Here is a 57,671-nt window from a genome sequence, read left to right as displayed (position 1 = left end):
CTACAAGCTATCTTCAAAACTACCCAACCAACCGGAACGTGTAGGATATGGGAAGTTATCCACAGTTTTGGTACACGATCAAGGTCGTTGGAAATTCAAAGTAGACTCAAATACCAATACAACAAAGGAAGAATTTGAAAATGCAGAAGTAGGGGCGATTCCCCAACCCAACTAATATGAACTTCCTAGCCCATATTTATCTCTCTTTTGATGATTCGGAAATAACCTTGGGTAATTTTTTTGCCGACCATGTCAAAGGAAACAAGTACAAGCACTTCCCTGAAAAAATTCAAAAAGGGATTTTGTTGCATAGAGAAATAGACACCTTTACGGATTCGCATCCCATCCCAAAACAGAGTAGTAAACGTCTTCATAAGAACTATAGCCACTATAGTAGGGTAATTGTGGATATTTTTTATGATCATTTCCTTGCAAAGAATTGGGCCGCCTATTCTCCGGTTCCACTAGATCAATATGTATCTGATTTTTATGATTTGCTTAAAGAAAACTTTGATATTCTACCGTTGGCGACGCAACGTTTGATGCCTTACATGATAGCGGATAATTGGTTGTACAACTATGCCAACCTAGATGGAATCTCCAGAGTATTGAACGGTATGAATCGAAGAACCCAGAATCGTTCAAAAATGAATTTTGCAATTGTAGACCTTCAAGAAAACTATGAGGACTTCGAAAAAGAATTCACTGATTTTTTTAAAGAATTAATTACCTTTTCCAGACTAAAACTAGATGACCTATGAAAAAAACCGTACTCCTTCTTTTTATTCTTTCCGTATGTTACCAATGCAAAAAACAACCTGCTTCCCCTACGGGGCTTGTCACCGAACAGGCCATGGTGGTATCCGCACGCGAAGAAGCTTCCCGTATTGGTTCAGAGATTATGCAAAAAGGAGGTAACGCTTTTGATGCTATGGTAGCGACCGAAATGGCATTGGCGGTAGCATATCCATTTGCGGGCAATCTAGGAGGTGGAGGTTTTATGGTGTATCGAAAAGAGAATGGTGAAATCGGAGGATTGGATTACAGGGAAAAAGCTCCCTTATCTGCACATAAAGACATGTATCTTGACTCTCTAGGTAACGTTGTACCCAAAATGAGTACTGTTGGAGCAACGGCCGTAGGTGTGCCAGGTACCGTGGCTGGAGTTATGGAAGTACATGAGAAGTACGGTTCATTACCTCTAAAGGATATTCTACAGCCTGTAATCAAGTTGGCTAAAAGAGGAGTTATAGTCACTGAAAAACAAGCCAAACGACTAGACAGCTATAAGGAACGTTTTATTGAAGTGAATGGGGATAGTACCAAATTCGCATTGGGTTTTAAGATGGGTGATACCATAAAATATCCAGAATTGGCAAACACCCTGGAGAGTATCCTGGAAAATGGAAAAGACGGATTTTACAAGGGAGAAGTTGCACAAAAACTTGCGACTTTTATTCAAGATAGAGGGGGTTTCGTAACAGAAGAAGATTTGGCTAAATACGAAGCCAAATGGAGACAACCTATTGTATTCAATTATAAGGATTTGAAGGTGATTTCAATGAGCCCTCCAAGTAGTGGCGGAGTAACGATTAATCAGATTCTTAAGATGATGGAACCTTATAACGTGTCTTCGTATGGGCACAATTCCTTAAAAACGGTCCAGCTTTTTACAGAGGCATCTAGGAGAGCCTATGCTGACCGAAACTATTTTTTGGGAGACCCTGATTTTGTTGATATACCGCTTGACGTGCTTCTAAGCGATTCGTACCTAACAAAAAGAATGGCCGATTTTTCATTTGAGAAGGCCACCTTATCCTCGGCGGTATCCCACGGCATGGTGGATATTGTAGAGAGTAGAGAGACCACGCATTACTCGATTGTTGATGCAGACGGAAATGCTATCTCCGCTACCACTACCCTTAATGGTGGCTATGGTTCCAAGCTTTACAGCGAAGAGCTTGGTTTCTTTTTGAACAACGAAATGGACGATTTCAGTGCAAAACCCGGTGTACCTAATATGTTCGGTTTAATTGGAGCGGAAGCCAACAGTATTGCTCCAGAAAAACGGATGTTGAGCAGTATGACCCCTACCATTGTTGAAAAAGATGGGAAATTGTACATGGTGGTCGGAACCCCTGGAGGCTCCACGATTATTACAGCCGTGGTCCAGACAATATTGAATGTTTATGAATTCAATTTGAGTATGCAGGATGCTGTAAACGCACCACGCTTCCATCACCAATGGCTACCTGATATGGTAACCTTCGAAGAAGAAGGGTTTTCGGTGGATTTGAAATCACAATTAGAATCAAAAGGTTATAAGATTTTGGAAGGAAGAACCCCAATCATTGGTAAGGTCGATGCTATTAGGGTGCTTTCGAATGGAAAATTGGAAGGTGGGGCAGACAAACGGGGTGATGATACCGCAATAGGTTTTTAGAAGGAAAGCATATGAAGTATGATGTAGTTATCCTTACAGATTCACGCTATCTCAATCCGGACATCGATAATATCTATGTGTCCAACGTCATCTTAGAAGATCAGTTGATAATCCAAGCGTTTCAAAAGGAAGGATTATCCGTCACTAGAAAAGCTTGGGATGACCGAGAATTTGATTGGAAATCCTCCAGAGTTGCTCTTTTTCGCGCTACTTGGGACTATTTTGATCGTTTCGATGAATTTTTTGATTGGTTTCAAAAAACCAAGGAAAAGACTCAGTTTATCAATAGTGCAACATTGATTCAATGGAATATTGATAAGCACTATTTCCAAAATCTTTCATCAAAGGGTGTCAATATTCCAAGAACACTTTTTATAGAAAAAGCATCGAACCTGACCTTAGAAGAAGCCATTAGACGGGCCAAGGAACAGTTTTCATTCAGTAGTAGCGAGTTTATCTTAAAACCATGCATCGCGGGAGGTGCCAGACACACGTATAGGTTTGAGGTAAAACAGGCCAATGAGCTTGAAAACACATTTCAAAAACTAATTGCCGAAGAGGCCATGATGCTTCAGGAATTTCAAAGAAACATAGTTTCCGAGGGAGAAATGTCACTTATGCTTTTTGATGGAGCGTATTCCCATGCTGTTTTGAAGATTGCGAAGCCAGGTGATTTTAGAGTACAGGATGACTATGGTGGAAGCGTTCATGATTATCAACCATCTTTCGAAGAAATTGAATTTGCCAAAAAGGTAGTTGAAGCGTGCCCAGAATTGCCTACCTACGCTAGGGTAGATATTTTTAGGGACAATGATGGAAACTGGGCGCTAGCGGAATTGGAAATCTTTGAACCTGAGCTATGGTTCAGAAACAGACCTGAAGCAGCAGAGTTGTTGGTCAAGATTATTAAATCAAAAATGGCTCATGAAGAGGTTTCTTAAGTTCTTTGGTGCTTTTTTCATATTTGGAATTCTGGTGATAGTCATTTTGGCATGGTTCGCCAGCGAAGAATTACCCAAAGGTGATACAGGTCCCGAAGCAGACAGTTTGGCTTATAAAATGCTTAATGCCCTAAACTATGAGGCCTACCAAAACACTCGTTTTTTAGAGTGGTCGTATCAAGGTGGGAAAAATCAATTTAAATGGGACAAATCTAATGGGTTAGTTACCGTAAAGTGGGATGATGATGTGAGGGTTGAATTGAACTTAAACAATCTCAAAAACAGCAAGGTGTTTCGAAACGGAGCACCAGAAGTAGCCAAGAAAAAGCAAAAGCTAATTGATAAAGCCTTGAAAAACTTCAACAACGATTCTTTCTGGCTGGTTGCTCCTTACAAGGTCTTTGATAAAGGAACCCAACGGTCAATTGTTACCCTGGAAGATGGAAATCATGGGCTTTTAGTTACTTACAGCTCGGGAGGCACTACACCCGGTGATAGCTATCTTTGGATTTTAAACGAAAACGGATTTCCCATAGCCTACAAAATGTGGGTTAGCATAATACCCATTGGTGGACTGGAAGCATCTTGGGATGAATGGCTGGTCACAAAAAGCGGGGCTTATCTACCAAAATCACACAAACTTGGGCCAGTAAACTTGAGTATGGGAGACGTAAAGGGCTATAATTAATTATCCTTTGGCCTGACCTACTTGACGTTTCAACTCCTCCATGGATTGTTGTAGTTGCCGCAATAATCCGGTTTCCGTTGTTGCATCCACATTAAAAGTTAGTTTGCTGCTGACTTCCCATATTTCCTGAATCTGGAAAGGCTTGATATCATAAGGAGGATAAGTTTCGTTTAGTGAAACCAGAGTTATATTGTTGGAATTGGGGCGTTTTTCAACTTTCTTCACCATTACCGAATCTTGAAGCACCACAACATACATTTTGTTTGCACTTACATGGTCAATATGCTCAATAGCCCTTGCCAACACCCATTCGCCAGGTCTTAAATTGGGCAGCATGCTATCTCCTTCAACCTGAAATCCCCGATACGTGGCATTCCTAAATTCTGGAATTGGTAAATCAAAAGCTGGTAATTGCTGATACCAACTTGTATCCTGTATGTTCTGTGGATAACCTGCTGCAGCCTTTGCATTCACCAAAACCATGTTATCTCTATCTGAGGTATCGACGGTCACCACTTTAGGGATAACACTTGTACGTGAGGTTTCCAAATACTTTTCTTCACTTTCGCCGAAAAGCCATAACGGATTTATTTTAAAGTGTTTCAGAAGCTCGGCCACTACCCTACCGGATAATTTGGTTCTTCCTCTTTCAATATCAGCTGTAGTGTTGGAAATCCCAAGCAATTTGGCAAATTCAGCCTGTGTATGACCCAATTCCCTTCGAATCTCTGTAAATCGTTTTAACGTGATTTCATTTTCCATGATATCCAAAGATAGGTAATTTGGATTATTTCCAAAAATTATTTGGAATATTTCCATTTTTAGGAATATTTCCATATTTTTGGATTAATTACATGTTGCGATGAACTTTGAGAGAATTAGAGAAAAGCTGAATATTCTTGCTGATGCCGCCAAATATGATGTTTCATGTGCCAGTAGCGGTAGTACTAGGAAAAATTCCAAAAACGGTTTGGGGAATTCTACCGGAATGGGAATTTGCCATAGCTACACCGAGGATGGAAGATGTGTTTCGCTTCTCAAGATTCTTTTAACCAACTATTGCATCTATGATTGCGCTTATTGTGTAACTCGTAAAAGCAATGATGTGAAGAGAGCGGCTTTCAAGATTCAAGAAGTGGTTGATTTGACCATCAACTTTTATCGCAGAAATTATATCGAAGGTTTGTTTTTAAGTTCCGGGATATTCAAAAATCCTGATTATACTATGGAGAGGTTGATAGCCGTGGCTAAAAAGCTTCGTGAAGAAGAAAATTTCAATGGATATATCCATCTCAAGTCCATTCCTGGGGCAAGTGATGAACTTATGTACCAAGCAGGCCTTTATGCCGATAGGCTTTCGGTGAACATTGAAGTACCTACGGTTTCAGGTCTTAAATTATTGGCTCCTGATAAAAAACATGAGGATTTCACTAAACCAATGCTTAAGGTCAAAAACGAGCTTCTTCGCTACAAAAATGAAAGAAAAATAATCAAAAGTACGCCCAAATATGCCCCTGCTGGGCAGAGTACCCAGATGATTGTAGGTGCTACCAATGAAACGGATAAGGATGTAATGTATTCAGCCACGTTTTACTACAAAAAATATCATATGAAGAGGGTATACTATTCGGGATATGTGCCCGTGGCCAAAGATGACCGCCTTCCGTCCATCGGTTCACAGGTTCCTATGTTGCGGGAAAATAGATTGTATCAAACAGATTGGCTGCTACGGTTTTATGGTTTTGCCGTCAATGAGATTTTGAATAATGACTACCCTAATTTGGATATGGATGTTGATCCCAAATTGTCATGGGCTCTTCGCAATCTTCACCACTTCCCTGTTGATATCAATAAAGCTGATAAACATATGTTGGCTCGCGTTCCAGGTTTGGGCATGTTGTCAGTGGGGAAGATTTTAAAAGCTAGACAGTTTAGAAAATTGAACTGGGACCATCTCAAAAAAATGGGTGTGGCCCTCAATCGTGCACAATATTTTTTGGTATGTGATTCCAAAAGTTGGGAACAAAGAGATTTGGAAGCCGAGCAAATAAAAGGAATGATTCTTCAAAATTCGAAAGGAAAGTTTAGGAAACAATATAGTCAACAATTGGCCTTATTCAATTGAAAAACGAAACACTATGGAAAAAGTAACAAGAAAGAAAAGGTACTTGGAACAAAAAAGAGAGGCAATCCTGGGTTTGGGTTACGAGTATATCAAATTCAGAAGCAATGCAAGAAAATCATTGACACGACTAAAACATATAATAAAAAACAACACCCATCATTTTGAAGAAGTCTGCGACCTATAGCTTTGGGTTCATCAGATACGTTTTGAATGGTCTTAAAAAAATACATTATGGAAAAGTCAACAACCTTAATTTACGATGGCAGTTTTAATGGATTTCTTACCGCAGTGTTTACCGCTTTTGAGGAAAGGCTAAATGTGGCAGATATTCAAACCAATAGCATGGGGCAAAGTGGTCTATTTTCAGAAAATGAAACCATTTTTACCAATGTAGAGAAGGCAAAGCGTGTTTGGAACGGAGTACGTAAGAAGAGTCATGCTGCCATTTCCAATATCTACTTTGCTTACTTAAGCGAGATGGAAGGCATTGAAATTTTATTGTTCCGATATATTCAAAAATTAATGGGAACAAAAAGTAGCAAGCATCTTGACTTTTCCGACGATACCATGTTACGTATTAGTCAATTGGCTCGTTCTGTGGGTAGAGAAAAGCATCGAATGGAGGCATTTGTGCGATTTCAGCTGACCAAAGATGGTATTTACTTCGCCAATATTGAGCCAGACTTTAATGTGCTCCCTTTGATTTCCAAACATTTCCGAAATCGGTATGCGGACCAACAATGGCTTATTTATGACGTAAAAAGGAAATACGGCCTTTTTTATGACTTAGAAGGTGTTGAATTGGTTTCGCTCAATCTAAATGAGATTCATTTCAATAAAATACATAAGAGCGATGCCTTTTTGAACGAAGAATACGATTACCAAACTCTTTGGAACGATTACTTTAAAAGCACGAATATCAAATCCCGAATCAATAAAAAGCTGCACACCCAACATGTGCCCAAGCGATATTGGAAGTATCTTTCCGAAAAGAAGGAAACCGCGTAATACAGTTATATATGGCTTATAAACAACTTAAACTTTGGTTTGATGAAGAGTTGGCTGAATTGTTGGCCAATAAGTTTTTGGAAAATGATGTGGCATTTGATAAAAGTGCATTTGTGGGTCATATATCGCAGGGTGTTGGGGAATTGGAGCTTAAAGATAGAGTGGAGTATATAGCCGATGCATTAAAATGGTATTTAAGTGGTGATTACGAACACGATATTTCTCAATTCATGAAAATTCTTGGTCCTGAGAATGAAAAAGAAACAGGTATGTTCAAAGAGTTTTATTGGATTATGCCTCTGGCCAAGTATGTTGAAAAATATGGTTTGGAATATTTTGATACTTCCATGCAAGCAATTTATGAGATTACAAAACGTAATACAGGTGAATATACCATTCGACCATTTCTGGAAAACTACCAAGACCGGACATTGACCACTCTTTTAAAATGGTCCAAGGATGCCAACAAGCATGTAAGGCGTTTAAGCAGCGAAGGTGTTAGACCTCGCTTACCATGGGCCAATAAACTGGATGCTTTTATTAAAGACCCCACACCCATCCTACCCCTTTTGGAAAATTTAAAGGACGATTCAAGCAAATACGTGCAAAAATCAGTTGCCAACTGTTTGAATGATATTCTCAAAGATAATCCCGAAATGGGAAAAAGTGTTCTAGAAACATGGTCGGTAGATGCGAGTAAAGAACGGAAATGGATTATTAAACATGCCCTGAGAAACTTAATCAAGAACAAGGATACTTGGGCTCTTGACTTAATCAGTTAGAAATCTTTTCAATAATTTTAAAACTACTGGAGAGACCTGGTTTTAGAAGCCTTTGATAATTTGTATTACAACTGATAATAGAGTTATGGAAAACACTCGGTTACTTCGAGCGTTCACCCACCATTTGATCACTTTTGTTCTTAAAAAGAACGTTAAATGAAGTCAGGCTTCCGTAGATTCTGGTAATATATTGTTGTAAATCCACTTTTTCCTGGTCATCCAAATTTTTACTACTATTTATCTTCTGTTCCATTACCCGAATACGGTCGCGTACCATAACAATTTTATGGAAGAACGTATCTATGGGCATTTCTTTGGGAGCCAAATCGCCACCTGGTTCCAAAATCAATTTACCCCCTTTCCATTTGTCTGCGATGGCTACTTTTTCATGGGTATCGCTCCATTTTTCCAGAATCTTTACTAGAGAGCGTTCCACATCAAAATAACTGACCGTATCGACTTCGTCCTCTACCCCTTCAATAACTTCAAAATCTTCATCCAAATCAATGGTTTCAAGGCCATTTTCTAAAAATGTTACCCAATAATGCTTAGATGATACATTTGTTACCACTCCCTTACCATAGTCCGCATGTTCAATTCGCGAACCAATACCTAATAATTTCATATGAATTTATCTGAATAAATGCTTAATTAATTTTTGCTGAAGCGTCTTTTAACCAAATGTAATTTACTCCTTAGAAAATGCCAATAGCGTTTTAAAAAAATCTTGATAGATTGCTTTGGCATCTATAGAATCATAAAAATTGATTTCACGGTTTCCACTATCTCGAGACGTTTTGACCTTTATAGTTCGGGCCAACTCAGGTTCAATAAAAGCACTTACTAAAGCTAAATCCCAAAGTATCCTAGATTTTCGTGAGCCGTCTAAATGATTGTCCCATCTTTCTAGAAGAAAACTGCCTAAATCCAAACTGCCGATGGCTTTCTCAAGATCATCATACATAATCTCCATATTCACAGCAATATTAATGGGCATAATGACCAGCTCAATATCCGAGTCAAGTAACATATCCAAAGCGAATGGGTCCATTAGAGGATTAAAGTCGTTACGTTTCAAAACACCTGTGTCAAAATCCATAGTAGTTCCCAACCAATACACAGTTATTTTTTTCGCTATTTCTGGTCTGATATAAACCGCTGAAGCCACATTGGTCAAAGCGCCCAAGGCCAAGATATTCAATTGTTCAGCTTTCTCGGCTTGGGAAATAATTTCATAGGCAGCCGCAGAATGCTGTGCCCTATCTCCCCAATCATACATTCTCGCATTTGCACCACGAACGGTTTTAACCTTGGCATCCATTTCTCCCAACAACTGCTGATTCAGACGATGGCTATTTTCCATAGTATTGGGAATGGCCCATAAACTGGTTTGCCAATGAGCAGCGTTCAAGGCCGTAATTTCAATGGATGGTTCCATAATGATTCTGGCCAAAGCAAATAAATCATCTACTTCGTTGCCCGTATCAGCATCAACTATAACCTTGATTTTTTCCTGACCATAAAGGCCATAACCTGAAAATGAAAAACAGGTAATAATGAGACCGATAATTAATTTTTGAGATTTCAACATGAGTTTCAGATAGGTTATTTAAAGCAATGCTATAATTTACAAAAACGAAACATAAGTCAACTTCCTTTTTAACTGCCAAATCCCTATTTTTGAAGCTTTGCTATGATTGAATATGAAGAACATATTGAGGTTAAAGGGGCAAGGGTCCATAACCTGAAAAATATAGATGTAACCATCCCCAGGGAAAAGCTGGTAGTGATTACTGGGCTATCTGGTAGCGGGAAATCTTCTCTTGCTTTTGATACTATTTATGCGGAGGGTCAGAGGCGTTATATTGAAACATTTTCCGCATACGCACGTCAATTTTTGGGAGGATTGGAACGACCGGATGTAGATAAAATTGATGGTCTTTCCCCTGTTATAGCCATTGAACAAAAAACCACTTCAAAATCACCTCGTTCCACAGTAGGTACCATTACAGAGGTTTATGATTTCTTGCGACTTCTCTTTGCGCGTGCTGGAGAGGCCTATAGTTACAATACGGGTGAAAAAATGGTAAGCTACAGCGATGAACAGATCAAGGATTTGATTATCGCTTCTTACGCAGATAAAAGAATCAATGTATTAGCTCCTGTTATCAAATCACGAAAAGGACACTATCGAGAGCTTTTTGAACAAATTGCCAAACAGGGTTTTGTTAAGGTAAGGGTTGATGGTGAGATTTTGGATATTGTAAAGGGCATGAAAGTGGACCGTTACAAGACCCACGACATCGAAATCGTAATCGACAGGCTTAAAGTAGGTGAAAGTGAAGATTTCCACAAACGTCTTTCCGAAACCATAAACACCGCCATGTATAGCGGCAATAATGTATTAATGGTTTTGGAAGAGGGAGAAACCGTGCCTAGATACTTCAGTAGAGACCTGATGTGTCCTTCTACTGGTATTTCTTACCCCACTCCTGAACCCAATACGTTTTCATTTAATTCACCAAAGGGTATGTGTCCAACCTGCAATGGATTGGGGCATATTTACGAAGTGAACGAAGAAAAAATATTCCCCAATAAAAAACTATCCATAAAAGCAGGTGGTATCGCCCCATTGGGTGAGTACAAAAAGTCATGGGCCTTTAAACAGTTGGAAACCATTGCACAACGTTACGGTTTTGACCTGACGGACCCAATTGAAAAAATCCCTTCAGAAGCTATGGAGGTTATTCTAAACGGTGGAAAAGACAGTTTTGAGGTAGATTCCAAGACACTTGGGGTAAAGCGGCAATATAAAATCGACTATGAAGGCATTTCCAACTTCATCAAAACCCAATTTGAGGAAGCGAACTCTACTTCCATTAAAAGATGGGCCAAGGAATACATGGATAAGGTGCCATGCCCAAGTTGCCAAGGAGCAAGACTTCGTAAAGAATCGCTGTATTTTAAGGTTGGTGGAAGGAATATTGCTGAACTGGCACAGTTGGACATCGCAGAATTAGCCGACTTCTTCAAACAGTTGGATGATTCCTTGGATGGTAACCAGAAAATAATTGCAGAGGAAATCATTAAGGAAATCAAAACTAGAATCCAATTTTTACTGGATGTTGGTTTGGATTATCTCTCTTTGAATCGAAGCTCCAAGTCCTTATCAGGAGGAGAAGCTCAACGCATACGTCTTGCTACCCAGATAGGTTCACAACTGGTAGGTGTACTATATATTTTGGATGAGCCCAGCATTGGTTTGCATCAGCGGGATAATGAGCGTTTGATAAATTCTCTGGAATCCCTACGTGATATCGGTAACTCCGTTATCGTAGTTGAGCATGACCGTGATATGATTGAACATGCGGACCATGTAATTGATATTGGGCCAAAAGCGGGCAAGCATGGTGGGGAAATCATTTCAGAAGGCAAACCTGAAAATCTCAAGGACCATGACACACTTACGGCCAAATACATTTCTGGCGAACTCGAAATCCCAGTACCCACCAACCGAAGAAAAGGGAACGGAAAAAAGATAGTCTTGTCCGGCTGCACAGGAAACAACTTAAAAAATGTTACGGCTGAGTTTCCACTCGGACGCCTTATTGGAGTAACAGGAGTTTCAGGGAGTGGAAAATCCACTCTAATCAATGAGACCCTCTACCCTATTATGAATGCACACTATTTCAATGGTGTCAAAAAACCAATGCCCTTTAAAAAGATAACGGGTCTTGAGCATATCGATAAGGTGATTGATATCAACCAGTCTCCCATCGGTAGAACTCCCAGGTCCAATCCAGCAACCTATACCGGTGTTTTTAGTGAGATTCGTTCTTTGTTTTCCAAGACCACGGAGGCTACAATTCGTGGTTACAAACCCGGTCGTTTTAGCTTCAATGTCGCCGGTGGACGCTGTGAAACTTGCCAAGGTGGTGGACTAAAAGTCATCGAAATGAATTTTTTGCCCGATGTTTACGTAGAATGTGAGACGTGTAACGGAAAACGCTTCAATCGAGAAACCCTTGAAATTCGTTACAAAGGCAAATCTATAGCCGACGTATTGGAAATGACCATCAATGAAGCCGTGGACTTTTTTGAAAACATCCCTAAAATCCACAGAAAACTCAAAACAATAAAAGATGTTGGTTTGGGTTATATATCTTTAGGACAGCAATCCACAACCCTATCCGGTGGTGAGGCGCAAAGAGTTAAGTTAGCTACTGAACTTTCCAAAAGGGATACCGGAAATACGTTTTACATCCTCGACGAACCCACTACTGGACTACACTTTGAAGATATTAGGGTTTTGATGGAAGTATTAAATCAACTGGTGGACAAGGGGAATACTGTATTGATTATAGAACATAATATGGATGTAATCAAAATGGTTGATCATATTATAGATATAGGTTACGAAGGAGGCCGTGGAGGTGGAATGATAGTCTCAAAAGGTACTCCTGAAGAAGTGGCAAAGGATAAAAAGAGCCATACGGCAAGATTCTTGAAAAAGGAATTGGAGACATCAAAACCTAAAATAGCCAAAGCGGTTTAAATTAGACATTATGCAGATGCGAAAAGAACAACATACCAAAGGTTGGAACGAGATAAAGACAAATGACTCCTGGGCACTTTTTAAAATCATGGGCGAGTTTGTAACCGGATTCGAAAAAATGAGTGCCATTGGTCCATGTGTTTCCATTTTTGGCTCTGCAAGGACCAGACCTGGTGACATGTACTACGAATTGGCAGTAAATGTGGCCAAAAAAGTTGCAGAAGCAGGTTACGGTATAATTACAGGCGGAGGACCTGGTATTATGGAAGCGGGAAACAAAGGAGCGAATCTAGCCGGAGGCACCTCGGTAGGCCTCAATATAGACCTTCCATTTGAGCAACACGACAATCCTTTTATTGATAGCGACAAAAGTCTTGATTTTGACTACTTCTTTGTACGAAAAGTAATGTTCGTCAAGTATTCGCAAGGATTTGTAGTAATGCCTGGAGGATTTGGTACTCTTGATGAATTGTTTGAGTCCATTACCCTTATCCAGACCAATAAGATTCACAAATTTCCTATAGTATTGGTAGGTTCCGACTTTTGGAGAGGATTACTGGAATGGATAAAAAACACCATGCTGGAAGAAGGAAATATCAGTCCCGGTGATTTAGATTTAATCAAGCTTGTAGATTCAGCTGAAGAGGTCGTAGAAGTAATTGATGACTTTTACAAAGGACATACACTTAGTCCCAATTTTTAATATTCCTTGAGTCATTGCAGTTAACTAGATACCCACATAATAGGTTTGGCATCATATTTCTATTTATGTGGTCTTGTGTTTCTGTTTTAGGACAGCATACCAATGATGTGAAAGCGGAGTTGGACGCCGAAACCAATATTATTAAAATCAAGCAAAACTTCACCTACGTAAATGAATCCGATAAGGGGTTGAACATGCTTTTTTTTAACGATTGGAACCACTCTTATTCCAACAAAAAAACTGCACTGGCCAAACGTTTTGGTGATGAGTTTAAAAGAAGTTTACACCTTGCTAAGGACAAAAACCGTGGGTTTACGCGAATAAGCACCATTGTGGATGATTCATATTCTGGTTTGGAATGGGAACGCACAAAGGATATTGATATCATCAAAATCGAATTGAACGAAACTCTTGAGCCAGGAGAGTCAATGGAGATTTTTTTTACTTACGAGGTTGATCTTCCCAATAGTCGCTATACCGGTTACGGTCATGGCTATAAAGGAGGATATTATTTGATGGATTGGTATTTAAGCCCGGCTGTTTTCGATGGCAAGTGGCATCTATATCCCAATAAAGACCTTAAAGACTTGCAAACTGATGCCACCAATACAAAAATTGTTTTCACATATCCCAGGGGACTATACATTGCCACTAACTATAATGTAGATTCTGATATTGATTTTTCAATTGGAAAGCAAGCGTTACTTAGCGGAAAGAATAGGAAAAACTGTGAAATTGTGCTTACCCCTGTAAGGGATTTTACAACCCATAAAACCCGCTTCCTAACGGTAACCACGGATATAGAGACATCAAAGTATGATGATATTTCGCAAGGAATCTCCATACATAAGATTGCTGAGTTCATCGACAAAAATCTAGGTAAATACCCCCACAAAAACTTGCTAGTTAGTGAACTGGAATACAACCGTAACCCACTTTACGGAATTAACCAGTTACCCAATTTTATTAGACCCTATCGAGAACAATTCCAGTTTGAGATGAAGTTCCTCAAGACAGCTCTCAACAGCTTGGTCAGAGAAACCTTGTATTTAGATGAGCGAAAGGAACGATGGGTAAATGATGCAATAGTAAATTATCTGCTCATAAAGTATGTGGATGAGTACTATCCAAACCAAAAGTTTACAGGTAAACTATCCCGTTTATGGGGATTTCGTTCTTATAATTTAGCCAAATTGGATTTTAATGATCAGTACTATTTACTACAAATGCTTTCCGTAAGGCGAAATGATCATCAATCATTATCAACCCCAAACGATTCTTTAATAAAGTTTAACCAAAAAATCACCAACAGATATAAAGCAGGGCTTGGAATGGCTTTTTTGGGCGAATACATCGGGTATGATTTAGTAGATAGCACCATATCCAATTTTTATCAGGAGTTCAAACTTAAGCCTCGTGTTTACGCCAAGGATTTTGAAAATCTATTGAAAAAGAAATCCCCGAAGGAAATTGATTGGTTTTTTGACGAGTATGTTTCCTCTAGGAATAATATAGATTTTAAAATCAAGAAAGTTTCCAAAACAGAGGATTCTGTCACTTTTACCATAAAAAACAAAAGCGGAACCAATGTTCCCATTTCCCTATTTGGATTGCAAAAAGATTCAGTAGTCTCTAAGTATTGGTTTTCTGATATTGATACCTCCAAGACTTTCACAATACCAAGAAGCGGTGAAGATAGGCTAGTGTTAAATTACGACAAGAAAATTCCGGAAGAGAACCAACGGGATAACTGGAAAAGTCTAAAAGGATTTTTTTCAAGTAATAAAAAACTACAATTCAGATTTCTTAGGGATGTTGAAAATCCTTACTACAATCAGCTCTTTTATTTTCCAGAATTTAAGTTCAATGTTAATGACGGTTTTAGGACGGGAATAACAGTGGACAACAGAACCTTCCCCAATCGGGATTTCTTTTTTAGCTTAAAGCCGCAATATTCTAGTAGGGAACAGGCTCTGGTAGGTACAGCTTCGTTTACAAAACGACAATTTTTTAATGATGGAAAACTAAATTCCATAAGCTATTCTCTGGGTTTTGGGAGTTCCTTTTTTGATGTAGGATCTCGATTTACAACAATAACCCCATTAACAACATTCCTTTGGAGACCGGAAGGTTTTATTTCCAACAGAAGGCAGTTTTTACTTTTAAGACTCCGAAGTGTTTTTAGAAACATTGATCCAAGCCTAGTAGATGAAATAGATACGGAACCAGATTTTTCGGTTCTCAACGCCCGCTTTGGAGATGTGGACAACAACATTCTCCGATTTAGATCTTGGGTAGTTGATGGCCAGTTAGCCAATGATTTTTCCAAAGTTTCCTTCGAGTGGGAATATCGAACGTTATTTGAAAATAACCGACAGTTAAATCTTAGGGTGTATGCCGGAAAGTTTATCACCAATGACACGGATTCAGACTTCTTCAGCTTTGCCTTGGATAGGCCAACTGATTACCTCTTTGACCTAAATTATCTTAATCGTTCCCAAAATGCAACCGGATTGACCAGTCAGCAATTCATTTTGGCTGAAGGTGGGTTTAAATCCATTTTTGATGATCGGTTCGGAAACGACTGGATACTCACCGGGAATCTCAGTTTCAATATTTGGCAGTGGATTGAGGTCTACGGTGATATCGGTGCCATTAGGAATCGTGGTGAAGACGCACGTTTTGTCTATGATTCGGGAATACGATTGAATTTGGTTACAGATTTCTTTGAATTGTATTTTCCAGTCTATTCCAACAATGGATACGAAATCGCTCAACCAAATTATGGAGAAAGAATACGATTTGTTGTGACGCTCAGTCCTAGAACGCTTACCGGACTCTTCACAAGAAAATGGTTTTAATTTTTGAGTATTTGGCAATAAATTGACTTAATAAAAGTTCATTTTTGATAAAAATGTTTTAAAATATACTTTTTGTTGATTTTTTCTTAGTTTATTAACAACACTTCCTCTTGCCTTTCTCCTCCCTATTTCATACTTTTGTAAAAATTTTCGACCCTTCATGAAGCCCAATCCAAGTACCAGTAGTGACATTTCATTTGATGATTTTCAATCGCAAATTCTTAGTGATTACAAGGTTGCTGTTACCAGTAGGGAATGTAGCTTACTAGGTAGACGGGAAGTATTAACCGGAAAGGCTAAGTTTGGGATTTTTGGTGATGGAAAAGAACTACCTCAATTGGCTATGGCCAGATCGTTTCAAGATGGCGATTTCCGAAGCGGCTATTACCGAGACCAAACTTTTATGATGGCTTTGGGCCTTTTGAGCCCTAAACAATTTTTTCATGGTCTCTACGCCACTACAGATATAGAAAAAGACCCGATGAGTGCCGGAAGGCAAATGGGGGGGCATTTTACCACACATAGCTTAAACCAAGACGGTACTTGGAAAGATTTGACCAAACAAAAAAACAGTAGTGCGGATATTTCTTGCACTGCAGGTCAAATGCCCAGATTACTTGGTTTGGCACAAGCTTCCAAAATATATAGAAATGTTGATGGAATTGATTCCAGCTTATTTTCGAACAATGGTAATGAGGTTGCATGGGGAACTATAGGCAACGCAAGTACCAGTGAAGGACATTTTTTTGAGACATTTAACTCCGCTGGGGTAATGCAGGTCCCAATGGTCATCTGTGTATGGGATGATGAATATGGTATTTCAGTACCTGCCGAATTCCATACCACAAAAGGTGATATCTCTGAAGTTTTAAGTGGATTCCAAAGAGACGAAGACAATAAGGGATATGAAATCTTGAAAGTAAATGGCTGGGATTATACCGCCTTGATTCACACTTTTGAGAATGCCTCGGATATAGCCAGGGAAAATCATGTTCCCGTTCTCATACATGTTAAAGAGCTAACACAACCTCAAGGGCACTCCACCTCCGGTTCTCACGAGAGATACAAATCCGCAGAGCGTTTGGAATGGGAAAAGGAAAATGACTGTAACAAAAGATTCCGTGAATGGATTTTACAAAATAAAATCGCTACAGAGGAGGAATTGAAGAATCTGGAAAAAAGCATCAAACAAAATGTGCGTAATGCTAAAAAAGAGGCATGGGCAGAGTTTTTGAAACCACAACTTGATGCCAAAAAACAATTGGTTCAGCATTTGGGGGCAATTACCAACAAAAGTTCCAATCGGGCCTTTATTGGTAAGCTCAAAAATGACTTGATTGCCATTGAGGAACCCCTTAAGAAGGATTTGGCCTCTATCTCCAGAAAAGGATTGCGATATGTAATCAACGAGGATTCCACTGAGAAATCGGCATTGATTCAGTGGGTTAATTCCTATTTGAATTCGGAACAACCTAAATACAGCTCGTACCTTTACAGTGAATTACCCAACAAGGCTACTCTAGTAGAAGGTGTATCACCAAGTTTTGGTGAAAATAACGAGATGGTAGACGGACGTGTGATTCTAAGGGACAATTTTGATGCCATTTTCGCCAAGTACCCAAACACCCTGATTTTTGGGGAGGATACCGGTAATATTGGAGATGTAAATCAAGGACTTGAAGGGCTTCAAAAGAAATATGGGGTACATCGCGTAGCTGATACTGGCATTCGGGAAACTACTATAATAGGTCAGGGTATTGGTATGGCAATGAGAGGTCTTCGTCCCATAGCCGAAATCCAATATTTAGACTATATCCTTTATGGAATCCAGACATTAAGTGATGATTTGGCTTCTCTGTTGTATAGAACATTCGGCAAGCAAAAAGCACCCTTGATTATTAGAACAAGGGGACATCGTTTGGAAGGTATTTGGCATTCTGGTTCCCCAATGGGCGGACTTATACACCTTTTGCGAGGAATGCATATTCTGGTTCCAAGGAACATGACTCAAGCTGCAGGTTTTTACAATACATTGTTGAAAAGCGATGAACCAGCTTTGGTGATTGAAAGCCTCAATGGTTACAGACTCAAAGAACCAAAACCAAATAACCTAGGTGAATTCTGTACCCCTATCGGTGTAGTTGAAACTTTGCGTGAAGGAACGGACATTACACTATTGTCATACGGTTCTACATTACGAATTGTTCAAAAAGTAGCAGAAGAATTACTCGAGGTTGGGATTGATGCGGAAGTAATCGATGCACAGTCTTTACTTCCTTTCGATTTGAACCACGATGTTGTAAAGAGTATCAAGAAGACCAACAGATTACTAGTTATTGATGAAGATGTTCCGGGAGGATGTTCGGCATATTTGGTACAAAAGATAGTTGAGGAACAAGATGCGTACCGTTATTTGGACAGCGCCCCTCAAACTTTGACAGCCAAACCACACAGACCGGCCTATGCTTCGGATGGAGATTATTTTTCAAAACCCAATGCCGAGGATATTTTTGAAAAGGTATATGAAATCATGCATGAGGCAAGCCCAAAATCCTATCCCAAACTGCGTTAAGTAGTCTTTTGTTTTTTCATCTTCAGTAGTAAACTTAAATTCATCAATAAGTATTCGACACTTTTTGTATTTTGAAGACATAACCAGTATCTAAAGAATATGTTCCTTGCTTTTCCCGCATTTGGAAAGTACAGCACGCCTCTTTTGTTTCTCTCCGTACAAGGTTTGATTTTTGCTTTTCTACTATTGCGCAGGTATCTCAAGGATAAGAATTTATCAGACGCATTCCTTTTTGGAATTCTCATTTTTGCCTGTTACGGTCAGACCTGCTATACTGTTGGGTTTTTGGGATGGTATGACACATATCAAAATACTAAGATAAACTACGCGCTGTTCAGTGTTGGCATTGTTATAGCACCACTTATATATTTATATATAAAGTCCATTACAACTTCTAAATTTAGGCTAAAGTCAAGGGATTTTTTTCATTTCTTGCCTTTAATCCTTTTTGCGCTCTATAGAGGGTCCATTTATGTGCTTGATGCCATGCAGCCTGGCTTTCACGATGTTCAAAATGGTGCGCTTAAACTCAGTTTGGATGAACCGTATGTACAGCCATTGATGACCGCTTTTGGATTTGCCCAAATGCTACTGTATTTAGCATTTACCCTTCAACTGTTCTATCACTACAGACGAAAGATAAATGCTTTCTTCTCAAACACCTATAAGTTGGAATTAAATTGGATACGAAACTTTCTGTTAGTATATACTTTTCTTTTCCTTTACGATGTGGTGCAGACCATAATCTCATCATTCTTTGTTGAATTGGGATATACACAACAGTGGTGGTTGGTCTTCTTCTCGGGAATAGCCATCACCTATGTTGGAATAAAAGGATTCTTCACCGACACTACCAAGCTAAAGAAACTGAATTTCAGTTTTAGTCCCAACAAAATATCGGTCCCGGAATTACAAAATCACCCCAAAAAGGAGATTTCAGAAGATACTATTCAGCAGATAAAAAGGCTTATGGAAAGTGAGAAGCCCTATTTAGACCCAGAACTGAATCTAATCGACCTTGCCAAGCGTGCCAATATGAGCCGCTCTCAACTTTCGGAAACCATCAACCTGGGCTTCAACAAAAACTTCAATGACTTTGTAAACCTGTACCGTATTGACGCCTTCAAAAAAATGATTGAAGCGGAAAAACATGAACAGCTTTCACTTCTCGGCATCGCTTTTGAGTGTGGCTTCAATAGCAAAGCAACATTCAATCGTGTGTTCAAAAAACTGACCCACACCTCCCCTACCGAATTCTTGAGAACCACCGTTTGACTTTTCTTTTGATACGTCTCAAATCGTATTTTGAGTCCTCTCCATACTATTTGAAGCGCCATTGATTCCACTGTTTTTCAATTTTGACCCGTTTAATCTTTTAAAACATTTAAAATGAAAAATTTGGTACAATTATTACTTCAACCCGTATTACAAAGACATTGGATAGCCGATTTGTTCTTCGCCATCGCCCGCTTTGTGTGTGGAATGTTACTAGCCATTGATTTTGGTGCATCAAAATTTGGGATGCCATGGTCTCCCAAGGAAAAAAATCTTGGTTTTTTTGAGGTGGTGGATTGGTTTCCTCAAGATGTTGCTGAATATGGCGGTTTATTTGCTGCCTTTCCAGTACTATTCGCATGGATGGGTGCTTTCAGCGAAGCGGTTGGGGGCTTGTTCCTAGCCTTAGGCCTTAAAACCCGTGTGGCATCATTCCTTATTATGAGCACCATGTTGGTAGCCATCTTTTTTCAAAAATGGGGACAGGGAACATGGGGTATGCTACCTGCAATGGGTTTCCTTTGGATATCCATGTATAATCTTTATTTGGGCTCGGGTCGTTTTGGACTGGATAACCTTTTGATTCGTTTAATGAAGAACACTAAAAAGTAGAAAAAAATGCCTAATGGCATCTTTTCTCTTTATTAGGTTGTAAGTAGAATCTTCTATAACTCATTTTTTTTGGTAGGACGACATCTAGGTAGAAGAAGAATTTATATTTTCACTGAAATTTAAAAATCCCCCCTCCAATGAAAAACAATCTTCTTGTTCATCTTGGTCTTGCCCTGTTAAGAATTTTGCCATCTGCCTTTATGCTGACCCATGGCTTTCCAAAATTTCAAAAATTATTGAGCGGTAATATGGAATTTCCCAATCCATTGGGAATAGGTTCCGCACCATCTCTTTTTCTTTGTGTTGTAGGAGAGTTTTTATGCCCAATTCTATTGATAATCGGATTCAAGACACGCTGGGCAGCCATACCAGCAGCAATCACGATGGCCGTTGCAGCTTTTATTGTTCACGGTAGCGACCCATTTGGAAAAAAAGAACTGGCTTTAATGTACCTAACGGTCTTCGTAGTAATTTTTCTGTTAGGTCCAGGTAAATACAGTATCGATAAACGATAGCTAAGCGATTTAGGAAAACTTTATCAACAGCTCTTTGAGCAAATCCGCCTGTCCAATGTTTTGGGCACCCACGCCTTTGCTCTTCAAATCCAATTCGCGTAAACCAGATATTATTTGACTTACTTTTTTCATGGGGTAGTTTTTGGCAGCTACTGCGAACTCCTTGACAAAGTAGGGATTAACTCCTAAGGTTTTTGAAACTGCATTTGGAGAATGGTCTGAAAGCCCATGATACTGTAGTAATTGGATAAAGAAATTGTTTAAGGTGGCAATGGTGACTACGAAAGGGTTATCCTTCGGATTATTTGAAAAGTAATCGATGATTCTGGAAGCTTTCACTATGTCTTTCTCTCCAACCGCTTTTTTCAGTTCAAAATTGTTGAAATCCTTACTGAATCCTATATGTTCTTCTATGATTTCAGGAGAGATTTCTGCAGAGTTGGGAACAATAGCCATTAGTTTGCTAAGTTCATTGTAGATTTTACTTAAATCCGTACCTAAAAACTCAACGAGCAAAGCGCTTGCCTTTGGAGAGATTGCGTATTTCTTTCCACTCAGAGTTCGCCTAATCCACTCCGCTACCTGATTTTCATAAAGCTTTTTGCTTTCATACAGCTCCCCTTGCTTTTGAATGGTTTTGTACAATTTTTTACGTTTGTCCAGTTTCTTGTACTTATAGCAAAACACCAAAACTGTGGATGGTTGCGGGTTTTCGGCGTACCTAGTCAAGTTTTCAATGGTGCGTGAAAGATGTTGAGCTTCTTTGACGATAACGACTTGGCGTTCAGCCATCATGGGAAACCGCTTGGCATTGGCAACTATTTCCTCAATATTGGTCTCCTTGCCATAAAGCACCATTTGATTGAACCCTTTCTCATCTTCAGTAAGCGTGTTGTCAGAGATATATTGGGAAATCTTATCGATGTAATAGGGTTCATCCCCCATTAAAAAATAAATTGGCTTGGGTGTTTTATTGTCTATATCGGCGACGATTTCCTTAATTCTATCCATATTCAAAAAATTGTCACCTTTGCGACATGCAAGTTTTGAACTATCCTGCCTATTCGTTTCGATTCAAAAGTAGCGAAAATACAGTCTCTATTTTTGATGTTATTCGCAAAAAATTTGTAATTCTACAACCTGAGGAATGGGTACGTCAACACGCCATTCATTATTTAATGGAAACGAAAGGATATCCCAAAATTCGCATCAACGTGGAAAAACAACTACAGGTGAACGAGCTAAAGAAGAGATATGATATCATCGTTTTCAATCCACAGGGTGAAGTAGATATTTTGGTGGAATGCAAGGCGCCGGATGTAACTATAAGCCAAGAGGCTTTTGACCAGATTGCTCGGTATAATTACAAACTAAAAGCTAATTATCTTATGGTAACCAATGGCCTTACCCATTACTATTGCAAAACAGATTATCGCAATGAAAAGTATTCTTTTTTAAAGGATATTCCTGATTTTCGCCGTTAATTTGCTTCCGTTTTGAAAATCGCCGTTGTCATACTAAACTGGAATGGGGAAAAACTATTAGCCAGGTTCCTTCCCAAAGTGCTGGAGTACTCGAAGGGAGCTTCAATATATGTGGTTGACAATGCAAGTACAGATAGTTCCATCGATTTATTAAAGAAAAGCTTTCCCGATGTGGGCTTGATAAAGAATAAATCCAACGGTGGTTTTGCCCAGGGGTATAATGATGGTCTTAAGCACATAGAAGCCGATATCTATTGCCTATTAAATTCTGATGTAGAGGTTACACCCAACTGGTTGGAACCCGTGAAAGAACTGTTCCAAGAAAAACCTGAAGCATCCATTGTTCAACCCAAAATTTTGGATTTAAAGCGTAAAACACATTTTGAATATGCCGGGGCTGCTGGAGGATTTATAGACAAATTGGGATATCCTTTTTGCAGAGGTCGAATTTTTCAAGCTTTGGAAGAGGACAAAGGTCAGTATGATGATGTCAAAGAAGTGTTTTGGGCAACAGGGGCATGCATGTTTATAAAAAGTAAGGTGTTTCATACGTTAAAGGGATTTGACGAAGATTACTTTGCACACCAAGAGGAAATTGATTTATGTTGGAGAGCCAAAAACGCCGGACATAAGGTTTACTATACCGGTAAAAGCCATGTGTATCATTTAGGTGGGTCCACCTTGACCAATATGAATCCCAAAAAGACCTTTCTTAATTTTAGGAACTCGTTGTATTCCATAACCAAGAATTTACCAAAAAGGAGGGCGTTCTCAATAATTTTTATGCGTTTGCTATTGGATGGAATTGCCGCATTCCGATTTATTCTGCAATTCAAACTCAACCATTTTGCAGCGGTTTTAAGGGCTCACCTCAGTTTTTATTGTAATTTTAGAAAAATGTACCGGAAGAGGGAAAAAGCTAATTTTATATTAAATTATCATGCTACAAAATCCATAGTTTGGTCTCATTTCGTACATCAAATAAATAATTTTAACATTTTAGTAAAAGATTAACGATAGCGGAATATTGGGACTTTGGTTTTTCTCTAATTTTGGCCACAAATAAAGGAATCAATATCGCTAATTTATACTCAGATTTATGAAAAAAGTACTTCTAGGAACATTGACAATGGCTGTTTTATTATCTTCTTGTGTTTCGCAAAAGAAATATGCAGACCTTGAAGCTAAACAAAAAGAAACCCAGGATTTATTAAATTCTGCCACTGTTAAGTTGAACGACTGTCTTGAAGAAAAAGCTACTGCTGATTCTAGGTTGAAGACGCTTGAGGACCAAAATGCTTTCTTAAAAGCAAACAATCAAGAATTGATAAACAACATGGGGAACTTGACTACCCTAACCACAAAAGGTGCTGAAAACCTTGAAAAGTCTTTAGAAAGTTTGAAAGAAAAGGATTTAACCATCCGTAGACTTCAAGATGCGGTTACTCGAAGGGATTCCGTAAACTTATCATTGGTACAAAGCCTAAAAGGTGTATTGGGTAACCTGGATGATGAAGACATTGAAATCAGTGTTGAAAAAGGTGTAGTATTTGTTTCTATCTCGGACAAACTTTTGTTCAGAAGTGGAAGCTACAATATAACTGCAGCAGCAAAAAGTGTACTTGGCAAGGTTGCCAAGGTTGTAAACAACAAACCTGATTTTGAATTCTTGGTTGAGGGGCACACGGATAATGTACCGTTCTCTAGTGGTGTTTTGGTAGACAACTGGGATTTGAGTGCAAAACGTGCTACATCCATAGTAAGAACCCTGCAAAATGAGTTCAACGTAGATCCTAAGCGCATGACCGCTGCAGGTAGAAGTTACTACGTACCATTGGCTTCAAATGATACGGCTGCTGAAAGAGCAAAAAATAGAAGAACCAGAATTGTAGTATTACCTAAAATCGATCAGTTCTACAATATGATTGAAGAAGGGATGAAAGATCCAGCCATTGGAGGTACTGGAAAATAATACAATTCCAAACTTATTTATGATAGGCCGCTAATAGCGGCCTATTTTTTTAGAAAATATCTATACTCCCTTTTCCTTCTCTAACTACTTCGGGAATACCTGTGGACAAATCAATTATAGTAGAAGCGATATTTCCTCCATACCCCCCATCCACAACAACATCAACCAAGTTTTGCCACTTCTCAAAGATGAGTTCGGGGTCAGTGGTATACTCCAAAATATCATCCTCATCATAAATGGAAGTGGACACAATTGGATTGCCCAATTCAAGCACCAGAGCTCTAGCAATCTCATTATCTGGAACGCGAATTCCAACGGTTTTTCTCTTCTTAAAATCCTTGGGAAGATTATTGCTGCCGGGCAAAATAAAAGTATAAGGTCCAGGAAGAGCTCTTTTCAGAATTTTGAAAGTAGCAGAGTCAATCTGTCGAACAAAATCGGATAGATTGCTCAAATCGGCACAAACAAAAGACCAGTTCGCCTTTGCCAATTTAATTCCCTTTATACGGGCAATTCGCTCAAGAGCCTTAGTATTGGTAATATCACAACCTAGGCCATATACTGTATCAGTGGGATAAATCACCAATCCGCCTTTGCGGAGAACGTTGGCTACCTTCTCTACCTGTTTTGGATTGGGATTCTCTTCAAAAAGTTTTATCAGCTCTGCCATTGTTAATACAAGGTAAGCAACATTATTTACAAATTGAGGGCATTATCTGGTAAGCATTCAAAAGAAATGTATTGATTTGGCCCATTCATCAATTCCAAACAAGTATCCACAAGTTTTAACTAAATCCATTGATTATAAAAAAAGAACTTTCGGTCAAAGCTTCTTGCAAATGCGCCCTAAGTACTTCCTCTTTATCCTCATTTTTCTTTTTATGAGCTGTAAAAAGAATAGAAATCAATCACTTACAGTTCTTAAAAGCACCAAACAGCAAACCCTTCCACTGGATAGCGTTCCTATTTGGATAAAAAGCCTATCCGGGCTTTCACAAAGTCTTTCTGATTTTGAAATCCAAGCTATAACGTATAATACCAAACTTAAAAACCTATTACAAAACATCCGTTCTTCTAAAGAATTTGATGAGCTAGTTAGAATAAACAATGACGAACAAACCCAGTCGTTTTTAAGTCAATCCAAAGACGGAAAGCTGACTATTGTAAATTGGAACACGCGCTTGGGAGGGTCTCAGGGCGAATATAAAAGCTTGATTTTTGGTAAAAATACCTTTGGAATAACTATCGAAGAACTTGACGTAGATAAATCCATCAAATATGATTCTATATTTCTCTTGAAAGATGCTTCCGAAGCGCCCATCTATTTGCTTCATGGTACAGGAAAAACTTCCAATTATGATTTTTTCAATCGTATTGATGCGATTGGAGTTCAAAATAGTCAATTTGTAAAAAGAAAAATATTTCCGGGCAACAAGAGTAGCTGGGAAAATCCCTATCGGTCCGGTAAATCCAGTGGATCGTGGCTGGAAACACCAACATTGAATGATGAGGGTCTAATGTTATTTGAAAACAATTCCTCAAAACATGGATTCGCATTCAAACCTTATGTTTTCAATGGAAAAAAATACGAGGAGAAACTTTATGAACTGGATAGCATAATGATCAAAGAAGACTTCAGAAAAAATCTTTCGGGTTCACATCAAATGCTACGAGGTTCCGAAGTGCCCATTTCAACCTCTGTAACACACAATCAGGATACATTCCTCTTTAAAGATGGATTAAAAGTGATTGACAACTATAATGAAGAAAACGAGAAAAGCGAAATAACAATTTATCATTCAAAATTGGGTGAAGAATCTACTATGGATTTTAATGGCCATATGAACCTTGTTGCAAAAAACACAACATATCTCTTCTTTATGGGATATGGAGTTCCAGAGAGCTCTCCAATATACATATATGACCTAGATCAAAACAAGATTGTTTATTCCATCTATGTTGCTGATGCAATCATTAGGGGTAACCAGTTGATATTTAGCCAACAAATAGACAATAAGAGGCTGGAAGAGTTGGATTTTTCCAATTGTCAAGATGAACTTCAACGTTTTGAAATATTAGTGCTATCGTTTTTGGATACGTCTCCCATGCTTCAGTCCACAGGACAATCTTACTGCACTTATGTACAATAATTATACACAAACCATCGATGTAGTGCTACATTATATCGATTAATTGCAATATTGACTCCAAAACAGCGTTCTAAGGACTAGAAAAATTTAAGTCCAAATCTTCCGTCATGAACACCATTAGAGGTCGGGTTCTAATTGCTTTTCTCGTACTTTTCCTTCTTATAGGTCCCTTCCTTTTGTTTGCATTCAACAGTCTCAAAAAGATAGACAATGCAAAGACTTTGCGTGAGAGTGTGGCCGTTTTTGATGGTAACCGGCTAAAAGCGGACAATAAGTTTTTCCAAATCCTCGATTTTGACACCAAACAAGATGAGTTCTACCTTGAAAAATCTTCCAAACATTTAAAAGAATATCAAGCATACATTAAAAATTCCAAGGAAGCGCTGGAAGATATTCGCCAAGCTAACTACAATACGAACAACACAGTTGATAAACGCCTAAGACGAATAACGACAGATTTGGATGAACTCAATTTCAAAATAGTTCAAGTCGTTGAGCTTATTCAAAAAAAGGGATTTCACAACTTTGGCACCATTGGCGAAATGCGAAGAAGTATTCATCAGTTGGAAAGCGAGGCTAAGGGCGTTGAATTAGTGGAAATCTTGCAGATACGAAGGGTGGAAAAAGATTTCTTCCTTCGTAAAGACCCTAGTTATGTGAAAGAACTTAATATGCTTTGCAATACCATATTGGAACGTTTACGAAACGCTCCCGAAGCGGATATGATAACTTTCGAGCTCTTAAGGGGATATCAAAGAAACTTCAATGTGATTACTTCCCTAGATCGTAAAATCGGAAATGGCAATTCAGGCTTAATCAAAGAAATCCAGGCAATCCAAGCCAAACTGAGCACAAATACTGCAGCACTATATACTTTGGTAGATGCAGATTCCGAGTTGATGACCGCTTCCATTAAATCCTATTTGGTGTTATTCTTTATGATTACCATGTTGTTCGCAATTCTATCAGCATTCGTTTTCTCAAGTCATATCGCAAAACCCATCAAGACCTTGATTTCTGACATGGATTCCATTGTTCAGAACAATTTTGAGGGACAGTTGGACAAATCCAAAAGTTTAAAAATAACGGAAATTGACAAGCTCACCGGAACCTATAATGGATTGGTAGCCAAAATCCGAAAACAGATTACTACATTGAGTGAGAAAAACAAGATTCTGCATTCCTTGAATGGCAAATTAGTAGAATCTGAAAATGAGCTAAAAGAAGCTTCCAGAATAAAGGATAAGTTCTTTTCCATAATATCACACGATTTGCGTGGTCATACAGGAAATGTGCTTTCACTGGCCAATATTTTAAAGGAGGACAAAGAGGAATTGGGAGAGGCAGAAAAAAAGATGTTTGTAAAATACCTATCGGATGCTTCCCAGAACCTACAGTTATTGTTGGATAACTTGTTGAATTGGGCCAAATCCCAAATGAATGATCATGAAGTATCAAAAAAATCATTCAATATCTTCAATGTAATTGAAAAAAACGTCGAGCTCTTTAAAGAGAATGCAATGCGAAAGGATATAACCATAAGTTATAAGCCCAAGAAGGTTTCAAATGTCTATGCAGATAAGGATATGATTGATTTCGTAGTACGGAATTTATTGTCCAATGCTTTAAAATTCACCGAAAGTGGTGATTCTATAAGTGTTGATGTTATAGAAGAGGAAGAAAATTTAAAAGTAAAGGTGAAAGATACTGGAATAGGCATGAGTAAAGCGCAGTGCGAAGAGCTACTCAATTCCTCCAAAGAAAACATTTCTACCAAAGGGACAGATAATGAAGAAGGTACAGGTCTTGGTTTTGCAATCTGCAAGGATTTTATACAACGTAACAACGGTATGATTTACATAGAATCCAAAGAAGGAAAAGGTAGTACGTTCTCGTTTACAGTACCCACGAACTTGACTAGAGAGACCATATTACGTGTTTCTTAATCTTCCAAGATTTCCAATTTAGCGAACCGAAGTAGTAGTTTTTTTACATCTCCTTGTTCAAACTGGATTTCAGCCTTTTTATCGTTGCCCACTCCCTCAATTTTCAGGACTTTTCCTTTTCCAAACCGGGTGTGATTAACTCTCATACCAGCTGATAGATTAGTATCCACGACATTGGTTTGGGAAGACGGAGAGCTCAATTCAGGTTTCAGTCTCCGCAGCTTGCGAAGTTGATTTTCGTTAGGCCTTTGACTCGTGGGTGGGGTTCCATTGGTTGGTTTGCTCAAACGAAGCTTACTCTTATCCACTTCACCAAAAATATTGGCATCAATCATGGACTTATAACGGTATCCATCGTTTACCGGAGTTAAATTCTCTACATACTTTTCATCGATTTCCTCCAAAAATCGACTTGGTTCCGCATCTATCAATTTTCCCCATCGATACCGATTTTGCGTATAGGTCAAATAGGCCTGTTTCTCTGCACGAGTTAGTGCCACATAAAAAAGGCGTCTCTCTTCCTCTAGCTCACTTCGGGTATTCATGCTCATTGCCGAGGGGAACAAATCCTCTTCCATTCCGACAATGTACACATAAGGAAATTCCAGCCCTTTCGCCAAGTGAATGGTCATTAGCGCTACTCGGTCATCATCCGCAGTTTCTTTATCCATATCAGTTGCCAAAGCCACATCTTCCAAAAACTCGGTCAAGCTTCCGGTTGCATCTGCTAACTCTTTCTGCCCTTCTACAAAATCTTTGATACCGTTCAACAACTCCTCAATGTTTTCCATCCGTGCTATCCCCTCAGGAGTACCATCCTTTTTGAACTCAAGAAGTAATCCTGTTTTTTTAGCCACATGCTCGGCCAAGGTAAAGGCATCACTTCCTTCGTTCATGATTTGGAAACTTTTGATCATTGTCACAAAGTCTTCCAATTTACGCTGGGTTCCGGTATTAATCTTTAATTGGAGTTTGTCCAAATTTTCCATAACCTCAAAAATGGAACGGCCATAGTGATTTGCAGCTACCACAAGCTTGTCAATCGTGGTTTGCCCGATTCCCCTTGCTGGAAAATTGATAATACGTTTTAAAGCTTCTTCATCTTTTGGATTTATTACCATTCGCAAATAAGCCAGCACATCTTTAATCTCTTTTCGCTGATAAAAGGAAAGTCCTCCGTAAATTCTATACGGAATGTCTCTCTTGCGCAATGCGTCCTCAATGGCTCTGGATTGTGAATTGGTTCTGTACAATACGGTGAACTCCCCATTCTGTAATTGATGTTGCATCCTGTTTTCAAAAATGGACGAAGCTACATACCTACCCTCCTCTGCATCGGTAACACTCCGATGTATTTTGATGGGATTCCCCTCGTCATTTGAGGTCCAAACCACCTTTTCTAATTGGTTCTTGTTCTTTGCGATAATGGAATTGGCCGCATTTACAATATTCTTTGTGGACCGATAGTTCTGTTCCAATCTATACACGGCAACATCGTCATAATCCCTTTGAAAATTCAAAATATTACTGATGTTCGCTCCCCGAAACGAGTAGATACTTTGCGCATCATCCCCTACCACACAAATATTCTGGTAGCGATCGGACAGGGCCTTGACAATCAGGTACTGAGAATGGTTGGTATCCTGATACTCATCCACCAGAATATATTTAAACCGCTCCTGATACTTCATCAATACTTCAGGAAATCGGGTCAAAAGCTCATTGGTGCGTAATAGTAAATCATCAAAATCCATGGCGCCTGCTTTAAAACAACGTTCCACGTAGTTTTGATAGATTTCTCCCAACCTTGGCCGTTTTGCCATGGCATCTGCTTCAACCAATTCCGGATTCTGAAAATATGCCTTAACTGTAATCAAACTGTTTTTGTAGGAAGATATACGGTTCTGAATCTGCTTATACTTGTAGATATCCTTATCCAATCCCATCTCTTTTATGATGGAAGCAATCAGACGCTGAGAATCTTGGGTATCATAAATAGTGAAGTTGCTAGGGTAACCTAATTTATCACTTTCAAATCGCAATAGTTTGGCAAAAACCGAGTGAAATGTGCCCATCCAAAGGTTTTTGGCCTCAGAGTTCCCTACAATGGTAGCGATTCTCTTTTTCATTTCCTTGGCCGCCTTATTGGTAAAGGTAAGTGCCAAAATATTGAAGGAATCCACACCTTGTTCCATCAAATGGGCAATACGATATGTGAGCACCCTTGTCTTTCCCGACCCAGCTCCTGCAATAACCATCAAAGGGCCATCCTTATGCAAAACCGGTGCACGCTGCGCATCATTCAATTCATCCAAAAACGTACTCAAGGCCTATTTCGTTTTAAAAGCAAGGGTGAAATTAGCCAATTATGTACTCATGATAAAATCATCCTTTTAATAGTTATAAACAGAGCGGCATTCTCCTGAATTTGAATATATTTAAGGGTTTAAAGGTGCTTTAAATGAAACTATCCGACTTTTTCCTTCCTTCAATTTTAATTCTACCAATGCTGATATCGGCCCAAGAAAAAAAAGCAGGTCCCGTATTGAAGGAATATGGGAAAGTGTGGAAAATTGAGAATCCTGACTTTGCAACGGACACAACCATGGAATACAAAGTGGTTTTTGATGTGATGAACAGTCCAAAATCGCCTACAGCACTGAACAGAAGCATTGAAACTGCTGCCCGTTTTTTAAATATGCACGCTCAAAGCGGTGTGCCAGAATCACAACTAAAAGTGGCATTGGTTATTCATGGCAAAGCAGCTAAAGATGTGATTACGAACCAAGCATACCAAGCTCGTTTTGGCTCCCCAAATCCTAATCATGATATGATTAATCAACTTATGGATTCGGGGGTGGAGATTATTTTATGTGGTCAATCCTCAAAATCCAGGGATTATCCCAAAGAAGACCTAATTTCAGGAGTCCAAATCTCCCTTTCGGCCATGACAGCATTGATTCAACTACAAAACAAAGGCTATCAACTCATTAAATTTTAATACAATGAAGAAGATTTTAACCCTAGCATGTTTCTGTTCTTGCCTTGCTATATGGGCTCAAGGACCAAATTTGGAAAAGGATTATGCGGCTATCGAAAACAAAGTAATTGAATGGCGACATGACATCCACCAAAACCCAGAATTAAGCAATCGTGAATTCAAAACCGCAGAAAAAATTGCCAATCATCTAAAATCATTGGGAATTGAAGTCACCACGGGAGTAGCCCATACAGGTGTGGTAGGTGTTTTGAAAGGTGATAATCCTGGTAAGGTAGTAGCGCTACGCGCGGATATTGATGCACTGCCTGTCACCGAAAGGAATGACCTCCCCTTTAAATCTACTGTAACTACAGAGTTTTTGGGTGAAAAGGTCGGTGTGATGCATGCCTGTGGTCACGATACCCATACTGCTATTCTGATGGGTGTGGCAGAAGTTCTGTCGAAAAACAAAGACAAAATAAATGGCACGGTCAAGTTTGTTTTTCAACCAGCGGAAGAAGGAGCGCCTCCGGGCGAAGAAGGTGGGGCTTTGCTTATGGTGAAAGAAGGGGTTTTAAAGAACCCAGATGTAGATGCCATTTTTGGACTACATATCAATTCACAAACCCCGGTTGGGACCATTCGCTATAAAATAGGCGGTGCCTTGGCTGCTGCCCAAAGTTTTACAATAAAGGTAAAGGGAAAACAAAGTCATGGCTCTCAACCTTGGAGTGGTGTGGACCCTATCTTGATTAGTGCTAAGATTATTGACGGGCTACAGACCATAATCAGTAGAGAGGCCAATCTGACCAATGAAGCTGCAGTCATTACTGTGGGTAAAATCAAAAGTGGGGTGCGATTTAACATCATCCCCGAATCTGCCGAAATGCTTGGTACTATTAGAACATTGGACTATGACATGAAAGATCATATCAACAAGCGAATGAAAGAAATGGTGGCCGATATTGCCAAAGCGTATGGTGGCGAAGCTACCTGCGAAATAAAAGATGCTACGGACATAACCTTTAATATACCAGAATTGGCGCAGCAGATGTTACCCACCCTCCAACGCGTAGCAGGTGATGGAAATGTTATTGCACAAAAAGCTATCACGGGAGCAGAGGATTTTTCTTATTTCCAAAGGGATGTTCCAGGATTTTTCTTTTTCCTTGGAGGCATGACCCCTGGCAATACAGAATCCTATCCCCATCATACTCCTGATTTTCTAATCGATGATGCCGGTATGCAGCTTGGCGTAAAAGCTATGACAGAATTGGCGTTGGATTATTTGAATATGTAACTATGGACTCCTTTATGGATTTTCTAATAAGTATCCCTTGGTGGGGTTGGGTACTTTTCTTTTTGCTCCTTGTGGCCATCTGGGATATCTTTTTTCAGAAGTCCCATACCATAAAGCATAATTTTCCTATCGTTGGTCACTTGCGATATTGGTTGGAGAGTATTGGCCCCGAAATGCGCCAGTATTTTGTAGCTAACAATCGGGAAGAGCTTCCTTTCAATCGTATCGAGCGTGGTTGGATATACGCTTCCGCCAAGAAAGAAAACAACTATGAGGGTTTTGGGACTGACCGTGATATCTATGCGCATCAACACATGTTCGTAAAAAATGCGATGATAGGCTATCAAATCCCAGAAAAACATCCCAACACGGAAAACCCCTACTTTTTACCCTGTGCAAAAGTGATGGGTGCTCATCATAAGCGGAAGAAACCGTATCGCCCCGCTTCCGTAATCAATATTTCTGCAATGAGTTTTGGCTCTTTATCCGCTAGAGCGGTACAATCTATGAACCAAGGGGCCGCTAAATCGCATGCTTTTCACAACACGGGTGAAGGTGGACTTTCCCCATATCACAAACAAGGCGCCGATGTAATCTTTCACTTTGGAACTGGATATTTTGGGGTTCGAAACAGTGAAGGCAACCTATCCATTGAAAAATTGAAGATTCTAGTTGACGAAAATCCATGTGTCAAAGCAATTGAGATAAAGTTGTCCCAAGGTGCCAAGCCAGGAAAAGGAGGGGTACTTCCCGGGGCAAAGATTACTCCAGAAATCGCCGAAATTCGAGGAGTGGAAGTTGGAAAGGACGTCCTCTCCCCTTCCACCCACAAGGCCTTCAAATCCATTCCAGAGCTTGTCGACCTTATTGAACAGATTGCAGATGAAACGGGATTGCCTGTTGGTATAAAGGGAGCCATCGGAAAATTGGACCAATGGCAGGAGCTTGCAAGTTTGATGAAAAAAACAGGAAAAGGTCCTGATTTTATAACCGTGGATGGTGGCGAAGGTGGAACAGGAGCGGCTCCTCCAAGTTTTGCCGACCATGTTTCCTTGCCTTGGGTCTATGGCTTTTCCTGCATTTATAGAATCTTTCAAGACGAAGGACTCTCTGAAAAAATTGTTTTTATTGGAAGTGGAAAATTAGGTTTTCCTGCAAAGGCTGCCATGGCCTTTGCTATGGGGGTAGACTGTATAAATGTCGCTCGTGAAGCCATGATGAGCATTGGGTGCATTCAAGCACAAGTATGTCATACCAATCGTTGTCCCGCAGGAGTGGCCACACAAAGTAAATGGCTCCAAAATGGGATTAACGTGCCCTTAAAATCTGATCGCCTGGCCCAGTATTTTAAAACCTTTAGAAAAGAGTTTTTAGAAATCACCCATGCCGCGGGATATGAACATCCCTGTCAATTTACCATGAACGATATACAAGTAAATGTAGATGATGATTATCTTAGCAGCGATTTATCCGCCGTTTACGGCTACAAAAAAAACGAAGTGCCATTTGATGGGATGCAGAAATTATATGACTGCCCCCATTTAGGCGGAAATTCTCCTGAATATTCAACATAGTAAACCTAAATCTAAATTGTATGCGAACAAAACTACCTATCATTCTATTATTCGCTTTGTTTTCTGGAATTGCCCTAGGGCAAAAAAAGAGTGAACTTTTTGCCCAAATTGAAGAATTGAAATCTGAAAAGCAAGAACTGGAGCAAGAACTAGCATCAGTCAAGAGGGAAGTTTCTTCCAGTAAGGCAAAATCCGAAACCTTGAAGACCGAAAATGTGAGCCTACGTGAAGCCAATGCCACTCTTTTGAAAAATCTGACCAGCTTTTCAGAGCTTTCCAAAAAAAGCAGTGAAAATGTAAACAAGACGCTTGCTGCACTCCAACAAAAGGAAAAACAACTAAACGGCATCAATGAAATGATTGCTTCCAATGACTCTACGGCCATTGTTGCCTTAACTCAGGTGAAAAAAACCTTGGGAGAAAACGCAAATGCCAATTTTTCAGAGGGGGATATCATACTTTCAGGAAGTTTGAACACACTTTTTGGTTCGGATAGTTCTATGGAACTAACGGATGAAGGCAATGAATGGCTCGCTAGGGTTGCCGATATTATAAAAGCGAATCCAGACCGAAAAACGGAAGTAGTAGGACTGAACATTACAGGAGAGTTCGCTACAACCTATGATCAAGCAATTGCCGTTACCAAAAGACTTACGGATTCTTTGGGTGTTACAACAGAAAAACTGTCCACTTTGGTTAAAGATGGCAACTTCAAAGAAGGTATAGCGATAAAACTGCGCCCGAATTACGAGGATTTTTATGGTAAGGTCAAGGAAAGTGTGAAAGTAGCCCAGTAGGTTTTAATGAATCTTGGGCGGAAAGATACTTGAGACTTCATTCATACTTTTTCCAAGTTTAGTTCGTTCTACTTTCTAGAAAATCAAAAAAACCAACTACCCATGACCGGAGATGAAATTTTCCAATTGTTTGCCTTTTTATTGCCAGCTGTTGTAACTGGTGCGGTTGCCTTTTACTTTTTCAGATTGCATACTAGAAATGAAGATGGTAGAAGAAGGTATTTACTTCAAAAAGATGCTCAAAAAGATGCCTTGCCTATCCGTTTGCAGGCCTACGAGCGAATGGTTCTTTTTTTGGAACGAATTTCACTGAACAGCCTTGTGGTTCGAGTAGCACCGGTAGGGAAAAGCAAAAGTGATTATGAGAATTTGTTGATTCGGCAAATTGAAACCGAATTTGATCACAACCTTTCTCAACAAATTTATATGTCGGATGAATGTTGGAATATCATAAAGGCGGCAAAAAATGCAACCATTCAAGCCATCCGTTCTGCTGGAATGAGTCAGACAGAATCTCCTGATAAACTTCGGGAAGATATTCTTAATCAGACTATGGAAAAACAGTCCCCCTCCTCTACCGCTCTTTCTTTTATAAAAAAGGAAGTAAGTGAGCTTTGGTAAACAACTTCATTATCTCGATTTTCTAAATTCTGTTGGAGTCCTTCGCTTTAAGGACTTAAAGGTCCTATTGAAATGACTCACATTTTCAAAGCCGGAATTCAATGCAATATGTTTTATGGACAAATTGGAATTAATCAAAGATTGACATGCCATCTCTACCCTCATAATATTCACAAAACTAATAAATGAGTGTCCCGAACACTTCCTAAACCATCTACAAAAGGATTGAGGAACCATATTGCATTTTTCCGCCACATGTTCTACAGTTAGTTTTTGGTCCAAATGGTTTAATATATAATTGTTGATTTTTACAAAACGTTCATCCCTAACGTTCAATGGATATTTATACTTTGTGGAGGATAGTACCAACTTTTCTTTGTACTCCAAAAGTTCGTTTAACAATTCGAACAGCAAAGAGACCCTTTGTATCCCGTTGGCATTTTGAAAGGACAAAATCACCGGAATTATAGTGCTTTTAGAACCAAGAAACTGAATTCCTCTTTGGGATTCCTCTAAAAGAGTTTCCAAGGGATAACATTCTCTAAACGACTGAAACAGTTCTTTTTTAAATTGAATCACGTAAGCCCTTTGGAGGTTCGTTTCATCAGTAGTACTGCTTACCCATTGATGTGGTGTGTTTTCACCTATTATTACTAAATCATTTTCTGCGTAAGGGTGAATAGAATCACCTACGAATCTAAATCCTTTGCCTTTGGTAATTAAAGTAATTTCTATTTCGGGATGGTAATGCCAATAGGGTTGAAACTGGGAAGATTCCCTCACAAAAAAATTAATTGACCCTTGAAAAAGGATTTTCTCCAATTGAACTTTCATTATAGCAAATATAAACCTAATTCATCCTCTTAATATGAATTTAATGTTTAGATAGGTCAATAAATGGTTAGAATAGCATAACCTATACATTGTTTTACCCTCTAATTTTACAGCTATATTTTCAAAAAAATGGAATTGTTACAACAAGCCTTCCCTCTTAATGAGGACCAAATAAGCTTTTATGCTAAAAATAAATTCATCAAGCTAAAAAATGTACTGGATGCTGAGGTTATAGCCTTTTATAATGATGTCATTTCTAAAAAGGTAGATGAACGCAATCAAGAAGAAACCCCTCTTGAGAAACGAAACACGTATGGAAAAGCCTTTTTACAGTTATTTAACCTATGGGAACATGATTCTGATATCAAGAATTTGGTTTTTAGCAAACGACTGGCGGGAATTGCAACTCAGTTAATGCAGGTAGAAGGGGTTAGACTTTACCATGACCAGGCGCTTTTTAAAGAAGCAGGAGGAGGTATTACCCCGTGGCATGCTGATCAATATTATTGGCCCTTGGAAACTGATAAAGCCATTACAGCATGGATTCCACTTCAACAGACAAGTCTTGAAATGGGCCCACTAGAATTTAGCGCGGGTAGCCATGCTATTTTGGAGGGAAGGGAATTATCCATAAGTGATGAAAGTGAATCTAGAATACAGGAAAAACTTAGGATCACGGACTTTAACCATGTTATTGAACCTTTTGATGTTGGGGAAATAAGCTTTCATTCTGGGTGGATTTTCCATAGAGCCGGAGCTAACACTACCCAGAACATGCGAAAAGTAATGACCATTATCTATATGGATAAAAAGATGAAATTAAAAAAACCAGAAAACGATGGACAGCTTAATGATTGGAAAACCTGGTGCCCTGGTGCGGAAATAGGTAAAGAAATCAATACACCACTCAACCCAACCCTATTCTAGTTGAATTCCATAACATGCCTAAATCCATAGTAGGGGAAATTGGCCATTATTCCGAATGCTCAGGGTCTATAGGGCTAGTCTCTTCGTTTTTGTTTTTTGCGTAGAGATAGCCACGTTTCCACCATAAAGTCATTCGTTCCTTGTTGAAAATGAGAGAATTTGTGGTCAAGACGGTGGGCGTGTAGTAAAAATTGATGATGGCATCCTTTTGATTGGCGACAAGTTTTCCAACACGTACGTTTTGATTCTCAATTCTGTCCAGCATAAACTCGAAACTGGTAGTTATCAATTCAAACGGGCTGCGAACAGGCATTCTATTTAAATAATTGACCTCTGTACGAAGAACCACAACGTCCAATTCTGTGGCTCCTCTTTTCAAAGCCTCTTCAATGGGCACTAAGCTTCCCAGTCCGCCATCGGCATATTCACAGCCATTACGTTTTACCAAACTCATAAAAGGAACATAATTGGAAGAAATCCATATCCAATCACAAAATTCCTCATAAGTACATTCATTTATAGATTTGTATTCCACTTGGTTTAGGGAAAGATTGGATACAGTAACGATTACATCGGTGTTGCTGTTCTTTAATGCGGTAAACTCCTTTTCGGTAATGGATTCGCGAATCAGTTCTCTCAGGTTTTCGCTTTCGCCAAAGGTCTTTTTACCCTTTATGAAGTTTTTGAACACGTTCCAATGATTGATTGCAATGCGTTCAACCCCATGTTTCTTTTTAATGATAAAAGGACAATTATTGAATATGCTATGTTGGTTCACCGATGAGTAGATATCCTTAATCTTATCCAACTTGTTTAGGGCCAAATGGGTTATTAAAAGGCTACCTGTTGAAGTGCCCACAAATAGGTCGTACTCGTGCTTGGCCTCTTGGATAAGAAACTGAGCTACACCTCCCGCAAAGGCGCCCTTGCTTCCTCCCCCCGATATAACCAATGCTCTCATTTACCTAAAGTTTTATCCAAATACTCCTTCTCCTGTTGATTCAGTGAAACGTATATGGTTTTAAGTCGGTCTCTATTTCCTTCACCTTTCAAAAAACCCTTCAAAAATGTGCGACACGACTTTTTAAAGTACCAAACATGATGGTTACAGGCATTTATCAAATTCTTTAGTGCTTCATCAGAGAAGGCATCAAGATTGTTTAGATATTGGAATGCCAATAAGCGTACCTCAAAGTGGTATTTGGGGTGGGTATACCCGCTCAACTCATCATAGAATGCGCGTTTTTGTTCATTTTTATATGCTGGAGTAGCCAAGGCCAGGGCAAGCCATAATAGCTTTACATTTTTATTGGGCAGACCAATAGTTCCCGAGGTTTTTTCTAAATAATTGGAACGATCTTCCGGAAAATCACTCCAAAGTTTGAACAAGGCCGCTTCTTGGGTCACATAGCTTTCGTCATTCAGCATCGATTCAAAAACTGGTTTTAGGGTCGCCGAAATCTTTGGAACACTTAATGCTAATGCTTGGCGGACCTTTATTTCTTCCTTCTCAACCATCTTAACCCATTTTTCTTCGGAAATATCTTTTACGAAGTCAATAACGACCTGTCTTTTAAAATGAGAGGATTTATTAATATCCCAATATTTATTGAGCATAGCATTTACCAGGTTATCTGCGGAATTCTCTTTGGTTTGCTTAATGATAAAATAGGCTTCAAGAGATTTGCTTTTTGTCAAAAGATAGTTCTCAACCAAATCCATATGAAATTCAGAATCCTGAAGCCATATCTGCTCAAAATCCATCAATTTCATACCTGAAGCCTTTCGCATCTCCCACATGAAATCGGAAATGGTCACATTTTGATACGCAAATTTTTGTAAATAGTTTCGGATACCTTCTTTAAAGGCCTCATCTCCCACACGCTCTCTTAACATGACCAGAGCCCAAGCGCCTTTTTCATAAAATGTGAGGCTTCCTGCATTAGGATTGGTCAATGCCTCACCATTTCCGTCCTTTGAAAAGTTGTTTAACGAAGTTGCCGTTTCGTATAATTTCCAGTAGAAGTAGTCTTCCCCGAACAATTCTTTTTCTGTTAGATACGCGTAATACGTCGCGAAGCCTTCATGAAGCCAATGATGTTCACCACTCTGTTCGGTCACCATATTTCCAAACCACTGGTGGGCCAATTCGTGGGCATTTACATTGACATAGTTTTTGTCGATAAAGGCTGTGGAATCCACCACAAAGGTGTTTGAAAAAATGGTCGCGCCCGTATTTTCCATCCCCGCATACAAAAAATCGTGCACAGGTATCTGTTTGTAATTCTGCCAAGGATAAGGAACTCCGATTTCATTTTCCAAAAAATCAAAAATCTGCTTTGTATATCGATAGGTAGGCTCAACTTTTGAACTGTCTCTGGGTTCATGGTACAGTTCAATAGGGACTCCTGAAGTCGATTGAAGAATTTCTTTGTCAAAATTACCAATGGCAAAGGCGACCAAATAACTGCTCATAGGCTTTTGCATATCAAATTTCCATACGTAGGCTTTAGAATCTGGCAAAGTATCTTTTTTCAACAAACGACCATTGGAAATGACTTCAAGGTCTTCCTTTAAAACAAAATTCAAATCAAACTCAATTTTATCGTTCATGTCATCAAGGCTCGGCAGCCAATGACTGGTATATTTTCCCTGGCCTTGGGTCCAAATCTGATCATTGGATGGATCATTATCATCCCAACCCAAAAAATAGACAGTTTGCCTTGGGTTGGTTTTATATTCAAATTCTAGCGTATAGAACTCATCTTTTTTGAACCTTCCTTTTACAATCAGTTTATTGTTTTGTACAATTGTCTTGATTTTCACCTCAGTACTTTCATACACCTTGTCTTTGGTGATTTTGAGTTCATCAAAAGACATATTATGAGCATCAAGGAAAATTGAATCAACGTCTTTTACAGCGAGAAATTGGATGTGGTAGCTCCCAGATATTTTTTTCTCATTTGGTTCCACATAAATCTCTGCTACACATTGCTTAAAATCTACCTTGTCCTGTATCTGCGCAGAACTTATTTGGTAAAAGAGAAGAAAAATAAATATGGGGAATGGCTTCATGATTTGAGTATAGCAAAAGTCTTTCCAAATTACATATTTTAGTTTGATGAATGCCAATTTTCTACAAACTCCAATTACCTATCTCAAAAGCGTAGGGCCCAATCGGGCAGAAACGCTTAATAAGGAGTTGGGCATTTTTACCTACAGAGATTTACTTCAGCTTTTTCCAAATCGATATCTGGACAAAACACAATACTATAAAATTAACCAACTGCAGCCCAGCGGAGCTGATTTGCAAATAGTTGGTAAAATCGTTCATATAAAAACGGTTGAGCAGAAAAGAGGGAAACGATTGGTGGCCACTTTCGTAGACGACACCGGACAGATGGAACTGGTTTGGTTTCGTGGCCATAAATGGATACGCGAGAATCTCAAGTTGAATGAACCTTACGTTGTCTTTGGACGCATTTCTAGATATGGTAGCACGTTTTCAATGGCGCATCCAGAGATGGAGCTTCTGACTGCGCATCAGAAGGGATTAAAAATTGCCATGCAGCCCATTTATCCTTCAACTGAAAAACTGAGTGCCAAAGGAATTACCAATCGGGTGATGAGCCAAATGGTACAACAGCTGTTTTTGGAATGTAAGGGACAATTCAATGAATCTTTATCCACACAAATTTTGGACGAACTGAAACTAATTTCCAAAAGTGAGGCATTGTTGAACATTCATTTTCCCAAAAATCAAGATCTCTTGGCCAAAGCCCAGTTTCGTCTAAAGTTTGAGGAACTTTTCTTTGTACAATTACAGCTCATTTCCAAAAAACTCTTAAGAAAACAGAAAATAAAAGGGATGCCCTTTAGCGAAGTTGGTTCCTACTTCAATACGTTTTTCAAAGAACATTTACCATTTGAGTTGACCAACGCCCAAAAAAGGGTAATAAAGCAAATCCGTAACGATTTGGGGAGCAATGCTCAAATGAATCGTTTATTACAAGGTGATGTAGGCTCCGGTAAGACCATTGTGGCCCTTCTTTGTATGCTTCTTGCCATGGACAATGAATTTCAGGCCTGTTTGATGGCTCCTACCGAAATCCTGGCGCAGCAACACTTTAATGGTTTGAAGGATTTATTGGGTCAAATGGATGTGAAAATTGATTTGCTCACTGGTTCCACCAAAAAATCCGCCCGCAAAACAATCCATGAAGGATTACAAAGTGGAGAACTTCATATTTTGGTAGGAACCCATGCCATTTTGGAAGATACCGTTCAGTTTAAAAACTTGGGATTGGCTATAATTGATGAGCAACATCGCTTTGGTGTGGCACAACGTTCCAAACTTTGGCATAAAAATGAGATTCCTCCCCACATTTTGGTCATGACCGCAACACCCATTCCAAGAACGCTGGCCATGAGCCTATACGGAGACTTGGACATTTCCGTAATAGATGAATTACCCCCTGGACGTAGACCTATAAAAACAGTACATCGTTTCGATTCCAATCGTTTAAAGGTTTTCCAGTTTATAAAAGATGAAATCAAAAAAGGTAGGCAAGTATACGTTGTTTATCCCCTTATTGCAGAATCTGAAGCTCTGGATTATAAGGACCTCATGGATGGCTATGAAAGTATTGCCAGGGATTTCCCTTTACCAGGGTATCAGATTTCTATTGTGCATGGAAAAATGAAACCGGCAGACAAGGAATATGAGATGGAACGTTTTGTAAAAGGCGAAACCCAGATTATGGTGGCCACAACGGTAATTGAAGTTGGCGTGAATGTTCCCAATGCCTCTGTAATGATAATAGAAAGTGCCGAGCGTTTCGGCTTATCTCAATTGCATCAACTCAGAGGACGTGTGGGACGCGGTGCTGAACAGAGCTTTTGTATTCTAATGACCGGTCATAAGCTTTCAGAGGATTCCAAGACCCGCCTTGAGACCATGGTACGTACGAATGATGGGTTTGAAATAGCGGAAGTGGATTTAAAATTAAGAGGACCAGGTGACCTTATGGGAACCCAACAGAGCGGAATGCTGAATCTTAAGATTGCAGATATTGTAAAAGACAATCAAATTCTACAAACGGCCCGTTTCTATGCAATGAATTTACTTAAAAAAGACCCAGCTCTTCAAAAAGAGGAAAACCGAAGTATTTTGCAAGCCTACCAAAATCTATCTCAGGATAAGACCATTTGGAACTATATAAGCTAATCAAATAAGACTGGACGAATAACTCTCGGTGTTCCCGTTAAAATGAGTTAATTCCCTGTTAATCAATTCCCTTTTTAAAACAAAAGAATCTACCTTACAGAAAACTAACTTTCATGAAAAAATTTATATTACCAACCTTGTTGTTGGTCCTTTCCTTGTATGGTCTATCATCATGGACCACGAACGAAACCTCCGAAGACCTTACCGCTAATTTTATTTATGGGGACCCCGAAATTGGCTCCATCAACGCTTTAAGCTTTGGTCCTGAAGGAATACTATTTGTTGGGGATTCTGAAAATGCCATGGTTTATGCGCTAGATACAAAAGATAGCAGTGAAAAGGGCAATGGCGATGAAATCAATATCAGAAAGTTTGACCAAATGATAGCTGCATCATTGGGCACCACTGAAGACAAAATCAGAATTAGTGATATGGCGGTAAATCCAAAGTCAAAAACCCCATATTTTGCGGTAAGTATGGAAGATGGCACAACAGTGCTTCTCCGATTGAAGGATGAAGCACTGGAAAATGTATCCCTAAAAGGGATTAGCTATTCCAAAATTTCGCTAAATGATGCCATTGATGCAGATGCCAAGGATAAAAGAGGAAGACCGCAAAGGATGTGGGCCATCGCTGATTTAAAGTTTCATGGAGACCGTATTTTGGTATCAGGACTCTCCAACAAAGAATTTGCCTCTACTTTCAGAAGTATCCCTTTTCCATTTACAGATTCGCAGGACCAAACTTCCCTGGAAATTTGGCATGCGGCGCATGGTCAATACGAAACTCATGCCCCCATCAAGACCTTTGATGTAGTTTCTTTGAATAATCAAGATTATTTAATGGCGAGCTATACCTGTACTCCTTTGGTTTTGTTTCCTATGGCCGAACTCGAAAACGGAAAACACATTAAGGGACGTACTGTCGCCGAACTGGGAGCGGGCAACTCTCCTTTGGACATGATATCCTACAAAAAAGAGGGCAAGAAATACTTTTTAATGTCCAATACCAATCGTCCTGTAATGCGATTGGATTACGAGGACATTGCCGATTTCAAAGAGACCTTGACTAAGCCGGTGACCGAATTTGCCGTAGCCACTGGTGTTCCTTATGATAATCTTCCTTTTCCCTATGTTCAGCAAATGGACAATTTAGATGACTCCAATGTGCTTTATATTCAAAGAACAGGAAGCGGTGAATTGATATTGCGCAGCAGATCTACCAAATGGATGTGATTTACCCTTACTCAATCATAAACAAAAAGATCAAGTTATCCTTGGTCTTTTTTTGTGTTGCACTTTTCTTTAATTGTGTGAAAAAAAAGTCTTCAGAGGATATTCATGTTAACTATAACAATGGAAAGGTAGTAAGTGTAGAATATGAAACGGAGGAATCTTCTGGATATACATTTCATTTGAAACAAAATGATCAAAGCCCAATTTTGGGCAATCTTACCTGTGAAAAGGGAACCTGTACCTTTATTCCTATCGTTGCATTTACCGCAGGTCAAACCTATGAGATACGAAAAAACAAAAAAACCATTGAATCTTTTACTATAGACCATTCTAGCAAACAAAAGAACCCAGAACTTATAGCAATCTATCCTTCAATGGACACGGTACCACAAAATCTTCTAAAGATGTATTTTGTTTTCTCTCATCCCATGCAGCATTCTAAAAGCGCCTTGGATTTTATTTCGGTTTTTGATAACACGGCACAAAAGGAATCTGATATTTTTCTAGAAATGGAGACTGAACTTTGGAATAAAGAGCGTACTAGACTAACTCTTTGGTTGGACCCTGGTAGAATTAAGACGGATTTGATACCCAATCAGGAAAAAGGGCCTCCCCTTTTGCAAAAACACTGCTATACCATTTCAATAGATAGTCTATGGACTTCTGAGCAGGGTTATCCCTTAACCAGAAAGTACGTTAAAATGTTAAATGTAGTCGGAAAGGATTTGCAAAGACCCAATCCAAAGCTATGGGAGGTTAATATTCCGAAGGAAAATACCCAAAATCCATTGGAAATTCGTTTTAACGAGCCTATGGACGCTGTTTTGATATTGGAAACTATTCAGGTCAAAAACCGCGAGGGCGAATTAATTGAAGGTACTTTTTCTCTTTTGGAGAATGAATTGAAAATAGAGTTTAAACCAGAAGAAAAATGGATTTTGGGGAATTATTCTGTTCATGTCAACCCAGTTCTTGAGGATTTAGCTGGAAACAATCTAGAACGCCTTTTTGATACAGATCTTTCCGATAATAGTATGGATACAAAATCAACAGAAAACATATTGAACTTTAGTATTGAGCATTAAAAAGAAAGTGCCCTGGGTTTTCCCGGGCACTTTTTTAGGTATAAAAGAATGAGCTTAGTTGATTCCTTCCCCTTTTTCCGCTTTGGCAATGTTCGCCGCAACTCGGTCCTTGTTTGCTTGCGCTGGAGCATTCTCCATGGCAATTTTTAGATGCTTGAGGGTAGATTTGTTGTCACCTAAAGCCGAATATCCTCTCGCCAATCCATAATGAACAGGCCAAGTTCCTTTATGCGCTTTTGCATTCCATTTGAAAATTTCCAGGGCTTCATCATTTTTCCCTTGGGCTATAAGCTGTCTTCCATAGCCATGTACTTGGAAAACGGTCCCCAAAGGCAATGCTTCTTCCATTAGAGCCTTGGCCTCTGTGGTTTTACCTTGTTTTGCCAAAATCTGAGACTTTATATTCAGATTGTTGAATGTTTTTTGACTAAAGAATTGACCGGCAATTGCGGCATCAGCCCATGAGAGCGCCTCATCCAAGTCGCCATCATTGTTCAATGCAAAGTTTGCAGCCTGTTCCCAACTCTGTCTGGCAAATCCGGGTGTGGTTTGTAATTGTTTACGTACCTCTGTCAAAACATTGTTGGTCACATCGGTTTCAATCTTAAATGGAATCTGTTTCTTTTCCCAATTCAATGATACCATGGCCGAATTGGCATCCACAGAATCAAATCCATACGTCAATTGTTCAACATGTGCTATTTCCTTGGCACTTACGTCCACACGAAGAACATCCTCTTCAGGTTTATAGAAATAACTCCCCCAAGCACTATAATTATTGGAAAAAATCACTGTTGCCGTGTTGTCTTCGTTGACTATCATATGAAGTCCATACTTGCCGGCGGGCAAAGTTTTTCCATCGATACTAAGGTCATGGGATGTTTTGAAAATTGTGTTTTCATTGGCACCCGCTCTCCAAGGAGATTCTTTGGCAGTGCCAAATCCTAAATTGTTCATACCATAGGGCACCAATGCTCCCCATATTTCGCGATCATTTACACTGGGGCGAGAGTAAACAATGGTAACGTCGGTGTTTCCAATACGCTGCATCACTTTAGCCGTTTGGCTACCACGTGGTAAAAAGTTCAATTGAGCGATGGAAGATGAAGATGAAAATAAAATGGCAAGAAAAAAAATAGCAGAAATAGCCGAGTAACATTTTTTCATTGGTTCGTTTTTGATTTTGTTAATGAATAAACTGTAAAGGTTGTGGCTCTAAAGTAGAAACGTGATCGTTTGTGTGACGTTACAGCAATGTTAAAATAAAGGTCAACCTGTTAAAATACAGAGTTTTAAGAGGGTATTATGTTAATAGGTGAATACTCTGTTAAATTAGTTAACACAAATGAAGGTAAATTCTTATCGGTGTTTACCTCATAATGAGATGAAACACAAAAATATCACCAAAGTGAAGGAAAAGAAAATCATTTCAGGCAGGAAATATGATAAATTAAAAGTCCAATTAGCCTAGAAAAAATTGAATGGAAATCGTTGAACATCGTAATTTCAATTCCTTTGTATTGGCTCCTTTTTACCTTAAAATTACTTTTATCCGTTATTAAAAGTTTATTTAGGTGATGAGCAAGACTCTTTTTGACAAAGTTTGGGACTCCCATGTGGTACAACATATCGAAAATGGACCTGATGTCCTTTTTATTGACAGGCACTTAGTTCATGAAGTGACAAGTCCAGTAGCATTTCTCGGGCTCAAAAACCGAGGAATAAAGGTTCTTTACCCAGAACGTACATTTGCAACCGCGGACCATAACACTCCAACCCGTAATCAGCATTTACCCGTAAAAGATAAGCTATCGGCCAATCAATTGAAGGCCTTGGAAGAGAATGCAAAAGCACATAGTATTCCTTATTGGGGACTTGGACATGAAAAGAATGGAATTGTTCATGTTATTGGCCCTGAAAATGGCATTACTGTGCCGGGTGCCACCATTGTATGCGGAGATTCGCACACCTCTACACACGGGGCCTTTGGTGCTATCGCCTTTGGTATTGGTACAAGCGAGGTTGAAATGGTGCTTTCCACACAGTGCATCATGCAGCCCAAACCTAAAAGTATGCGGATTACCATTGATGGGGAATTGAGCAATGCCGTGACACCAAAAGATGTGGCCCTATATATTATTTCCCAACTAACAACCTCAGGAGCAACAGGATACTTTGTGGAATATGCGGGTGAAGTATTCAGGAATATGTCAATGGAAGGAAGAATGACCGTGTGTAATCTTAGTATAGAGATGGGTGCTCGTGGAGGAATGATAGCCCCAGATAGTACAACATTTGATTACATTAAAGAGAGGGAATATACTCCTAAGGGAAAAGACTGGGATAAAGCCATGGAATATTGGAATACCTTACGTTCTGATAGTGATGCAGTATTCCACAAGGAGATATCCTTTAATGCTGCTGATATCGAACCCATGATTACCTACGGTACAAACCCAGGAATGGGCATCGGAATCCAGAGTGGCATTCCCACAGCCCAAGCTATGGATGCTGGAGCAGCAACCTATCAAAAATCCTTGTCCTATATGGACTTTAAAGAAGGTGAAGCCATGATTGGCAAGCCTATAGATTTTGTATTCTTGGGAAGTTGTACAAACGGAAGGATTGAAGACTTTAGAGCGTTTGCATCTATAATAAAGGGGAGAAAAAAAGCAGAGAATGTGACAGCTTGGTTGGTGCCTGGTTCTCACAAAGTGGAAGAAGCCATCAAGGCGGAAGGTATTTTGGACATTCTTCAAGAATCAGGGTTTGAATTACGCGAACCCGGTTGTTCCGCATGTTTGGCCATGAACGATGATAAAATTCCTGCTGGAAAATATGCAGTAAGTACTTCGAATCGAAATTTTGAGGGCAGACAAGGTCCTGGTGCAAGAACCCTATTGGCAAGCCCCTTGGTGGCAGCGGCAGCGGCGGTAACTGGAAAGGTGACAGACCCTAGAGAACTAATGGAACTTCAGGAGGCATAAACCATTCTCTAAATTCCTATTCTTAATAGTTAAATCATAATTGATAACTAATAACAAAAATGGCATACGACAAATTCAACATATTGACCAGTAGTGCAGTCCCATTGCCCATAGAAAATGTGGATACAGATCAAATCATACCCGCAAGATTTTTAAAAGCAACGGAGAGAAAAGGTTTTGGAGACAATCTTTTCCGAGACTGGAGATACAACTCCGACGACACACCTAAAGAGCATTTCGTATTAAACAATCCAATCTATTCCGGTAAAATACTGGTTGGAGGAAAGAATTTTGGTTCTGGCTCATCAAGGGAACATGCGGCTTGGGCAGTATATGATTATGGCTTCCGCTGTGTAGTCTCCAGCTTCTTTGCAGACATTTTTCGGAATAATTGTCTTAACATAGGAGTGCTTCCTGTTCAGGTGAGTGCAGAATTCCTAGATAAGATATTTAAGGCTATTGAGTCAAATCCTAAAACCGAAATTAAAGTTAATCTTCCAGAACAAAGCATTACCATACTGGAAACAGGTGAAGTAGAAAGCTTTGCCATAAACGATTACAAAAAACAAAATATGCTCAATGGTTTCGATGATATCGATTATCTATTGAACATCAAAAAGGATATTCAGCAATTTGCACAGAACACTCCGCTATAACTTTTGAACGACAATTTGATTAGAACCGCGAAAATGGAAAAAAGAACGGTTGAAATCATGGATACCACCTTAAGGGATGGTGAACAAACTTCTGGGGTTTCCTTTTCCTCATCAGAAAAGCTGACTTTAGCCAAACTGCTGCTGGAAGAGCTTCAAGTAGACCGTATCGAAGTAGCTTCTGCGCGCGTTTCCGATGGAGAATTCAATGCTGTAAAAAACATAACCGATTGGGCAAAGACCGAAGGGTATATTTCCAAGGTTGAAGTACTCACTTTTGTAGACGGTGGGGTTTCCTTGGATTGGATGGAAAAAGCTGGTGCCAAGGTCCAGAATTTATTGACTAAAGGCTCGCTGAACCATTTGACCCATCAGCTTAAAAAAACACCTGAACAGCATTTCAAGGCTATCGAGAATGTAATCAATAAGGCCCAGCAAATGGATATAGAGACAAACGTATACCTCGAGGATTGGAGCAATGGGATGCGAAATTCAAAGGAATATGTTTTTCAATTTTTAGATTTTCTCACGAAACAGCCCATTAAACGGGTTTTATTACCAGATACCCTTGGCATACTTACTCATTTTGAAGCAGGTAGTTTCCTAACCGAAATCATTGAGCGCTATCCCAAAACCCATTTTGATTTTCACGGGCACAATGATTATGACCTAAGCGTGGCCAATGTAATGGAAGCCCTTAAGGCTGGTTGTCATGGTTTGCACTTAACGGTAAACGGTATGGGTGAACGTGCTGGTAATGCACCTTTGGCCAGTGTAGTTGCTGTTGTAAACGATTTTATGCCGGAAATAAATATTGGTGTAAAAGAATCTTCACTGTTTAAGGTAAGTAAATTAGTCTCAGCATTTACAGGCTTTGGAATACCAGACAACAAACCCATTGTTGGAGACAATGTTTTTACCCAAACTGCTGGTATACATGCAGATGGAGATAACAAAAAGAATCTTTACTTTAACGATTTACTTCCTGAAAGATTTGGAAGAAAACGTAAGTATGCCCTTGGAAAAACCTCTGGAAAAGCCAACATTCAAAAGAACCTTCAGGAATTGGGATTAACCCTAAATGATGAAGAACTAAAGAAAGTTACGGAAAGAATTATTGAATTGGGCGATAAGAAAGAAAGGGTTACCAAAGACGATTTACCCTATATCATTTCAGATGTCTTGGATTCAGATTTATACCAACAGCGGGTTTTTGTAAAATCCTATGTGTTGACACATTCTAAAGGTTTAAAACCATCCACTACCCTATCCATAGAAATTGATGGAAAATCCTATGAGGAAAACGCACAAGGAGATGGACAGTTTGATGCATTCATCAATGCTCTACAAAAGGTATATAAAAAAGAAGGAATGGAACTTCCCAAATTGGTCGACTATGCAGTACGCATACCACCAGGAAGCACTTCGGATGCGCTCTGCGAAACCATTATTACCTGGAAAACCAAAGAAAAAGACTTTACAACACGTGGATTGGATTCTGACCAAACAGTGTCTGCTATAAAAGCTACGGAAAAAATGCTCAATCTCTTTTGATTCAGTGGACAACAAATTTATATGAGCATCAGTCATTGTGAAAAACTATATTAAAAACTGTTTACTAATAACTCAACCAAATGAAATTTAACATAGCCCTTTTAGCTGGAGATGGAATAGGTCCAGAAGTAATAGACCAAGCTGTAAAAGTATCCAATGCCGTAGCCGAGAAATTTGGACATGAAATTGATTGGACACCAGCACTAACAGGGGCCGCCGCAATAGATGCCGTAGGGAATCCCTATCCAGATGAAACGCACGAAATTTGTGAGACTGCCGACGCGGTTTTATTTGGGGCTATAGGGCATCCTCGTTTTGATAATGATCCTTCGGCTAAAGTAAGACCAGAGCAAGGTTTGCTGAAAATGCGTCAAAAGTTGGGATTGTTCGCCAATGTAAGACCTACATTTACATTTCCCTCGCTAATTGATAAATCACCCTTAAAAAAGGACCGTATTGAAGGAACAGATTTAGTGTTTCTAAGAGAACTAACGGGTGGAATCTACTTTGGGAAACGAGGTCGCGAAGACGATGGAAACACGGCATATGACACCTGCACCTATACCAGAGCAGAAGTAGAGCGTTTGGCTAGAAAAGGATTTGAAATGGCCATGCAACGTTCCAAAAAACTATGCTGCGTAGACAAGGCCAACGTTTTGGAGACATCCCGTTTATGGCGAGAAACCGTTCAGGCTTTGGAAAAAGACTATCCAGAAGTAGAGGTTTCCTATGAGTTCGTAGATGCCGTAGCGATGCGTCTCATTCAATGGCCAAATTCGTATGATGTACTCATCACAGAGAATCTTTTTGGAGATGTTCTTACCGACGAAGCTTCAGTTATTTCCGGTTCCATGGGTTTAATGCCTTCGGCTTCATTGGGCGAAAAAACGTCACTTTTTGAACCCATACACGGTTCATACCCACAGGCTGCGGGAAAAGATATTGCAAATCCTTTGGCAACCGTACTTTCGGCGGCTATGATGTTTGAAACTGCATTTGGTTTGAAAGAAGAAGCGGAAGCCATACGGAATGTGGTGAACAAATCTCTCACTGAGAACATTGTTACTGAGGACTTGGCAGAAGGCGGTAAGGCCTACAAAACCTCAGAGGTTGGGGATTGGTTGGCCGGCAATCTTTAATCTTTTCCACAAAAGGAATCTCACTTCTTTTATAAACCCATTTAGGTAGACTCTTAATTATTTAAGGGTTTACCTAATCCATCAATTTATATGCTGCAACCATCAATTGTCCGTAAAAACAATTGGTCGATATATGTAATGTTGTATCAAAATTGCAACATTATGAAAATCAAATACTGTAGGAAAAGATTGGGTTTAAGTCTCTTCTTCGGTTTCTCATGGATTATTTTAGCAGTGGTGTATCATAACACATCTGTTCATGGCAGTTCTCACCTTACAATCCTAGCTTTTGTAATAGCATTGCTTTACTTCATCAACTTCCTACACAAGGTCTTTATCCCCTACTACGTAATTAAAAATGGTGTTTTTCAAAAAAAATATCCTAGCAAGCTTTCCTTAAGCATAGCCCATGTTGATATGGTTCGTGAAACCAAAAACAGCATCTTTTTGCATGGTTCTCTATGTACACTGGAAATTGTGAAGTACAAGCTGGACAAAAACTCTTTGGATGACCTGCGCAATTATTTAAAAACCCATCTAGGCAATTTTGATAGCCCCAAGAACCTTAAAAACAATAATTCAACTACCAAGATTCGGAACATTTGTTTATTTTTTATGGCTGTATCGTTTGGGGTAAGTGCTCAAAAGAAAATAAAACCTATTAAGAATCCTGTGTCTTGGTCTTATACCATTGCGCCAAAAACTCCTCTTTCGCAAAATATATCTACATATGATATTCTCGTAGATTCTAATTTATCTCCAATGGATTGGTGGGACGAGATTTCCTGGAACGCTAAGTCAAAGGAAGGAGACCTTCAAGAGAGGGATAGACTTTTCCAAGAAGCCATCTCTGACACTCTGGATACGTGGGCTAAGAAATATATGGAATTCAATCAGTCCCCTTATTCTAGAACCAATCAAAATCCTGATATCACTATTACCTTAAAGACTTTATATTACAAAATTGAAAACCTCCAATCCGACATCGATTTCTCAGATAAGGAAAGTATAATTTGTCAAATTGATGCAACTGCAAGTCTAACTGTGGTAACACGCTACAAAGACACCTTGCTAAGCTATCCCATTACGTTTTATGTTGACGAAAAAGAAAAATCTACGTCCCTCCCCATTGGCCATTTTTTACAGAATCCCATCTTTAAGATGAAATATAACTTGAAGAAAAATCCGCAAAAGAAGCTAAAACTCTTGGGCAAGAAATTGGTAAAATATGAGGCTGATGTCCTAGAGTTTTTTTACAAAAAAAGCGGTGAAATACTCCGTGAACATTTTCTAAAACAAAACAAAACGGTTTATTCTGCCATCTTCGGAATAAAAAACAAAGGTCACGAAGCATTGAATGATGCCTGTTACTCTGCAAAAACAGCGATTAATACTTTATCTGCTGGGAGTAAAAAAAAGAAGAGAAACCATCAAGAAATAAAGCCAGAAATTGAAATATGCTTGAACTACTGGCAAGACAAGCTCGATAGAACCTCAAACCCAGAAATACAAAAAATCATCTTTGCCAACTTATCCTTGGGCCATTTACTCATGGATAACTTGGAAGAATCCAAAAAGTATCTTTCTCAAATCGCTGAATTTGAAAACCTTCCGAATAGAATACTTCTTCATGAAGAATTCAACTATTACCTAATTGGTTTGGCTGAGGCTATAGAAACAAAAGAGCGCTATGGCGAACTGGCTCAAATACAATAACGCTTACAAAATATAATCAGTACTCAAAAAATTACTAACCTTAGCCTCCAATAGCTGCTCTATAGTTTCGTTGTTAAGCTCATTGTCCTTGAAGGCAACAAATGTCCGTATAGAAAATGAGCGAAGTGCATCATGCACACTTAAAGTGGCCTGTGCGGAATCTTTACGTCCTGTGAAAGGGTAGACATCGGGACCACGCTGACATGAACTGTTCAGGTTCACACGGCATACCAAGTTGGCCAAAGTATCAATTAATGGAGATAAGGTGTATACATCCTTCCCAAAGAGGCTTACCTGTTGTCCATAGTTAGATTCTGCCATGTCGTCCAACGGCTCCTCAATATCCTTAAATGAAAGCACTGGAATAATAGGTCCAAATTGTTCCTCTTCATATACCAGCATGTCTTTGCTTACTGGGTACAACACCGCAGGCCAGATATAATTGTCCTTATGCTTCCCTCCTTTTTTATTCTGGATTTTGGCTCCTTTTTTCTTGGCGTCATCCAAGAGTCCTTGTATATAGGCTGGTTTTCCTGGTTCCGGCAAGGGTGTCAGCTTTACATCTTTATCCCATGGATTGCCAAATTTCAAGGCATCTACTTTTTCCGAGAACCGTTTTAAAAACTGTTCCTTGATATCCTCATGTACATAGACCACTTTCAAAGCAGTACATCGCTGTCCATTAAAAGAAAGAGTGCCAGCTATACATTCATTGATAGTAAGGTCTAAATCAGCATCCGGCAATACTATTGCTGGGTTTTTAGCCTCAAGTCCCAAAACTAAACGAAGTCGATTGCTTTTTGGATGCTGCTCTTGCAATGCGTTGGCAGATTTACTATTACCAATCAATGCCAGAACATCCACCTTCCCGGTTTTCATAATAGGTGCCGCAACGGCCCTTCCTCTACCGAAAAGAATATTCACCACTCCTTTTGGAAAACTGGATTGAAAAGCCTCCAATAAAGGGGTTATCAACAAAACGCCATGTTTTGCAGGTTTAAAAATAGTGGTGTTACCCATGATGATTGCCGGAATAAGCAAGGCGAAAGTTTCATTCAAGGGGTAGTTATATGGCCCCAAGCACAGAACAACCCCTAATGGCCCCCTGCGGATATGAGCATAAACACCATCATGTTTAGAGAATTTTGCAGAATTTCTATCGAGCTGTTTGTATTCTTCAATCGTATCATAAATATACTCAACGGTACGATCAAATTCCTTATAGCTATCTGGTTGGTTCTTGCCTATTTCCCACATCAACAACTTCACTACCTCCTCGCGCTTTTCCTCCATCTTTTTGACAAAGGATTCCATACATTCAATGCGGTCTTTAACTTTCATGGTTGGCCAAACACCTTGACCTTTATTATAAGAAGCCAAAGCAGCGTCCAGAGCCTCCATGGCCTCGGCCTCACCCATATCAGGGATACTACCTAGAGGTGTTGGAGCATACTCCTTGGTGGATGAGATGGTGGATACGACAGGTGAAGTCTTTCCCTTCCAATCTTTTAGTTCCCCATTTACCAAATATTTGGTTTGATGAATTTCTTCCTTAATTTGAAACTGCTCTGGTATCATAAATGCGTAGTTAGTTGAGTGAAGATACGTATCAAATGTAAACAAATGATTAACCGATAGGTTTCATGGCCGTCATTGAAGCGCGAAGCTGTGCTCCAATCACTTCGACCGGATGCTCGCGTATAGCTTTGTTCACAGCAATCAATTTCATGTTGTCAACGCCATTGTCAGAATCCGCTCCATAAGCCTTACCGATAATATCGGTTTCAACGGTTTTCATAAAGTCTTCCAACAAAGGTTTGCATGCATGGTCAAATAAGTAACAACCGTACTCCGCTGTATCGGAAATTACCCGGTTCATTTCAAACAATTTCTTTCTGGCAATGGTGTTCGCTATCAATGGGGTTTCGTGCAACGACTCGTAATAGGCCGATTCATCAATTATCCCAGATTCTGTCATGGTTTCAAAGGCCAATTCTACTCCAGATTTTACAAAAGCCACCATTAATACACCATGGTCATAGTATTCCTGTTCGGAAATATCGTCACTCCCAGCAGGAGTTTTTTCAAAAGCAGTTTCGCCGGTAGCTGCACGCCAGTCCAAAAGATTCTTATCTCCATTATCCCAATCCTCCATCATGGTTTTAGAAAAATGACCACTCATTATATCATCCATGTGCTTCTGAAATAAGGGTCGCATGATTACTTTGAGCTCTTCTGCCAAATCAAAGGCCTTAATCTTCGCTGGGTTGGATAAACGGTCCATCATGTTGGTAATACCGCCTTGTTTGAGACCTTCGGTAATGGTCTCCCAGCCATATTGAATGAGCTTGGAAGCATAACCCGCATCGATACCCTTTTCAATCATTTTATTAAAGGAAAGTATAGATCCCGTTTGCAACAGCCCACATAAGATAGTCTGCTCGCCCATTAAATCGGATTTTACCTCAGCCACAAAGGAAGATTCAAGTACTCCAGCCCTATGCCCACCGGTTGCAGCGGCATAGGCCTTAGCTTGCTCCAATCCTTTTCCTTCAGGGTCATTTTCTGGGTGTACCGCTATTAAAGTAGGTACTCCGAATCCACGCTTATATTCCTCTCTTACCTCAGAACCGGGACTTTTAGGCGCTACCATGATTACGGTAAGGTCCTTTCGTATTTGCATCCCTTCTTCCACAATATTAAATCCATGCGAGTAGGACAAAGTGGCTCCTTGTTTCATTAAAGGCATTACCGCACCAACAACGTTGGTGTGCTGTTTATCCGGAGTCAAATTAATTACCATATCAGCCGAAGGAATCAATTCTTCATAAGTGCCCGCCGTGAAATTGTTTTCTGTAGCATTCTTATAAGACTGCCTTTGTTCTTTTATTGCGGCTTCGCGAAGTGCATAGGAGATATCCAAACCTGAATCCCTCATATTCAATCCTTGATTCAAGCCCTGCGCCCCACATCCTATGATAACTATTTTTTTACCTTTTAAAGCTGTAACACCATCACCAAATTCATGAGATTGCATAAACCTGCATTTCCCCAGTTGGGTCAATTGGTCTCGTAATGATAATGTATTGAAGTAATTTGCCATTTTCAGTTTTTATTTAGTGCTTATTTGTTTTGAAATTCTGCCAGTATTTCGGTAATCGGCATACTTGCCTTGGTTACTGTTATCCGTCCCGAACGCACAAATTGCATGATACCATAAGGCTCAAGTGCATCGTGCATTTCATCAATTTCGTGTCTTCTACCCGTTTTAGCGAGTACAAAGAAATCCCGGGAAACAGTAACAATCTGGGAATTGCTTTCTTTGATTATGTTTTGGATTTGTCTTTCGTCAAACAATAGATGGGATGCTATCTTGAACAAAGCGGACTCTTGGTAAATCGTCTCATCATCTGTATGATAAAAGGCCTTGATCACCTCAATCTGCTTTTCTATTTGACCCACGATTTTACGGGTCCAATCTTCTGTGGTGAACACAACTATTGTGAATTTTGAAACATTTTCAATTTCTGATTTTGAAACGTTTAGACTTTCTATATTAATGTGACGCTTTAAGAATATTCCTGATATTCTATTAAGCAAACCCACACTGTTTTCAGAATATACGGATATGGTATACCACTTACTTTCCATAGTTGCTCTTTTTTACCGCGATAATTATTCCTGTTGACCAATCCAATTTTGTAATCACAAAATCTTCTCTATTCTCCAAAGTTTCAACAAGCTGTTTTGCCTTTTCTTCATGACCATCTGGCCAGTTGGGTTGAGGATTCATATCATCAATTATATAATATCCCCCACTTTTGACCATACTCAGCGTTTTTTCCAAATGTGTATATTTTCCAGCCCAAGTATCTGCAAAAATTAAATCGAATCCTTCGCCCTTATACTCAGAAATCCACTCACCACCATCTACACATAAAAGCTTAAGCTTGGATTCACCCTCAAAAGCATTTTCTACAAGTTGAATCAAGCGTTCGTCATTGTCCAGACTGATGACTTCAGATTCCAATTGCATTCCTTCAAGCATCCAAGCCAAGGAAAGTCCCGTGCCTGTGCCTAATTCTAAAAAAGTACCGTTCGGTTTAGAAACAATCAAGGTTTGGAGAAGGTTACCTATGGAAACGTCTGAAGGCATAGTGAAACCGACCTCTTCGGTCATTTTAAGCAACTCCGGATAAACCGCAGGTATTCTTGTCATTTCCGATATATTCATACTATTTCAATCTAATATCGGAAACTGACGCTCCCGAAGGAATCATGGGAAACACATTATCCTCTTTCTCTACCCTTACCTCCAAAAAATAGGGGTCTTTAGAAGTAATCATTTCCACAACTGCTGATTCCAAGTCTGCTCGTTCCGTTACCCGCCTTGCTTTAATGTGATATCCT

Annotated in this window: 50 protein-coding genes (2 of these 50 only partly in view); 35 read left to right on the top strand and 15 right to left on the bottom strand. The window is 39.4% G+C overall.

The window, feature by feature from the left end; translation table 11 throughout:
* The 5 genes in view from CLV81_RS15535 to CLV81_RS15515 are tightly spaced (at most 11 nt apart) and all read left to right on the top strand, a layout consistent with a single transcriptional unit that may run on beyond the window.
* Nucleotides 1-175: the end of a YybH family protein gene (locus CLV81_RS15535; RefSeq protein ID WP_106146134.1), read on the top strand. 335 nt of this gene lie to the left of the window's left edge; the window shows 175 of its 510 coding nt (coding positions 336-510); its start codon lies beyond the left edge, outside the window; it ends in the stop codon at nt 173-175.
* Between the two features lies 1 nt (nt 176).
* Nucleotides 177-761, top strand: coding sequence for an acyl carrier protein phosphodiesterase (locus CLV81_RS15530; protein WP_106146132.1), 585 nt, complete (start codon nt 177-179; stop codon nt 759-761).
* A complete protein-coding gene (gene ggt / locus CLV81_RS15525) occupies nt 758-2,443 on the top strand; it encodes a gamma-glutamyltransferase (RefSeq protein ID WP_106146130.1) in 1,686 nt (561 codons plus the stop codon). The genes CLV81_RS15530 and ggt overlap by 4 nt, the downstream gene beginning before the upstream one ends.
* Nucleotides 2,444-2,454: 11 nt before the next feature.
* Nucleotides 2,455-3,384, top strand: coding sequence for an ATP-grasp domain-containing protein (locus tag CLV81_RS15520; RefSeq protein WP_106146128.1), 930 nt, complete (start codon nt 2,455-2,457; stop codon nt 3,382-3,384).
* The gene (locus CLV81_RS15515; protein WP_106146126.1) at nt 3,368-4,072 is read left to right on the top strand and encodes a hypothetical protein; all 705 of its coding nucleotides are present in this window, start codon (nt 3,368-3,370) and stop codon (nt 4,070-4,072) included. The genes CLV81_RS15520 and CLV81_RS15515 overlap by 17 nt, the downstream gene beginning before the upstream one ends.
* Here the strand turns inward: CLV81_RS15515 and CLV81_RS15510 are convergent, their stop codons facing one another.
* Nucleotides 4,073-4,834 (bottom strand): XRE family transcriptional regulator, encoded by a 762-nt coding sequence (locus CLV81_RS15510; protein WP_106147629.1) that lies wholly within the window; start codon nt 4,832-4,834, stop codon nt 4,073-4,075. It lies immediately after the preceding gene.
* A 100-nt stretch (nt 4,835-4,934) separates the two neighbouring features.
* Between CLV81_RS15510 and CLV81_RS15505 the strand changes: the two genes are divergently transcribed.
* Genes CLV81_RS15505 through CLV81_RS15495 form a run of 4 tightly spaced genes read left to right on the top strand, consistent with a single transcriptional unit; the run spans nt 4,935 to nt 7,987 of the window.
* Nucleotides 4,935-6,197 (top strand): putative DNA modification/repair radical SAM protein, encoded by a 1,263-nt coding sequence (locus CLV81_RS15505; RefSeq protein WP_106146124.1) that lies wholly within the window; start codon nt 4,935-4,937, stop codon nt 6,195-6,197.
* A gap of 13 nt (nt 6,198-6,210) precedes the next feature.
* Nucleotides 6,211-6,381, top strand: a complete 171-nt coding sequence (locus tag CLV81_RS20600; protein ID WP_158259132.1) for a hypothetical protein — start codon at nt 6,211-6,213, stop codon at nt 6,379-6,381.
* 47 nt (nt 6,382-6,428) lie between these two features.
* Nucleotides 6,429-7,205 (top strand): TIGR03915 family putative DNA repair protein, encoded by a 777-nt coding sequence (locus tag CLV81_RS15500; protein ID WP_106147627.1) that lies wholly within the window; start codon nt 6,429-6,431, stop codon nt 7,203-7,205.
* 11 nt (nt 7,206-7,216) lie between these two features.
* Nucleotides 7,217-7,987, top strand: a complete 771-nt coding sequence (locus tag CLV81_RS15495; RefSeq protein WP_106146122.1) for a DNA alkylation repair protein — start codon at nt 7,217-7,219, stop codon at nt 7,985-7,987.
* 100 nt (nt 7,988-8,087) lie between these two features.
* Here the strand turns inward: CLV81_RS15495 and CLV81_RS15490 are convergent, their stop codons facing one another.
* Complete coding sequence (locus CLV81_RS15490) at nt 8,088-8,612, bottom strand: hypothetical protein (RefSeq protein WP_106146120.1); 525 nt, start codon at nt 8,610-8,612, stop codon at nt 8,088-8,090.
* Between the two features lie 63 nt (nt 8,613-8,675).
* Complete coding sequence (locus CLV81_RS15485) at nt 8,676-9,578, bottom strand: nucleoside hydrolase (RefSeq protein WP_106146118.1); 903 nt, start codon at nt 9,576-9,578, stop codon at nt 8,676-8,678.
* 102 nt (nt 9,579-9,680) lie between these two features.
* Here CLV81_RS15485 and uvrA point away from each other — a divergent pair, with 102 nt between their 5' ends.
* From uvrA to CLV81_RS15450, 7 genes are all read left to right on the top strand, one after another.
* Nucleotides 9,681-12,542, top strand: a complete 2,862-nt coding sequence (uvrA, locus tag CLV81_RS15480; protein WP_106146116.1) for an excinuclease ABC subunit UvrA — start codon at nt 9,681-9,683, stop codon at nt 12,540-12,542.
* Between the two features lie 16 nt (nt 12,543-12,558).
* On the top strand, nt 12,559-13,245 hold the full coding sequence (locus CLV81_RS15475) for an LOG family protein (protein WP_106147625.1): 687 nt from the start codon (nt 12,559-12,561) through the stop codon (nt 13,243-13,245).
* A 65-nt stretch (nt 13,246-13,310) separates the two neighbouring features.
* On the top strand, nt 13,311-16,106 hold the full coding sequence (locus CLV81_RS15470; protein WP_245912056.1) for a gluzincin family metallopeptidase: 2,796 nt from the start codon (nt 13,311-13,313) through the stop codon (nt 16,104-16,106).
* A 160-nt stretch (nt 16,107-16,266) separates the two neighbouring features.
* Complete coding sequence (locus tag CLV81_RS15465) at nt 16,267-18,678, top strand: alpha-ketoacid dehydrogenase subunit alpha/beta (RefSeq protein WP_106146114.1); 2,412 nt, start codon at nt 16,267-16,269, stop codon at nt 18,676-18,678.
* A gap of 99 nt (nt 18,679-18,777) precedes the next feature.
* Nucleotides 18,778-19,953, top strand: coding sequence for a helix-turn-helix domain-containing protein (locus tag CLV81_RS15460; protein WP_245912054.1), 1,176 nt, complete (start codon nt 18,778-18,780; stop codon nt 19,951-19,953).
* A 114-nt stretch (nt 19,954-20,067) separates the two neighbouring features.
* Nucleotides 20,068-20,565 (top strand): DoxX family protein, encoded by a 498-nt coding sequence (locus CLV81_RS15455; protein WP_106146112.1) that lies wholly within the window; start codon nt 20,068-20,070, stop codon nt 20,563-20,565.
* A 137-nt stretch (nt 20,566-20,702) separates the two neighbouring features.
* Nucleotides 20,703-21,080 (top strand): DoxX family protein, encoded by a 378-nt coding sequence (locus tag CLV81_RS15450; protein WP_106146110.1) that lies wholly within the window; start codon nt 20,703-20,705, stop codon nt 21,078-21,080.
* Nucleotides 21,081-21,089: 9 nt separating this feature from the next.
* On the opposite strand, the gene holA is transcribed toward CLV81_RS15450, so the two are convergent.
* Entirely contained in the window at nt 21,090-22,091 is a 1,002-nt protein-coding gene (holA, locus tag CLV81_RS15445; RefSeq protein ID WP_106146108.1) for a DNA polymerase III subunit delta, read from the bottom strand.
* Between the two features lie 26 nt (nt 22,092-22,117).
* Between holA and CLV81_RS15440 the strand changes: the two genes are divergently transcribed.
* The 3 genes from CLV81_RS15440 (at nt 22,118) to CLV81_RS15430 (ending at nt 24,536) form a co-directional block, all read left to right on the top strand.
* Nucleotides 22,118-22,564 (top strand): type I restriction enzyme HsdR N-terminal domain-containing protein, encoded by a 447-nt coding sequence (locus CLV81_RS15440; RefSeq protein ID WP_106146106.1) that lies wholly within the window; start codon nt 22,118-22,120, stop codon nt 22,562-22,564.
* 12 nt (nt 22,565-22,576) lie between these two features.
* Nucleotides 22,577-23,578: a glycosyltransferase family 2 protein gene (locus tag CLV81_RS15435; RefSeq protein WP_106146104.1), complete on the top strand. Its 1,002-nt coding sequence runs from the start codon at nt 22,577-22,579 to the stop codon at nt 23,576-23,578.
* A gap of 85 nt (nt 23,579-23,663) precedes the next feature.
* Nucleotides 23,664-24,536 carry an OmpA family protein gene (locus tag CLV81_RS15430; protein WP_106146102.1) on the top strand — a complete coding sequence of 291 codons (873 nt, stop codon included), beginning with the start codon at nt 23,664-23,666 and terminating at the stop codon, nt 24,534-24,536.
* Nucleotides 24,537-24,585: 49 nt separating this feature from the next.
* On the opposite strand, the gene CLV81_RS15425 is transcribed toward CLV81_RS15430, so the two are convergent.
* Nucleotides 24,586-25,206 carry an L-threonylcarbamoyladenylate synthase gene (locus CLV81_RS15425; protein ID WP_106146100.1) on the bottom strand — a complete coding sequence of 207 codons (621 nt, stop codon included), beginning with the start codon at nt 25,204-25,206 and terminating at the stop codon, nt 24,586-24,588.
* A 169-nt stretch (nt 25,207-25,375) separates the two neighbouring features.
* Between CLV81_RS15425 and CLV81_RS15420 the strand changes: the two genes are divergently transcribed.
* Nucleotides 25,376-26,686 carry a hypothetical protein gene (locus tag CLV81_RS15420; protein ID WP_146129911.1) on the top strand — a complete coding sequence of 437 codons (1,311 nt, stop codon included), beginning with the start codon at nt 25,376-25,378 and terminating at the stop codon, nt 26,684-26,686.
* A gap of 107 nt (nt 26,687-26,793) precedes the next feature.
* Nucleotides 26,794-28,632: a sensor histidine kinase gene (locus CLV81_RS15415; protein ID WP_106146096.1), complete on the top strand. Its 1,839-nt coding sequence runs from the start codon at nt 26,794-26,796 to the stop codon at nt 28,630-28,632.
* On the opposite strand, the gene CLV81_RS15410 is transcribed toward CLV81_RS15415, so the two are convergent.
* Nucleotides 28,629-30,959, bottom strand: coding sequence for an ATP-dependent helicase (locus CLV81_RS15410; RefSeq protein WP_106146094.1), 2,331 nt, complete (start codon nt 30,957-30,959; stop codon nt 28,629-28,631). The genes CLV81_RS15415 and CLV81_RS15410 overlap by 4 nt on opposite strands.
* A 134-nt stretch (nt 30,960-31,093) precedes the next feature.
* On the opposite strand from CLV81_RS15410, the gene CLV81_RS15405 reads away from it, so the two are divergent.
* The 5 genes from CLV81_RS15405 (at nt 31,094) to CLV81_RS15385 (ending at nt 35,904) form a co-directional block, all read left to right on the top strand.
* Nucleotides 31,094-31,633: a DsrE family protein gene (locus tag CLV81_RS15405; protein WP_106146092.1), complete on the top strand. Its 540-nt coding sequence runs from the start codon at nt 31,094-31,096 to the stop codon at nt 31,631-31,633.
* Nucleotides 31,634-31,637: 4 nt separating this feature from the next.
* Complete coding sequence (locus CLV81_RS15400) at nt 31,638-32,912, top strand: amidohydrolase (protein ID WP_106146090.1); 1,275 nt, start codon at nt 31,638-31,640, stop codon at nt 32,910-32,912.
* A gap of 2 nt (nt 32,913-32,914) precedes the next feature.
* Nucleotides 32,915-34,486 (top strand): FMN-binding glutamate synthase family protein, encoded by a 1,572-nt coding sequence (locus CLV81_RS15395; protein WP_106146088.1) that lies wholly within the window; start codon nt 32,915-32,917, stop codon nt 34,484-34,486.
* Between the two features lie 20 nt (nt 34,487-34,506).
* A complete protein-coding gene (locus CLV81_RS15390; protein WP_106146086.1) occupies nt 34,507-35,283 on the top strand; it encodes an OmpA family protein in 777 nt (258 codons plus the stop codon).
* 102 nt (nt 35,284-35,385) lie between these two features.
* On the top strand, nt 35,386-35,904 hold the full coding sequence (locus CLV81_RS15385; protein ID WP_106146084.1) for a DUF7935 family protein: 519 nt from the start codon (nt 35,386-35,388) through the stop codon (nt 35,902-35,904).
* A gap of 9 nt (nt 35,905-35,913) precedes the next feature.
* On the opposite strand, the gene CLV81_RS15380 is transcribed toward CLV81_RS15385, so the two are convergent.
* Complete coding sequence (locus CLV81_RS15380; protein WP_106146082.1) at nt 35,914-36,738, bottom strand: AraC family transcriptional regulator; 825 nt, start codon at nt 36,736-36,738, stop codon at nt 35,914-35,916.
* Nucleotides 36,739-36,867: 129 nt separating this feature from the next.
* Between CLV81_RS15380 and CLV81_RS15375 the strand changes: the two genes are divergently transcribed.
* On the top strand, nt 36,868-37,665 hold the full coding sequence (locus tag CLV81_RS15375) for a phytanoyl-CoA dioxygenase family protein (RefSeq protein WP_106146080.1): 798 nt from the start codon (nt 36,868-36,870) through the stop codon (nt 37,663-37,665).
* Between the two features lie 46 nt (nt 37,666-37,711).
* Here the strand turns inward: CLV81_RS15375 and CLV81_RS15370 are convergent, their stop codons facing one another.
* Both CLV81_RS15370 and CLV81_RS15365 read right to left on the bottom strand, forming a co-directional pair.
* Nucleotides 37,712-38,626, bottom strand: a complete 915-nt coding sequence (locus CLV81_RS15370; RefSeq protein WP_106146078.1) for a patatin-like phospholipase family protein — start codon at nt 38,624-38,626, stop codon at nt 37,712-37,714.
* Nucleotides 38,623-40,740, bottom strand: coding sequence for a M1 family metallopeptidase (locus CLV81_RS15365; protein WP_106147619.1), 2,118 nt, complete (start codon nt 40,738-40,740; stop codon nt 38,623-38,625). The genes CLV81_RS15370 and CLV81_RS15365 overlap by 4 nt, the downstream gene beginning before the upstream one ends.
* A gap of 46 nt (nt 40,741-40,786) precedes the next feature.
* Between CLV81_RS15365 and recG the strand changes: the two genes are divergently transcribed.
* From recG to CLV81_RS15350, 3 genes are all read left to right on the top strand, one after another.
* Nucleotides 40,787-42,892 carry an ATP-dependent DNA helicase RecG gene (recG, locus tag CLV81_RS15360; protein ID WP_106146076.1) on the top strand — a complete coding sequence of 702 codons (2,106 nt, stop codon included), beginning with the start codon at nt 40,787-40,789 and terminating at the stop codon, nt 42,890-42,892.
* Nucleotides 42,893-43,005: 113 nt separating this feature from the next.
* Complete coding sequence (locus tag CLV81_RS15355) at nt 43,006-44,127, top strand: hypothetical protein (RefSeq protein WP_106146074.1); 1,122 nt, start codon at nt 43,006-43,008, stop codon at nt 44,125-44,127.
* Nucleotides 44,128-44,204: 77 nt separating this feature from the next.
* The gene (locus tag CLV81_RS15350; protein ID WP_146129910.1) at nt 44,205-45,212 is read left to right on the top strand and encodes an Ig-like domain-containing domain; all 1,008 of its coding nucleotides are present in this window, start codon (nt 44,205-44,207) and stop codon (nt 45,210-45,212) included.
* A 54-nt stretch (nt 45,213-45,266) separates the two neighbouring features.
* On the opposite strand, the gene CLV81_RS15345 is transcribed toward CLV81_RS15350, so the two are convergent.
* Nucleotides 45,267-46,379 (bottom strand): DUF2911 domain-containing protein, encoded by a 1,113-nt coding sequence (locus tag CLV81_RS15345; RefSeq protein WP_106146071.1) that lies wholly within the window; start codon nt 46,377-46,379, stop codon nt 45,267-45,269.
* 410 nt (nt 46,380-46,789) lie between these two features.
* Between CLV81_RS15345 and leuC the strand changes: the two genes are divergently transcribed.
* From leuC to CLV81_RS15320, 5 genes are all read left to right on the top strand, one after another.
* On the top strand, nt 46,790-48,199 hold the full coding sequence (gene leuC / locus CLV81_RS15340) for a 3-isopropylmalate dehydratase large subunit (protein WP_106146069.1): 1,410 nt from the start codon (nt 46,790-46,792) through the stop codon (nt 48,197-48,199).
* 59 nt (nt 48,200-48,258) lie between these two features.
* The gene (gene leuD, locus CLV81_RS15335) at nt 48,259-48,855 is read left to right on the top strand and encodes a 3-isopropylmalate dehydratase small subunit (RefSeq protein WP_106146067.1); all 597 of its coding nucleotides are present in this window, start codon (nt 48,259-48,261) and stop codon (nt 48,853-48,855) included.
* Nucleotides 48,856-48,888: 33 nt separating this feature from the next.
* Nucleotides 48,889-50,406 (top strand): alpha-isopropylmalate synthase regulatory domain-containing protein, encoded by a 1,518-nt coding sequence (locus tag CLV81_RS15330; RefSeq protein ID WP_106146065.1) that lies wholly within the window; start codon nt 48,889-48,891, stop codon nt 50,404-50,406.
* 80 nt (nt 50,407-50,486) lie between these two features.
* Nucleotides 50,487-51,545, top strand: a complete 1,059-nt coding sequence (leuB, locus tag CLV81_RS15325) for a 3-isopropylmalate dehydrogenase (protein WP_106146063.1) — start codon at nt 50,487-50,489, stop codon at nt 51,543-51,545.
* Nucleotides 51,546-51,707: 162 nt separating this feature from the next.
* Nucleotides 51,708-53,261: a hypothetical protein gene (locus tag CLV81_RS15320; protein WP_146129909.1), complete on the top strand. Its 1,554-nt coding sequence runs from the start codon at nt 51,708-51,710 to the stop codon at nt 53,259-53,261.
* Between the two features lie 3 nt (nt 53,262-53,264).
* On the opposite strand, the gene CLV81_RS15315 is transcribed toward CLV81_RS15320, so the two are convergent.
* The 5 genes in view from CLV81_RS15315 to ilvB are tightly spaced (at most 49 nt apart) and all read right to left on the bottom strand, a layout consistent with a single transcriptional unit that may run on beyond the window.
* Nucleotides 53,265-54,839: an NADP-dependent glyceraldehyde-3-phosphate dehydrogenase gene (locus CLV81_RS15315; protein WP_106146059.1), complete on the bottom strand. Its 1,575-nt coding sequence runs from the start codon at nt 54,837-54,839 to the stop codon at nt 53,265-53,267.
* 49 nt (nt 54,840-54,888) lie between these two features.
* Entirely contained in the window at nt 54,889-56,364 is a 1,476-nt protein-coding gene (gene ilvC, locus CLV81_RS15310) for a ketol-acid reductoisomerase (RefSeq protein WP_106146057.1), read from the bottom strand.
* A 20-nt stretch (nt 56,365-56,384) separates the two neighbouring features.
* A complete protein-coding gene (gene ilvN, locus CLV81_RS15305; RefSeq protein ID WP_106146055.1) occupies nt 56,385-56,912 on the bottom strand; it encodes an acetolactate synthase small subunit in 528 nt (175 codons plus the stop codon).
* Nucleotides 56,902-57,495, bottom strand: a complete 594-nt coding sequence (locus CLV81_RS15300; RefSeq protein WP_106146054.1) for an O-methyltransferase — start codon at nt 57,493-57,495, stop codon at nt 56,902-56,904. The genes ilvN and CLV81_RS15300 overlap by 11 nt, the downstream gene beginning before the upstream one ends.
* Before the next feature lies 1 nt (nt 57,496).
* Nucleotides 57,497-57,671, bottom strand: partial view of a biosynthetic-type acetolactate synthase large subunit gene (gene ilvB, locus CLV81_RS15295; protein ID WP_106146052.1) — the final stretch only. The gene runs 1,559 nt beyond the window's last position; 175 of the gene's 1,734 nt are visible here — the last part of the coding sequence; its start codon lies off the right edge, out of view; the stop codon is at nt 57,497-57,499.

The organism is Flagellimonas meridianipacifica (assembly GCF_003001695.1).
In the GTDB taxonomy this organism is placed as follows: Bacteria; Bacteroidota; Bacteroidia; order Flavobacteriales; family Flavobacteriaceae; genus Flagellimonas; species Flagellimonas meridianipacifica.
Note: the sequence above shows the minus strand (reverse complement) of the source record. Positions and strands in the feature narration are given on the sequence as shown.

Coding starts and splice junctions, on each gene's coding strand:
- CLV81_RS15315 (WP_106146059.1), bottom strand. CDS start 54,839: ATGATACCAGAGCAGTTTCAAATTAAGGAAGAAATTCATCAAACCAAA.
- CLV81_RS15450 (WP_106146110.1), top strand. CDS start 20,703: ATGAAAAACAATCTTCTTGTTCATCTTGGTCTTGCCCTGTTAAGAATT.
- CLV81_RS15345 (WP_106146071.1), bottom strand. CDS start 46,379: ATGAAAAAATGTTACTCGGCTATTTCTGCTATTTTTTTTCTTGCCATT.
- CLV81_RS15375 (WP_106146080.1), top strand. CDS start 36,868: ATGGAATTGTTACAACAAGCCTTCCCTCTTAATGAGGACCAAATAAGC.
- ilvN (WP_106146055.1), bottom strand. CDS start 56,912: ATGGAAAGTAAGTGGTATACCATATCCGTATATTCTGAAAACAGTGTG.
- recG (WP_106146076.1), top strand. CDS start 40,787: ATGAATGCCAATTTTCTACAAACTCCAATTACCTATCTCAAAAGCGTA.
- leuC (WP_106146069.1), top strand. CDS start 46,790: ATGAGCAAGACTCTTTTTGACAAAGTTTGGGACTCCCATGTGGTACAA.
- CLV81_RS20600 (WP_158259132.1), top strand. CDS start 6,211: ATGGAAAAAGTAACAAGAAAGAAAAGGTACTTGGAACAAAAAAGAGAG.
- CLV81_RS15320 (WP_146129909.1), top strand. CDS start 51,708: ATGAAAATCAAATACTGTAGGAAAAGATTGGGTTTAAGTCTCTTCTTC.
- CLV81_RS15385 (WP_106146084.1), top strand. CDS start 35,386: ATGACCGGAGATGAAATTTTCCAATTGTTTGCCTTTTTATTGCCAGCT.
- CLV81_RS15520 (WP_106146128.1), top strand. CDS start 2,455: ATGAAGTATGATGTAGTTATCCTTACAGATTCACGCTATCTCAATCCG.
- holA (WP_106146108.1), bottom strand. CDS start 22,091: ATGGATAGAATTAAGGAAATCGTCGCCGATATAGACAATAAAACACCC.
- ggt (WP_106146130.1), top strand. CDS start 758: ATGAAAAAAACCGTACTCCTTCTTTTTATTCTTTCCGTATGTTACCAA.
- leuB (WP_106146063.1), top strand. CDS start 50,487: ATGAAATTTAACATAGCCCTTTTAGCTGGAGATGGAATAGGTCCAGAA.
- CLV81_RS15420 (WP_146129911.1), top strand. CDS start 25,376: ATGCGCCCTAAGTACTTCCTCTTTATCCTCATTTTTCTTTTTATGAGC.
- CLV81_RS15505 (WP_106146124.1), top strand. CDS start 4,935: ATGAACTTTGAGAGAATTAGAGAAAAGCTGAATATTCTTGCTGATGCC.
- uvrA (WP_106146116.1), top strand. CDS start 9,681: ATGATTGAATATGAAGAACATATTGAGGTTAAAGGGGCAAGGGTCCAT.
- CLV81_RS15500 (WP_106147627.1), top strand. CDS start 6,429: ATGGAAAAGTCAACAACCTTAATTTACGATGGCAGTTTTAATGGATTT.
- CLV81_RS15485 (WP_106146118.1), bottom strand. CDS start 9,578: ATGTTGAAATCTCAAAAATTAATTATCGGTCTCATTATTACCTGTTTT.
- CLV81_RS15490 (WP_106146120.1), bottom strand. CDS start 8,612: ATGAAATTATTAGGTATTGGTTCGCGAATTGAACATGCGGACTATGGT.
- CLV81_RS15475 (WP_106147625.1), top strand. CDS start 12,559: ATGCGAAAAGAACAACATACCAAAGGTTGGAACGAGATAAAGACAAAT.
- CLV81_RS15495 (WP_106146122.1), top strand. CDS start 7,217: ATGGCTTATAAACAACTTAAACTTTGGTTTGATGAAGAGTTGGCTGAA.
- CLV81_RS15300 (WP_106146054.1), bottom strand. CDS start 57,495: ATGAATATATCGGAAATGACAAGAATACCTGCGGTTTATCCGGAGTTG.
- CLV81_RS15330 (WP_106146065.1), top strand. CDS start 48,889: ATGGAAAAAAGAACGGTTGAAATCATGGATACCACCTTAAGGGATGGT.
- CLV81_RS15440 (WP_106146106.1), top strand. CDS start 22,118: ATGCAAGTTTTGAACTATCCTGCCTATTCGTTTCGATTCAAAAGTAGC.
- CLV81_RS15415 (WP_106146096.1), top strand. CDS start 26,794: ATGAACACCATTAGAGGTCGGGTTCTAATTGCTTTTCTCGTACTTTTC.
- CLV81_RS15365 (WP_106147619.1), bottom strand. CDS start 40,740: ATGAAGCCATTCCCCATATTTATTTTTCTTCTCTTTTACCAAATAAGT.
- CLV81_RS15455 (WP_106146112.1), top strand. CDS start 20,068: ATGAAAAATTTGGTACAATTATTACTTCAACCCGTATTACAAAGACAT.
- CLV81_RS15355 (WP_106146074.1), top strand. CDS start 43,006: ATGAAAAAATTTATATTACCAACCTTGTTGTTGGTCCTTTCCTTGTAT.
- ilvC (WP_106146057.1), bottom strand. CDS start 56,364: ATGGCAAATTACTTCAATACATTATCATTACGAGACCAATTGACCCAA.
- CLV81_RS15405 (WP_106146092.1), top strand. CDS start 31,094: ATGAAACTATCCGACTTTTTCCTTCCTTCAATTTTAATTCTACCAATG.
- CLV81_RS15395 (WP_106146088.1), top strand. CDS start 32,915: ATGGACTCCTTTATGGATTTTCTAATAAGTATCCCTTGGTGGGGTTGG.
- CLV81_RS15465 (WP_106146114.1), top strand. CDS start 16,267: ATGAAGCCCAATCCAAGTACCAGTAGTGACATTTCATTTGATGATTTT.
- CLV81_RS15390 (WP_106146086.1), top strand. CDS start 34,507: ATGCGAACAAAACTACCTATCATTCTATTATTCGCTTTGTTTTCTGGA.
- CLV81_RS15530 (WP_106146132.1), top strand. CDS start 177: ATGAACTTCCTAGCCCATATTTATCTCTCTTTTGATGATTCGGAAATA.
- leuD (WP_106146067.1), top strand. CDS start 48,259: ATGGCATACGACAAATTCAACATATTGACCAGTAGTGCAGTCCCATTG.
- CLV81_RS15515 (WP_106146126.1), top strand. CDS start 3,368: ATGAAGAGGTTTCTTAAGTTCTTTGGTGCTTTTTTCATATTTGGAATT.
- CLV81_RS15400 (WP_106146090.1), top strand. CDS start 31,638: ATGAAGAAGATTTTAACCCTAGCATGTTTCTGTTCTTGCCTTGCTATA.
- CLV81_RS15460 (WP_245912054.1), top strand. CDS start 18,778: ATGTTCCTTGCTTTTCCCGCATTTGGAAAGTACAGCACGCCTCTTTTG.
- CLV81_RS15380 (WP_106146082.1), bottom strand. CDS start 36,738: ATGAAAGTTCAATTGGAGAAAATCCTTTTTCAAGGGTCAATTAATTTT.
- CLV81_RS15425 (WP_106146100.1), bottom strand. CDS start 25,206: ATGGCAGAGCTGATAAAACTTTTTGAAGAGAATCCCAATCCAAAACAG.
- CLV81_RS15370 (WP_106146078.1), bottom strand. CDS start 38,626: ATGAGAGCATTGGTTATATCGGGGGGAGGAAGCAAGGGCGCCTTTGCG.
- CLV81_RS15430 (WP_106146102.1), top strand. CDS start 23,664: ATGAAAAAAGTACTTCTAGGAACATTGACAATGGCTGTTTTATTATCT.
- CLV81_RS15470 (WP_245912056.1), top strand. CDS start 13,311: ATGTGGTCTTGTGTTTCTGTTTTAGGACAGCATACCAATGATGTGAAA.
- CLV81_RS15510 (WP_106147629.1), bottom strand. CDS start 4,834: ATGGAAAATGAAATCACGTTAAAACGATTTACAGAGATTCGAAGGGAA.